Origin of the sequence: Pseudomonas serbica (genome assembly GCF_028823535.1) — a bacterium.
GTDB lineage: Bacteria > Pseudomonadota > Gammaproteobacteria > Pseudomonadales > Pseudomonadaceae > Aquipseudomonas > Aquipseudomonas serbica.
In genome coordinates this window covers 1-57,337 of record NZ_JAQIYM010000007.1, presented here as the reverse complement: position 1 = coordinate 57,337, position 57,337 = coordinate 1, and the positions used below count along the sequence as shown (strand labels likewise).

Here is a 57,337-nt window from a genome sequence, read left to right as displayed (position 1 = left end):
GCAATGAACGCTCTCATGCCCAGATCCGCATCAGGAGGCATCATGAACAAGTGGCCACGCTTCGCGCTCAACGCGCTAGGGCTGACGCTCTCGCTGTCCGGCAGCGCATTCGCGCAACTCAGTGCCGTCGACCCCGGCCCCTACACCTTTGCCACGGGGAAATTCCCCATGTGGTATCAGGACAGCAACCTGCTGTCGCTGGAACTGTGCCAGTCGAGGGCAACCAGCACCCGTGCACCCGGCGCTCCTGGCGCGCCAGCCTACATGTGCATCCTCAATCCCGAACCCGGGGTTTTCGACGATACCCTGCCGATGGTGTTCCCGGATAACTGGCCACCAGAGACATTCTGGTTTCTCGCCGAGACCAGCATCGCCGATGTCGGCGGCTACGGCGTGGATGCCTATGTGGCCGGGATCGAAGCGGCATTCGCCGCGGAAAATCCTGTCGACGGCGACCAGGCAAGCTTCGCGCGGATTCGTCTGCGGGTGAACGTGCCGGTCGCCGGGACCTACATCATCACCCACCCGTACGGCGTGGAAACGGTCAACGTCACCGCACCGGGCCGGCGGGCGATCAACATCACCCGCGACATTGGCATCGGCGCACCGGGCAACTTCTCCGGTGCCCTCAACGGGGAAGTCGGGCCATTCCTGCGCAGCGTCAACGGCCCGTACACCGAAGTGAACCCGGACACCGGCGCCGTTGAAACCTTCGTCGGCGACCCGAACCTCACCGAGGCCGTCACCGGCAGCCCCAACAACACCAACTTCCTGCGCATCCAGGGCCCGGCCGGGACCATCGAGACCAGTCTCTTCACCGTATCCGGCAAGGTCCTCGACAACCGTGCGCAAACCCCGGTAGAAATCGGCCGTGCCACTTACCGTCGCACCTCTTCAGGTCCGGGCACCAGCAGCACCCGGGTAGAAGTCTTTGGCAAATCAGCCAACGGTTCGAGCCTGTGCTTCCGCGAAACCGTGGCCCTGGTTCCTGGCCCCCCACAGACGCCTTGCCTGACCAACATGCTCGGCGACAACAATGGCCAGTTCTTCGGCCATCGCCTGACGGGCACCACCGTTCCTCCAGTGGTAGTCGTCACCGCGACCAACCCGAGTGGCACCACCCGGCCAACGGCGGCGTCGAGCAAAGTCTCCGACGTGGTGAAAGTCCAGACCGCGCGGTACAGCTGGAGCAACCATAGCCTGCTGATCGAGGCCACCTCGTCTGACGAAGTGGTGGTGCCGGACATGGTCGCCCAGGGCTTCGGACGCCTGACGAAATCCGGCACCCTGCAACGCCTGACCGTGGCCGATCTGATGCAGCCACCCGCCACCGTCACCATCAAATCTGCCGCTGGCGGCAGCGACACCGAGGCCGTGGTGGTAGTCGGTACGGCACCGGATACCGGTGAGAACCAGGCACCGGTTGGCGTTGCCGACAGCGGTAGCACCACCTTCGGCGTACCGATCACCCTCAACCTGCTGACCAACGACGACGACCCGGACGGCGACACCCCGCTAACCATCACGGCATTGACTCAACCGGCCGCCGAGCAGGGCACCGTGGCTTTGAACGGAACCACGGCCGTCGTCTACACCCCGCCCGCCGTAGTCAATGCACCGCTGACCACGACCTTCACCTACAAGGCGCAAGACGCCAAAGGACTGGCTGCGAACGCTGCGACGACCGTGACCATTACCGTGGCGCCTAACCAGCCTCCGGTAGCCGTCAACGACGCCATTGCGACCCTGGGTGTATCGATCCCGATCAACGTGCTGGCCAACGACACCGATCCGGAAGGCAACGTGCCGCTCGCTATCGCCAGCTTCACCCAACCACCGGCCACTCGCGGCTCGGTGACCAGCAACGGCACCGTCCTGACCTACACCCCTCCGGCCACGGTCACCACGGCGTTCACCACGACCTTCACCTACGTTCCCCGGGACAGCTTCGGCGCCCAGGCGACCACACCGGCCACGGTGACGGTGCAAGTCTCGCCACGGCCAGCCGCGGAAACCTTCACGGTCACGGCGGCGACGGTGACGGCCCGTTCCAACAACCGCTTCAACTGGGACATCTCGGGGACTTCATCGGTGACCACCGGCAACACCATCACCGTCCAGGTGACCACGCCGACCGGGTTGGTGACCCTGGGTAGCACCACGGTGCCACTGACCGGACGCTGGAGGCTGACCGTCAGCAACTCGACCACGGTGATTCCGTCGGCGAACCCGACAGCCACCATCACCTCTTCCCAAGGCACTGTGCGCACAGTGCAGGTGATCTCGAACTGAGCCCTCGCCCCATCGGCCAGGCTGGCTGATGGGGCAAGCCTCTCACCAAAGGACAACGCCATGAAAACGCCGACCGCCGCCCTGCTCTGCCTGCTTCTGCTCTGCAGCAGTGCAGGCGTGCGCGCCGACGACTTGATGGAGAACGACGACCTGGGTCCGGGTGGCGACCTCGGCGAGCTGCCACCCCCGGTGGGCCAGCAAGCCCTGATCGACCAGAACGGCCAGGCCAACGTCGCGCTGTTGCAACAGAACGGCCAGTCGCTGCTCGGCCAGATCGTGCAGTCGGGCAGCAATCAGGAAGCCTACATCCTGCAGCAAGGCAGCGACCTGATGGCATTGATCAACCAGCAAGGTTCCGGCAACGCCGCGTCCATCACCCAAACCGGCAGCCACAACCGCGCGCAGATATCTCAAAACGGCAACAACAACGACGCCAGCATTGTCCAGGCCGGCACGGGTCAGCAAAGCGCTGTGACCCAGGCAGGAAATGGAATGAGCGTATCGGTCACCCAGTATCGCTAAAGCACTGCACCACCTGGAGGTTTCATCATGTTCAAATTGACGCCCCTCACCGCCGCCATCCTGGTCATCGTCAGTGCTCAAGCATTGGCCGACGACAGCGTGTCGACCCAAAACCAGTTCGGTGACACCAACATCGCCGACGTGAAGCAGATTTCGGCACCGTTCAGCACCGCCACCCAGAACCAGTCGGGTGCGGGCAACGATGCGGCCGCCGTGCAGGACAATGCCACCAGCACCATCGAGCAGAACCAGAGCGGCAACTACAACGCCGGCTACGCCGAGCAACTGTTCGAGAACAACAGCACCATCACCCAGAAACAGATCGGTGATACCAACACCAGCCATGCCAGCCAGTCGATCGGGGTCGGCGGCGGCCAGATCCTGCAACAACAGGAAGGCACCGGCAACTTCTCGTTCATCTACCAGGACAGCCAGGAAAACTCTTCCGGCAAAACCTACCAGTATGGCGACAGCAACGAAGCCAACATCGAACAGATCCAGCTGGGCACGGCCAACAACGCGGTGATCATCCAGTACGGCACCGCCAACTACGGCACCGCCGAACAGATCGGCCACATGAACGGCCAGATCGACATCACCCAGTCCGGCGGCACCAACTATGCCTACGGTGACCAGCGCTACGGCGACGGCGGCAACCTGACCATCAACCAGATCGGCGACGGCAACGGCAGCGAAGTCTGGCAGGACACCCAAGTCGCCAGCAAAACCACCATCGACCAGAACGGCCAGACCAACGAGACCATCGTCGACCAGAGCTTCGGCGACAACAACGTGGCCCAGGTGATCCAGGTAGGTGACCTCAACGCGATCTATGCCGACCAGTTCGAGTCCCTGGGCTCGACCGTGACCCTCAATCAACAGGGCACCGGCAACATCCACTTCACCTACCAGACCGGCACCGGCCAGGTGCTCAACGCCACTTCCGTGGGCAACGACAACAAGGTCTACGCCAGCAACTGGAAAGGGCCGGTCACGCAAATGGGCGGCCAGTTCGGCAGTAACCAGCGCGCCACCGTCAACCAGAACGGCAACGGCAACGTCGCCAACTTCACCCAGAAAAACACCGGCCACGTCATGACCACCAACCAGTCAGGCGTCGGCAACAAAACCACGGTCACCCAGGCCGATTCCTACAACGAGCTGTACTTCGACCAGAACGGCACCGACAACATCCTCATCGCCGACCAGCGCGGCACCAACAACCTGACCCAGGGCAGCAGCACCGGCACCAACAACACCACCAACGTCGACCAGGAAGGCACCGGCAACCAGGCGTTCACCACGCAGCTGTATGGCGAAGACAACATGATCACCATCAAGCAGGCGGACACCATGAACGTGGCGTATGTGACCCAGGGGGGGACTGGCAACATCACCAGCGTGAACCAGAGTGGCATGGCACAAACGGCGAACGTGCAGCAGTTTGGTACGGCTAACAGTGCGACTGTGATGCAGAAGTAAGCGCGCGGGGTGAAAGAACCGCGGCCCTTGAGGGAGGGTTGCGGTTTTTTCATGCCTGTAAACAGGCGATCACACCTTCATTTTTTGGACGACACAACCTTGTAGGAGCTGGCTTGCCAGCGAAGGCGGCCTGACAGCCGACCTATTATTTGTTGTCGGAGTACATATCCATTCCTGCGGTAACGGCCACTTAGGGTTTCGCTCTTACAGCGAGTCACTTGGAAGAACGGAACGCCGCCCGGCCCCAAGTAACCAAGGGCTCTTGCCCCTGACATTCGGTGGGACAAGGAAAATCAAAAGCCAAAGCAAGGCGGCCTGCGAGCCGACCTGATCCCAAGCGACCGCGTCCCCCTGTAGGAGCTGGCTTGCCAGCGAAGGCGGCCTGACAGCCGACCTGTTATTTGTTGTCGGAGTACATATCCATTCCTGCGGTAACGGCCACTTAGGGTTCCGCTCTTACAGCGAGTCACTTGGAAGAGCCCCAAGTAACCAAGGGCTCTTGCCCCTGGCGTTCGGTGCCTCGCTGTGGCTCGGCATACCCTCGCTCCGGTCCTGCTCCGTGGGCCCGCCGCGATGGGCCATCCTTGGCCCAGCGCGGCTAAACCGGCATCCATGCCGTTTTACCCACTGCACAGAACCTCCACTCGGCCTCACGATGGGGCAAGAAAATCAAGATCAAAAGCCAAAGCGAGGCGGCCTACGCGCCGACCTGGTTTCAGGCGAACGCATTCCCTTGTAGGAGCTGGCTTGCCAGCGAAGGCGGCCTGACAGCCGACCTGTTATTTGTTGTCGGAGTACATATCCATTCCTGCGGTAACGGCCACTTAGGGTTTCGCTCTTACAGCGAGTCACTTGGAAGAACGGAACGCCGCCCGGCCCCAAGTAACCAAGGGCTCTTGCCCCTGGCGTTCGGTGCCTCGCTGTGGCTCGGCATACCCTCGCTCCGGTCCTGCTCCGTGGGCCCGCCGCGATGGGCCATCCTTGGCCCAGCGCGGCTAAACCGGCATCCATGCCGGTTTACCCACTGCGCAGAACCTCCACTCGACCTCTCGATGGGGCAAGAAAATCAAGATCAAAAGCCATATCAAAAGCCAAAGCAAGGCGGCCTACGCGCCGACCTGATCGTGAGCCATACGCATTTCCCCTGGAGCTGCCGTAGATCCATGTGGGAGTGAGCCTGTGCTCAGCCCTGCGGATCGAGATTATCCAGCGCGCGGTTTACCGCCAGGTCGGCGAGCATGATCACCTGCTGGATGCCCAGCAACATGCTGCGTTGTGGTCCGTCCACGAATGTCGCGAAATCGCTGGCCATGATGCTGGCGGACGCCAGGGATTCGCAGGCGTGCGCCAGCAGGTCTTCGGTGCTGATGTCTGGGGCGATGAGGAACATTGAGCTGGGGTTGTGGGGTGTGGTGGTTTTCAGGAGGGCGGGTTTTAGATGGAGGTTGGAAGGAGGATTTTCGGATTCTGATTCGGGGGGATTGGGGCTGGGCTTGGGCATGGTGAAACTCCTTGGTCGGTGGAGTCGCCACTCGTCGCTGCTAAACGGAATGGGTGGCGACTGTACGCGGGTTAGCAGACCAGGGATCAAGGAACCCGGCGCACCGAAGTGCCCCACGCACAGCCACCATAACGGGGTGACACTGGCGCGCCTTGAAATTGAACGAGCTGCTAAACCCGACCGCTGAATGTGCAGCGGTGCGGCGACAATAGAGCCAGGGGATCGGGGCGCACAAGCCGGCGGATTCTGGCGTACGTGTAGGCAACGGCGCAAGGCAATGTAGCCTCGTATTTTTCCTACAGATGTTGCCTGGATCGGGTACAGGCGGGAGAGATTGGTCGACTGTCAGGCCGTCTTCGCTGGCAAGCCAGCTCCTACAAGGGAATGCGTTCGCCTGAAATCAGGTCGGCTCGTAGGCCGCCTCGCTTTGGCTTTTGATTTGGCTTTCGATCTTGATTTTCTTGCCCCATCGTGAGGCCGAGTGGAGGTTCTGCGCAGTGGGTAAACCGGCATGGATGCCGGTTTAGCCGCGCTGGGCCATGGATGGCCCATCGCGGCGGGCCCACGGAGCAGGACCGGAGCGAGGGCATGCCGAGCATTAGCGAGGCACCGAACGCCAGGGGCAAGAGCCCTTGGTTACTTGGGGCTTTTCCAAGTGACCCGCTGTAAGAGCGGAACCCTAAGTGGCCGTTACCGCAGGAATGGATATGTACGCAGTCAACAAAATATAGGTCGGCTGTCAGGCCCTCATCGCTGGCAAGCCAGCTCCAACAAGGGCGCGCCGGTTTACTCGTCCTCGCCCTCACCCTCCGGCACAATCCGGTTCTGCGTCAGGTAGCGATCCAGCGTCTCATTCTGCGCAGGCTGGGAATTGTCCCCCGCGACCTGCCACAAATGCCGCTCGATCCCCTGCGCCAGCATATGCCCCACCGCCGCCTCGATCGCCGACAACACGCACAACTGCGCCGGTTCGTTGGTGGTGTAGCCCACCTCGGCCTCGAGCAGCTTCTTGAACTCGATGAACTTGAACACCCCGGCACTGCGGGCCACGGAATAGATGGTCTTGCTGGTCATGACGTTGGACAGCACCTGGCCGCTGCGCACGTCCACCGCCCGAAGGTTCACCGTGACCTGGTCTACGCGATACTCACGGGCAATGTCGATGCCCAGGTAGCGTGCGCCTTCGCCGCCACTGCGCACGTTGGTGTCATAGGCGATGATCCCGCCTTCGAGCATCATGTTCGCCGCTTGCAGCGGTGGCAGTTCAGCCTGGATGTTCACCGGAGTATTGGGTTTCTTTTGCGAGGCGCGGATGATCTTGCGTTCAGTCAACAGGTTCTGCAGCCCTTCGCGCTCGAGCACCACGAACCAGCCGCTGGCCTGCAAGGCGTCCATCAGCATGCTCGCCGCGCCCTGGGTGACGCTGGTGGAGAACGAGCTGGCCGGGGTCGGCTTGTATTGCCCGGTCTGGTCGCGGAAGCCATAGACCACCGCCATCAAGCGACCCTTGGGTCGTGGCATGTTGATCAAGTCGTAGTAAGTCGAGGCCCTTGGGGTCAGGGTCGGGGTTTGTGAGTCCTGTTCGGCCGACATCGGCTCGCGCAGACTGCACCCTTGTAATGCCGCCAACATCAGCCCTAGCGCAATTATTTTTTTCATGTCCTTAACTCCCCATAAACCCGCATCCCCTCAAGGGGCCAGGCCATTCACCTGGATTTCCGAAACTTCGCCCGTGGCGCGGTCGGTCACGTTGATCGTCAGCGCACCGGAGTCGTCGACCACGTCGACGATAAAAGCGTCCGTAGACAGGCTCCCCGTGTTGCCGGTGGAGATGTTGTCCAGCAGTTGCCCGAGCAAGCGCGATTGCAACTGGGCACTGAAGCGCTCCAGGGCCGAGGTCCCGGCCACCGAGGTACGATCCTTCAAGTCGGGATCGTCGTAGTCGTTCTGCGCCTGGGCGTTGTTGAGCAGCCAGGTGCCGTTCAACGGGTTACCGCCGAACGATGGGTTGATGGGCGTGTAGACCAGTTCCGTGCCCTGGGCCAGGGCACAAGCGCCCAGGCCGAGCAAGCATCCACCGGCGCGCTGCAAAAACGTTTTCGCTTTCATAGTTCGTCCCTCTCAAGGTCCGTGGTGTCCTGCAACAAGGCTTCCAGCTTGCGCTGGACAATCTGCCCGCGTACCCAGTCGGCGGCAGCATAGGCCTCGTCCTTGAGCTCCACGGTGTTCGGCGGCAGGAAGCGCCGGTAAACCAGGCGTCGTTGAAATTCCACGGTCACCAGGCTGCCCCAGCGAGCCGAAGGTCGTTCGCGTACCACCAGGTTGAAATCCATCGGGCTGGTGGCACGCAGGCGTTCACTGAACGAGTAGTAAAATTCGTGGCCGATGTGCGAGATCGTGTCGTCGACGATGAAGCCGAGCATTTCGTCCTCTTCACCGGCCCAGGCCACAGAGGTGCTCAGCACCAGGATCAACGCCAGGCAGAAGCGCTTCATGGCTGCAACGCCTGGGGGGCCTGGGACTGCCCTTTGGCCGGGCCCGAGGCGCCGTCGAGGAAGGCTTTCTCGGCCACGAACTGCCAGTCCTTGTAGCTGGCCATGCCGTTGAAGTCCGACCACTGGCTGGGAAAATCCGCCTGTTTGAGCGGCTTGTCCGTGGACGAGCTACTGATACCGGTGATGCGTCCGTCGAAGCCGCGCATCAGGAACCATTCGCCGCCGCCAATCGGGTCCGGATAGAGCTGGCGGATATGGTGCTTGGCGCTGGGAAAACGCTCGTCCTGCACCAGGTCGGCGAGTTCCTTGGGGTACTGGGCCAGGCCTGGCGAGCTGCGGTAGTAGCTGCGCAGTGCCTGGGCGTACTGGGTGCCGACCCACAACAATTGGCGTTCACGGTCGCGGCGCGAGGCGGTGGACCACAGCTCGCCGGCACTGGCCAGGCCCATGCCCATCACCATGATCAGGAACAGCACACCCAGGTAGGTGAAGCCGTCCTGCCCCGCAGGCTTACCACTCGGAATACAGGCTGCCATCACGCGCCCTCCCTGTGGCACCGCTCTTGATATCGGCGACACCGCCGGCCACGCCGTCAGGCGGTGCAACCATGACCCAGGCGTCCTTGCGTTCGGCAATCGGGTCCATCGGCGGATTGCGCAGGTAGCGCTGTTCAACCAGCTGCTCGATGGAGTCGGGGTAGCGTCCGGTGTCACCGTAGTAGTGATCCAGGGCTTCGCGCATCGCCGACAGACTCTGGCGCAAGGTGGTCTCCTTGGAGGCCTCCAGGCTGTTGAAGTAGCGCGGCAAGGCGATGGTCATCAGGGTCGCGATGATTGCCATGACCACCATCAGTTCCAGCAGGGTAAAACCCTTTTCCCGACGCATATGCTCACCACTCCCGGTAGGCGATGCCGTTGAGCCCCTTGCCCCGGGCCTTGGAGTAAACGTCAAAGACGTCCTCGCCCTCCCGCGGGTTCTGGGCCGTACTGTCGTAGGAGCGCACGCCCCAACCGCCTTCGTCGTCGCGCTTGACCGGTGCCAGCGGGTCATGGGGCACGCGCCGCAGGAAGTAGAACTTGGCACCCTTGGCGCTGCGCACATCACGCACGCCTTCCACCAGCACCTGCAGGTTCGGCGGGTAGCCGCTGCTGTTGAGCGACTTCTCGATGTAACCGGCGTCGAACGCGCGCTTGTAGGCGTCGATGGCATCGCGGATCTGGTACAGCGCGGTGCGCAGCTCCTGCTCTTTGCCCCGGCGCACCACGGTCTCGGTCAGCGGCGCGGCCATGCCGGCCAGCAGGCCGATCAACGACAGCGTCACCACGACTTCGATCAAGGTAAAACCGCGTTGCGAGGCGTTCATGATCAAGGCTTCCCGACGGTAACGGTGGTCGCGATCGGGGCGCTCATGCCATTGGCCTTGACCTCTTCGACTTCAACCTTCGAGCGATCCGGCGCCTGGATGTGCATGCTGGTTTCGGTGCCGGTGGTGAACTCCATGTCCGACGGGCTCTGGTACGGCAGGTTGCGCACGATCCGCGGGGTGATCGACAGCACCAGTTCGGATTTGCTGACGTCGTCCTTGTTGCTGCCAAACAGGCGACCCAGGCCAGGTATGTCGCCGAGGCCGGGGATCTTGTTGCCGGTGCTGCCATGGTCGTTGCGCATCAGGCCGGCGAGGATCTGGGTTTCGCCGTCATGCAGGCGCAGGGTGGTCTGCGCGTTGCGGGTATCGACCTGCACCGGAATCGTGCCCTGGCGGGTCGGCTCCAGGGGCGTGGCGTTACTCACTTCCAGGGCCACCTTGATCGCCACTTCGTTGTTCAGGTGCACGGTGGGCTGCACTTCCAGTTTCAGACCGACATCGAGGTAAGTCACGCTTTCGGTGATCACCGGTCCCTGGGTCGACGGCACCGACGTGGCGCTGATGATCGGCACGCGCTGGCCAATGTGGATGCGCGCCTGCTCGCGGTTGCTGACCCGGATGACCGGGCTGGCCAGGGTGTTGATGTCTTTGTCCTGGGCATTGATCTTGGCCTGTGGCGAGGGCGAGATGGTGATGCGGCTGGAGTTGATACCCTTGAGTTGATCGAGGATGGTCACCGCCGAACCGTCGCTGTTGACCACGCCGAAGGTGTTCGGCCACTGCAGGCCAAGGTCGAGGATGCGCTGGGTGGCGACTTCCATCACCTCCACTTCCAGCACCACTTCGGGGTTGGACTGATCCTGCGATTGCAGGAGTTTTTCCGCCATGCGCACGGCGTCGCCGGTGTCGCGCATGGTCAGGGTGTTGAGGCGTTCGTCGACGAACACGTCGCGGGTCTTGAGCATGGTCTTGACCATGTTCAGCGCGGTGTTGGCATCGATGCTGGTCAGGTAGAAGGTGCGCATCACCAGCTCCTGGTAATCCTTGAGCTTCTGCGGCGAATCCGGGTAGATCAGCAGGGTGTTTTCGTTCACCACCTTCTGGTGCAGCTGGTTCTGTTGCAGCAGCAGTTCCACGGCGTCTTCGATGCGCACGTCACGCACGAAGATCGTGGCTTTCATGTCCGGGCGCAGGTCCTTGTCGAAGATGAAGTTCAAGCCAGCGACCTGGGACAGCACTTCGAAGATGGTCTTGAGGTTGGCGTCGCGAAATTCCAGGGTCACCGGCTTGTCCAGGCGGGTGCGCAGCTGCGGGTAGGCCACCACGTTGCGGCTCTGCACCAGGCGGATATTGCCCTGCAGTTCCAGGGCGCCTTCGTTGTTCGGGTCCAGCTCGAGAATCTGTTTGACCTGACGCTCGGCGCCGTAGATGTCGCCGCGGCGCAGGTCGCCACGGGCCAGTTCGAGTTTTTCATCGAGGTTGCGCATGTGTTCGAGCTGGCGCATGGCGTCCTGGGCGCGACGGTTGTTCGGCTCGATGGTCAACACCCGGCCGTAGCCCATGCGGGCCGAAGCGAAATCACGCTGGGTGCGGTCCATGTCGGCCTGGGTCAGCAGTGCCGTGATCGCCCGGGCGCGGGCGCTGTTGAGGGCAATGTGCAGCTCGGTGTCGCGAGGGTTTTCCCGCAGGCCCTCCTCGATCCGGGCCAGGCCGGCTTCGTACTGCCCCTGCTCGATCAGCTCGGAGGCTTCTTCCTTGGCAACCTGTGCCGAGCTGCACGCAGCCAGCCCTGCGCAGAGACAGAGGCTCATCAGCAAACGGGACTTGTTCATTGCGCGCTCCCCACAGACAAGGTCTGGGACAAATGCAGAGGCAAATAGACCAGGCTCAATTCCAGATCGGAAATCCCCTCGATCTTCCATGTTTCGTCGATCACATCCCCTTTACGCACCACGTAGATCTTTTCGCCGTTTTGCAAGAACACCTGCAGGTCAGTGCGGTCCTCCATCCGGCCGATGAACTGGAAAGGCATCGGCGGTGCAGTGGGGACCTGCACCACGGGCGCGACGTTGACTCGTTGCTCGGTGACGCTGGCCAGGGCCGGTGCGGCCTTCCAGCTGCGCGCGGCGAACAGGTCGCCCGCCGGGCTGAGGTCCTTGATCGCCACGGGCGCAGCGGAGGCTTGCGCCGCGGGCGACGCGCCACGGTTCTTGCCTTTGGCCGGCGTGGCCACGGCGGCCACCGCAAGGTCACCGTCGTCGGCGGGCTTGAAGTAGTCGGGCAACCAGGTCAGCGCCGCAGCCACGCCGAGGAACGCCACCCAACCCATTGCGCGTTTGCTGTTCATCATGACCTCGACAGGTAAAGGGTCATGCGGATCCGCCCGTTGAGGTCGGTGTCGGCGATCTTCTTGCGCTGCAGCTCCAGGTCTTCCACCACCACCGCCGGCAACTGACCGAGCAAGGCGTGCATGAAGCGCCGCAGTTGCGGGTAGCTGCCCCGCACCGGCAACAGGATTTGATATCGGGCCAGATGGGTCTTGGGATCGATGCCCAGGGCGTACTCGCCCCGGGACAGGGTGATGCGTTCCTGGGCGGCCAGCGCATAGATCTTGTCGATGGCGACCGTGGCCTGGGGCTGGGTCGGCAGTTTGCTGCGAAAATCTTCCAGCTGACGTTGCGGCACGACCGGGGCGGCGACCGAACCTTCTTCGACCTTGGCCAGGTACTCGCTGGCTTCGCGGGTCTGCTGGCTCAGCTGCTGCAGCGCCTGCCAGTCCGGCAACAGGCCGAACAGGCCATAGCTCAGCGCCAGCACCAGCATGGCCAATCCTGCCAGGCCGGGCACGCCCAGGCTTTGCAGGTATTCGTGGACGATCAATCTAGGGATTTGCATCGCCAATCTCCCAGGTAGCCGACAAGTTGAACTGCACCGGGTGTTCCGGCACGTTGGCGACGATTTCGTGGCTGAGCAACGACACGTCGGAGAGCTCGTCGCAGGCTTCGAGGCGGCGGTGGAAGTCGAGCATGGCATCCAGGTCGCGCGCCTCGGCGCTGATCCGCACCTGGCCTTTGCGGGCATCCGGGGTCAGGGTGAGCAAGGCGACGTTTTCCCGGGGCATGGCCTCCAGGGTGGCGAACAGGCGTTCCCAGGGCCGGCGCAACTGCTGCGAGACCTTGCGCATCTCGGCCAGGTTCTGCGCCTGCTCGCGGGTCTCGGCCGGGGTCAGGCTGACCTTGCCGCCGGTGTCACCGGTGAGCACCCGTTGCGCGGTTTGCAGGTGGCCTTGTTGCTGCTCGGCCTCCCCGCTCAGGTGTTGCTGAAACACAACGCAGGTCAGCGCCAGCACCACGCCACCGGCCAGCAGGCTCCAGCCCAATGGGGTCGAGCGGCGGCGCGGCTGAAAATCGAGCATCAGCGGGCGCATGTCAGGCCACCGTCCGGGACATGACGTACAGGCAATCGCGTACGCTTGTCCGGCCTTCTTCGAGGGTGCGCAGGTGCACACCGGGCACTTCGGGATGCGAATCGATGCGCGCCGGTGCATGCAGGTAGACGTTCAGCGGCCGCTCGCTGGCGCAGGCCTGCAATTGGCATTCGCGACCGACCAGCGCGCTCAGTGCGCCGTCGCTGTCGCTGCTGCCCACCGAGCGCACCGCTGTCCAGCGACCTTCGCGGGCCAGCAGCAAGACGCTGCGCACCGGCTCGGCGACCACGAACAGGAAGTCACCGGCGTCGAAGCTTTTGTCAAAGTGATTGAACGCCGCCATCAGGTACGGCTGCACCGAGCGCAGGCGCAAGCCACGGCCGCTGACCAGGTTACGCAGGCGTTCGAGCAAATCCTGCGGCAGCGCCGTAGCGATGCGGTCGTAACCGGCGGGTTCGGCCGACAGCACCAGGTTCCAAGGTTGGTTCGCCGCGCCGTAGAGGTCTTCCAGGCACAATTGGGCAAACCCCTGCAGCTCGGCGGGGCTGCTGATCTGCTCGCTCCAGGGCACCAGGCAAAACCGGCTGAAATGGCCGGAGACCACCACGGTCAACTCGGCACCGGCACGGACATGTTCGCCCAGCAGGCGGTCGAGGGTTTCCAGGGCGACCGCCCAGGCCATGAAACCTTCATCGATGAAGCCGACGCTGCCCAGCCACAGGGTGTCGCCCCCCTGACGCTGACCGAGGCCGACACCACTGGCGCCGAGCACGGCGACATAACGCTCACGAGATAAAAGTGACACGATTGATCTCCTCGAGAGTGGTCCGGCCTTGTTGCACCAGTTCCAGCGCCGACTCGCGCAGCAAGCGCAAGCCACGTTTGCAGGCGTGGGCCTTGATTTTCGAAATGGGTTGGCGCTCGACGATCATCTGCCGCAGCTCGTCGTCCAGGTGCAGCAGCTCGGCAATCGCGCTGCGTCCGCGGTAACCGGTGCCACGGCAATGACCGCAACCCTTGCCGTGGACAAACTGGTAGTGGCCGACCTGTTGCGGGTCCAGGCCCGAGCTTTGCAGTTCTTCTTCGGTCGGTGCGTACGGCGTGCTGCAAGCGCTGCACACCAGGCGGATCAGGCGCTGGGCCAGTACCGCATTGAGCGCCGAGACCAGGCTGTAGGGGTCGATTTCCATCTGGGTGAAGCGGCCGATCACGTCGAACACGTTGTTGGCGTGAATGGTGGTGAACACCAGGTGCCCGGTGAGCGCCGATTGCACGGCGATCTGCGCGGTGTCGGGGTCGCGGATCTCACCGACCATGATCTTGTCCGGGTCGTGGCGCAGGATCGAGCGCAGGCCGCGGGCGAAGGTCAGGCCTTTCTTTTCGTTGACCGGGATTTGCAGCACGCCCGGCAGTTGATACTCCACCGGGTCTTCGATGGTGATGATCTTGTCCACGCCGTGGTTGATCTCGGTGATCATCGCGTACAGCGTGGTGGTCTTGCCGCTGCCGGTGGGGCCGGTGACCAGCACCATGCCGTAGGGTTCGGCGGCCAGGCGGCGCAGTTGGCGCAGGGTTTCCTCTTCGAAGCCCAGGGCCTGCAACTGCACGCCGCAGACCTTGTCGGCCAGGTCCTGTTTGTCGAGCACCCGCAGCACCGCGTCCTCGCCGAAAATGCTCGGCATGATGGACACCCGGAAGTCGATCTGGCGGCCGCTGATGCCGATCTTGAAGCGCCCGTCCTGGGGCACGCGTTTTTCGCCGATGTCCAGTTCGGCCATGACCTTGACCCGGGAAATCACCTGTTCGGCGAACTCGTTGCCCTGGATCTTGCTGATGTTGTTGAGCACGCCATCGATGCGGTACTTGATCACCAGGCCGCTACCAGTGGTGCCCAGGTGGATATCGCTGGCGTGCATTTTCAGCGCGTCGTAGAGGGTCGAGTTGACCAGCTTGACCACCACGCTCGAGTCTTCGCTGATGCTGGTCAGGGACAGGCTTTGCAGGGTGTCGATCTCGGTGTTGCCGTCGGCCTGGGCGTTGAGCGATTCCACCGCGTGGAAGCTTTCTTCGTGGCGCGCCAGGTAGGCTTTGAGGTCGTCGGCATGCACCAGGTACAGCGGCGCGCCGTGCAGGCAGTCGTCGATCCAGGCCAGGCGCGCGGTGTCGAAGGGGTCGGCGAACACGCCGATGACGGCGTCGGCGTGACGCAGCAGGATGAATTCGCGCTTGAGGCACTGGGCCAGGGTGACCCGGTCGAATACCGGGGTGGATTGAAACAGGCTGTCGGTGTCGAGCACCGGATAGTGAAGGGTCGCGCCCAGGCACTGGATAAAGGGCATGGGGGCAAGTTCGCACAGTACCCCGAGGGCTTCGAGCATTCGCTCGCCGGTACTGCCGGCCCGGGAACGGGCCTGGGCCAATTGCTCACTGGAAAATCGAGTCGGTACAGAGTCCAGCGGTGGCACATCGACGACAAGGGATAGACGGTCCATGGCTTGCTCTCCAACACCCGGGGCTTAGAGCCCTGTCGGCGCGGCGAGCAATTGCGGCATGTACCGCAGCCTCTTGTCGCGCCATTACTCCCCGGTGAGCAATTGTTCGTCGTCTGGCGCTGTGGAGGCCGAGGTACTTCGTCGGCGATCTGCTAGCACCCAACTACCGTCGTACAACTGCAGCGGGAAACTCTCGGTCCTGCTCTGGCGTCGTTCGACAAAGCCTTCGGAACGGCTCACCGCTGCGTTGGGTTCGCGCTGCCTCCCCAGAAGATCGAGCACTGCACGGGCCAGTTCCGCCAATGGAAAGGGTTTGAACAGGATGTGGCTGACTCCCAGTTGCCGGGCCCGCTCGCAAACCTCTGCGGTGGGGTGCCCTGTGATCAGCACAAAATGACACTTCCTGTTCTGGCGGACGGCATCGAGCACCTCAAAGCCTTCCATATCGGGCAAGCGGTAATCGAACACCATCACATCGGGTGCGAAGTCGCCAGCTTCAGCGATTCCTTGCGCACCGTCGTGAGCAATCCGGACTTCCAACCCTTGCGCCTGCAGGTAACCCTGGAGGTTTTCTGCAAGAAGTTGTTCGTCTTCAACAACCAGTACTTTGTTTAACAAGGTGGACTCCTTGAACCGCAGGTCCGAGAACCGAACCTGGCGGAGTGCGCGCCTTGATAGGGCTAACGCACACTTCATGCCAGGCTGAGCGCCGGTAATTTTATGTATTCATGTCCTTGAATTTAAACGCAATGCCTTTGCGTCCACATTCCCTACCCCCAAAAACGGGGGAAAGCGAACGGATGTGCAGCGAAGCATTCCCCCACTGTTGGGGAAAGCTCATTGATCGTCAATTCTTTCGATGCTGTTGCTTGCGCGCAGCTGCGCCAATGCCTGCAGACGCGCCTGGACCTGTTTCTGTCGGGCAAGGTAGGCCCGAACCATTTCAAGTCCCTGCTCCTCTGTGACATCGGAAGCCTCCATTCGGTTCTCTAACAAGATCAAGTGCCAGCCAACCGCCGTGCGTACCGGCTCGCTGATTGCCCCGGGTTTGAGGGCAAAAGCCGCGGCTTCGAACTCCGGCATCATGCGACCACGGGCAAAGTAACCCAGGTCGCCGCCTGCGCTGGCCGAAGCATCTTCGGAGCCGGTTCGGGCCACGCTGGCAAAATCGGCGCCCTCACGGACACTCGTGTGCAATGTCTGCAAGCGTAGTCTCGCGGCTTCGACAGTGGAAGCATCGGCACCCTGAGGCACTTTGACCAGGATATGCCTGACCCGGATTTCCTCGGGCCGGCTCATCTCGGCGCGGTGTTCCTGATAAAACGCCCGCACCTGTTTTTCGTCGGGCTCATCGACCTGGGTCAGTACTGCGAACATCTGCTGCGCCGCCAGATCACGGCGGGTGTACTCGATATAGGCAGCCTCATCGAAACCGGCATCTTCCAGACGCCGGGCGAACACCTGCGGGCCACCCATGGCCTGGCGGGTCTGTTCGACCTGGTCTTGCACCGCGGCATCGCTGATCACTACCCCGCGCTTGAGCGCTTCCTGCCAAAGCAGTTCCTTGTCGATCAACGCGTCCAGCGCCGCCTTGCGCAGTTGTTTGTAGGCGCTGGGGCTGCGGATGCTGGCGACCGCACGGCCCTGATCCTCCAGGTATTCGGCGAAATAGCGCTCCAGGCGCAGCTGGGATATTTCCTCGCCATTGACCCTGGCCACGGCCGCGCCATTGCTGCAAAACGCGGCGGGCACCCACAAGGTCAACAGCACCAATACAGTCGCGAGTTTCATCTTCGGCCTCCGGATCAGGGCATGGCGGCAATGGGTTTGTAGGGGGCGACCAGGTAGAAGCGCTGGTCGGGCAGGTCTACGGTGACCACATGGGCGCCACTCAGGCCCAGGCGGCGGCCCGGCCCGAAACTGATCAGCGGGGTCAGGCCGGTATCGAAGTCGTGCAGGCCTTCCAGGGCACTGATGAGTTTTTCCCGGCTGGCATCGCGCCCCGCCTGTTTCATGCCCTCGCTGAGCAGCAGCATCGAACTGTAGGCCCCGACCTGCAGCACCGCGTGCTCGCCGCCGAGCTTCTGGCGTTCGCGCAATTGAGTCAGGGCGGTGCGCCCGGTCCTCGTCCAGTCGCTGGGCACGAACGGATACGCGAGGAACACCCGCCGGGAAAACCCGCTGGGCACCTGCATCAGGTCCCCCGCCACCTGGTTGGAGGCAGCGAACAGATAGGGCACCTGGCCCGCGGTCTGCAAACGCGCGGCCAGGCGGCTGAACCCGCCACTGCTGCCCATGTAGAACACCGAGCGCGAGCCCAGCGGCAACTCGTCCTGCGCCGTCTCGTAGGGTTGCAGGCGCACTTTCTGCCAGGCGTTGTCCTGCAGGTACTGGGCCAGTTTCTCGGCTGCCAGCCGCTGGCCCGGCTCGTTCGGGTAGGCGATCAGCGTCGGACCTTGCAGCACGCGCAGACTGGTGGCGGCGTAGTTGGCCAGGGCAATCATCTGTTCGCGCAGCCCCGGCAGCGGTTCGAAAATCTGCCGGCTGGCCTGGGCCGTGCCTTGCAACGACAGCGGCCCGATCAAGGGCACGCCGGCCTGTTCCAGGCGTGGGGCCAATTCGGCATCCAGTGCCGGCACCAGCGGTGCGACCAGGGCGAACACCTGTTCCTGTTCGATCAATTGGTCGAGCGCATGCTCGGCACTGACACGGTCGGGGCCTGGGTCAAGAATGGTCAGGCGCAACTGCCGGCCATGAATGCCCCCCGCTTCGTTGATCCGCGCCACGCTGCCCCGCAGCACCGCCGCCACGGTGGCGCCTTCCTCGCCCAGCACGCCGGTGCTCGGCAGCAAGGTGCCCAGGTGCAGGCTGTCGGGGCTCAGGCCCGGATCGCGCTCGTCGGCCAGGCGCTTGAGGTACGCCGTCAGGTGGCGTTGGTCGCTCATCGACAGGACGAACCGCGGCATCGCCGAATCGAGGCGGTTGTTGCCCGGGTCACGCCCTTCCTGGACCGCACGGGCAAGAGTGCCCTCGGTATAGGCCGGGTAGGCACGGCCGTTGATCTGCTGTTGTCCGTAGGTGCTGGTCAGCCGTGACCAGCTCAGGTCGGGCGGGCGCACCCCGCCCTCCGGGCGCCCCAGGCCATCGCTGCCGTGGCAGTTGGCGCAGGGCACGCTGGTGGCCGGCAGGAGCATGCCCGCCGCCCCGATCCGGGCCATGATCGGCTCGCCGCTGGCGGACACACCCTCGCGGTACAGCCGTTTGCCGGCGCTTTCGCTGGGCGTCAGGGTTAATGCCTGGGCGCTCAGGCTGATGCCGCCGAGGATAAGCAGGCCGAGGATCAGGGCGCTTTTCATGGCCCGGACTCAACGACCGGCAACCGGCATTGCCAACAGCTGCAAGCGCTGGGCAATGGCGGCGGCCGGGGCATCGGGACGGATCTTGCTCCAGCGCTTGTTCGCCACGTCACCGACGATCAACTGGGTGGAGTGCTGCTCGGGGGACGGAATGACCTGGCCAACGCGCCCCAGGACCAGGTCCATCTGCGCTTTGTCGCCGGTAAGAAAAAGCCAGTGGGGCTCATCGACGCCCTGCTTCAAGGTATAAGCCTTGAGTACCGCCGGGGTGTCCCGCAGCGGATCACTGGTAAGGGAGATAAAGGTGATGCCGTCCGCCTTGTCGCCCAGCACTTCGCGCACTTGCTTGAGCTTCTGGGTGATCAACGGGCAGGCATCGGTGCAATGGGTGAAAATCACATTGAGCAGCACCACGCGGTCTTGCAGCGCGTCGCTGTAGAAACGCAGGGTATTGCCGTTCTGGTCCTGCAACGGCGTGTCGGTGAACCAGGTCTTGGCATCGCGGGTGCCTGTGGTCGGCTGGGCGGCGGCCACCGCCGTATCGGCGGCAGGCGCCGCTGGCGCATGTCCTTCGTGAGCCATGACCACGGTGCTTGCGAGGCAGGCGCAGACGCTCAGGGCGATCCAGTCGAGTAGTTTCATGGCTGATGCTCCATCGCGATGGCGGTGTGTTTGGCGTGGGCGTTGCGTTCACCGCTGAGCTTCTCCACCTGACGGGTCAATATGCTCGGATCGGTGAAGCCGTAGTAGCGGGTCCAGTGGCGGCTGTTGCCGTCCCCCACCAGGATCAGCGGTGCATGATTCTTGAAGTCGCCACTGAAGCTGCCCAGGCCCTTGAGGGTTTCGTTGACCGACTGCGTGGAGCCGGTCAGCCAGCTCCAGCCCGGGCCGTTCTGGAACGCGCGGGCGTAGTCGTTCAGGCGCCTGGCATCATCGCGTTGCGGGTCGATGCTGATCGACACCAGTTGCACCTCGCTGCCGACCCGTGCACCCAGCTGCTTCTGCACCTTGCCCATGATCGAGGACACCACCGGGCAGACCGTGGTGCAACTGGTATAGATGAAGCTCATGACCACGATCTTGTTGGCCACCAGGTCTTTTTCCAGGCGCACGGTCTTGCCGTTCTGGTCCACCAGCGCGACGTCGGCAAACTTGACCTGCGCGGTCTCGGAGCTGGCGTTTTTTGCCGCCTGGGTGTGGCCGGCATGTTCGTCGGCGGAGTGGGCCAGGGCCTGGCCGATAGCTAATTCCAACGAGCAGGCCAACAGGCAGATCGTCAGCAGTCCATGATGTGCGAATCGGTTCATGTCGATGTCCTCTTCAATGAGCAAGGCCAGGGGTCACCCGAACGCTGGCAAAAGTCTGATCGTCGAAACTCGCCCCCAGGGACGCCGCACGCACGTGCAGGTACCAGGCACCTCTCTGGTCGAGGGTGACCGGGGCTTCGTAGATTCCATTGCCCACGTCCACAGCCGCGACGAGCCGAGGCCGTGCACTCGGCGCCAGGAAGTAGCGCACCTGCACGTCCTTGACCCCACTGCGCTGGACCTTCTGCTTGCCCTGGACGATGCGAAAACGCACGACATAGGGACTGCCCAGGGCGGCCGTGGATTTATCGAGCAGGAACTCCACCTTCGGCACGCCGGCGCCAGGTTCAAGGCTGCTGTTCGTCTCAACCACGGCGCTGAAGCAATGGATGATGTTGGGCTGATTGAGCAGGAACGCCACGTCGAAACGCCCGGCTGCCGGCAGCTTGATCCTCGAGCTGTAAACCCCCGGCTCGACTTCGCGCAGGCTGCGGTCGATGACCAGTGCCGCCCGCGCCACTTGCCCGCGATTGGGGTAGCCCGACATCGGCGCGTTCATGCCTTCGGCGTAGAAGTAGGTGGTGTTGTCCACCGGGTTGACCACGAACACCGCGTTGTCGTCCCGCGACACCGCCAGGCTCGACGCCAGCGGCAGGTCACCGGCCAGCCGTGGCGGCTGCGGTCCGGCTTCGAAGCCCTGGGTGATCGGTTTGCGGCCTTCACCGAGGGACGCCAAATTGATCATCGTGACTTTGGCCGAAGCCAGTCCGCGCACGTAGGCATAGGCCTTGGTGAACACCACCTGGTAGGGCTCGGCGGACACGTCCAGTTCATGGATCAGCGCATCGTTGGCCGCGTCGATCACCGCGACCTGATTCTCCAGGGTATTGAGCACGATGCCGAAACGGCCGTCGGCGCTGAAGCCCATGGGGCCCAGGCCCTGCTTCGTCTTGATCACCCGTCGCACCGACTGGCTTACGGCATCGACCACGGTGACCGTACCGTCCTTGCCATCGCTGACATAGGCCGCGCCGGACAACGGCGAGTACACCACCGACAGCGGGTGCGAACCGGTCTTGAGCTGCTTGGCGATGGTCAGGGTGGCAACGTCGATGATGCTCAGGGTACCGTCGTCGCGGTTGGTGACAAAGGCGAAGCGGCTGTCCTTGCTGAAGGCGATCTCGTGGTGGCCGCTGCCGGTGGCCAGGTGCTTGAGGGGTTTGAGGCTGGCGGTGTCGATCACCGTGACCCCGGAAAGCTCGGCCGAGGGGGCATTGTTACCGACCCACAGCAGGCGCTCGTCCGGTTGCAAGGCCACGCGCACCGGATTACTGCCGGCGGCCACCGAGTCGAGCAACTTGAATTGCTCACTGTCGAGCACCGCGACCTCACCCGCCGTCGGCATCGACACGAATACCCGCTTGTTGTCCCTGGGGGTGACCCAGTCCATCGGCGGTTGCTTGATGTCGATGCGGGTCATGGTGCTGGTGATGCCACCCACCGAGACCGACGGGTCGACCACCGAGACGCTGGCGTCGCGGTTCATCACCATCAGGAAGTAGCTGTTGAGATCGAGCTGCGGCCGTGCGCCGATGCTCGACTTGAGGAACACCCCGACCCGGGCCTTGCAGCTCTGTTCGCGGCCCTGGGCCTGGTCGGCGGCGACGGTTTCGGGGTCGATCCAGGCACCGGGGGCGATGCCCGCCAGCGGCTGGCCGGACGCCTTGTCGGTGACCTTGAAACGCACGTCGGCAAATTCACCCTCGCGCAGTACGCCGCCTGCGGTAAGCGGCCGAACCTCGAGGGCCACCGACACGCCGTCGCGTTCCAGCGTCTGGTCGCTCCAGGTGTCGGGCAGCGCGATTTCGCTGAGCAGGGTCGGAGGCGACGTGCGCCACACCCCGAGCCAGATCAGCGCAACCCCGACGATCAGCGCGACACTGGCGATTTTGATGGTCCTGTTCATGTCACTCTCCCCTTCAGATCTATCCCTGCCTCCACCACCCACCCCTGTAGGAGCTGGCTTGCCAGCGAAGGCGTCAGCACATCCAGCATTGATGTGTCTGACTCTCCGTCTTCGCTGGCAAGCCAGCGCCTACAGGGGTTGCGTTTGCCTGCCCTATGGCGCTGGCGCCGGTTCCAGTTCGTTGGTCACCCGTAACAGTCCCCACAACCCGGAGGTGTTGCCGTAGGCGCCGTAGTCGCGGAACAGGTAGTCACCCGGTATCGCATTGACACCCCCGGCGCTCGGCAGCATGAAACTGAAGTGCGCTGCCGGCAGGACGCTCTCGCGGGCGCCGATGTACATCGACATCGGGTTGTAGCCGAACTTCACCGAACCCACGCCAGGGGTGCCCATTGGGTAGCCACCGGTATCGCTCTTCTCCGACAGGAACGGGTTGTTCGACCAGACGTGACCGTCCAGCTGGAAGGTCGTGCCGCGACTGCCACCGGTAGGCATCAGGATGTGCGTGCGGAACGGCTGCCCAGGCTTGGCGTACAGCACTGGCGTCTGCGGATCACCCCCCACCAGCGCATTGCTGTAGGCCATGTGCGCGTTCACCATGTCGCCGTAGCCCGCGCCATCGGCATGGCCGAACGGTGCATCCGGGGCCAGGCCGAAGCGGAACCACATCGGTTCGGTCCTGTAGTTGATGGCCATGCTGGAGTTGTCCTGCGGATCGGTCGGCACGCCGAACCCTTCCGCGGCAATTCCTTCCACTGGCCGACCATTGGCCCAGCGAATGTTCAAGGCTTTCTGCCAGACCATCGCAAAGTCGCGGTAGCTGGTTTGCCCCGGTGCGGTGACCGTCGCATTCACTTTGCGCGTGTCGTCGACCCAGGTGGCGCCCACTGGCAGGATGCTCATCGCCCCAGCCAGGCCTTTTTGCGACTGCTTGATCACGTCCGCCGGGGTGATGTTCAAGCCACCGAACTCGATCGCCGTGGCATTGATGTTGTCGACGTTGCGCCCCAGTTGCGTGATCGGTTTGCCTTCACGCTCCAGGTGCCCGGCGTAGTACTGGTAGGTACGGGTTGGGTAGGCACCGCTGCTGCCGACTCGCGGCGGCACGGTCTGGGTCGGGTTGGCGCCGACGTTGGTGCCGTCGGATTTGGTGATGTCGTACGCCAGCAATTGCGCGTGCAGACCCACGTGGCTCGACGGCCGCATCAGGTTGTTGCTGAAGGTGGTCGAACCGCTGCCGCTGTTGCGATCGCGCTTGACCATGCCTTGCATCACCGCGGTCTGGGTCAGGTCCGGCATCACGCTCGGCAGACGGTTTTCCAGGGTGACGTTGATGCAATCACCGGCCGCTGCGCGCAGCACCAGAGGTTCGACAGGCACGCCGGGCTTGAGCTTGCCGGTGGTAGGGTCGAGGTCGGCCTTGCGCACATACAGGATCGCGGTCGGGTCATGCAGCGGCCCGCTTTGCCCGCCGATGGTGATGGTTTCACCGTCTTCAGGGTCGGTCACGGTGACCTGCGGGATGCTCACGGTGCGCGAGTTGAAGACCAGGGTACCGCCGGCCGGATTCAGCGGCCCGCCGACATGCTGGCCGAGTCCTGCCGGATCACCGATGGTCAGGCCCAGCGGATTGCCGAGGATGTCGTTGGCCAGCGCCGCCACCACTTCATAGTTGCGCTGCGGGGTCGGCCGGGTGCCGATGCCGTTGGGGTTGGCGCCGTACCGTGGGCAAACGCCGTCGAAGGCCACGGTGTTGCGCATACCGGTTGGCTTGGCGTTGTTGGGCAGCGCGAACAGATCGCTGCGTTGCGCGGTGTAGTTGCGCATCACGCCCCAGATTCCGCTCCAGTAACCTTCGATCGACGCATCCATCGAGTACAGGTAGTCACCGGTGATGGCCGCCGAGCTGGACAGCATCGACACTGGCGCATTGAAGCCCATCTGCTCGGAGATGCCGATCATCTGCGACGCGCGCCAGCCGGAGTTGGAGCTGTTGCCGAAACCGGAACCGCTTTGCAGCCACTTCACGCCGTGCAGAGTGACGTTGTGCTCCTCTTCGTGGCCGCCGGCATGCACCCGCAGCCGCACGTTGTCGCCGGTGTAGGTGCGCAGCATCGGGGTGAACGGATCGCCAGGCTCGGCGCCGCCCTTGTTGATGTGTGGCGGGAACAGCGTGGTACCGCCAGTGGGGCCGGTGGCCGCGGTGATCAGGTTCGGCGCCAGGTTCATCGCCGGGATCGCACGGTCGGTACGGCTTTGCATGGCGTACGCCAGGTCGCCGCCCAGGCCATCGGCCTGCATGCCGCGCTTGCCGTCCGGGCCGACCTTGTTCGGGTCGTACACCCGCAGGGCCAGCGGTTCGTTGCGGTAATTGACCACGAACATGCCCGGGTCATCCACCGAGATGGCTTGTGGGCATGGCCGGCTCGGGCAGCCGGGCACCATGCCGCCCTGCACTTCGATAATGCCGTCCAGCAAGGTGCTGGCGTTGTTGCGCACTGGCGGGTTGATGGCGTAGCGGAAGCTGTCGGCGGTGGCCGGGAAGCCTTGCGCATTGGGTTTGCCGTCAGGACCGGCGCCCACGTACACACCGGCTTCATAGGCGTGCTGGAAGTCGCTGTATTCGAGGAAGAACTCGCGGAAGCTGTCGTTCTTGCCGTCGCCGTCGATGTCACCGGTGGAAATCACCGCTTGCCACGAAGTCGGCCCGCCGTCCTGGCGCGCGCCACTGTACAACGGCTCGCCGGTTTCGGCGTGGAACCAGGTGGAACCGGCAGGTTCTGCCAGTACGGTGGCATACAGGCCAATCTGTTGGTGAGTCGATGGGCCGAGGTGGTCGTGGGTAAAGATGGTGCCCAGGCCACGGTCGACGCCTTTGGCGTTGACCACCGGGTCGACGAACCAGCGCTGCATGGCCGTGCGTGCGCCGACCCAGTCGGCCCGGCCAAATTGACCGAAGTACGGATGGTTCTTGGCTTTCGGGCAGGCTGGCGTGCCGTCGCGTGGATCGCTGCCTTCGCACTGGTTGAACTCGCGGATGGCATGGATGCGCTCTTGCACCGCACCCGGGGAGAGCACACCGTCTTCGTAGTTCCAGCCGTTGGACGAGCCGTCGGCCGACACCAGGTCCCACTTGGGCAGGTGAATGTGCTGGCCGATCACATCGGTCGGCGTGCGCACCTGATAGTCGTCCATCTCATAGGTGGCCGGCACCAGGTTGGTTTGCTGGTACTGCACGCAATCGAAGGTGTTCATGCGCATCACCAAAGGTTCTGGCGGACGCTGCTTGGTGATCACCGGCCAGGCGTCTTCCCAGAGTGCCAGGATGCGCGCTTGCGGAAAGTGGTAGCCGACCTTGTTGTACACCGCGTCGAACTGGATGTTGGCCGCCTTGTAGATGCGCGGGCGGTCGGCGGTGAAGCTCGAGGAGCCGATGAATGACATGCCGTCGGGCCGCTCGCCACTGTTGAATTCACCGGTGCCGGCGCTGCTGCTCAGGCGTTTTTGCCGGTCGTCCATGCAGGGTTCGTAGAACGGCGCACCGGCCATCGGCAAGGCGCCGTTGGTGCGGAAAGGCCGTGCGACGATCTGGTTGCCCGGCAGCAGGGCGAAGCTTGGGTGATCCTTCTTGGCGTGGAAGGCCATGGCCGCCTGCTCGACTTCGGTGCCCTCTTCCGGCAGGTAGATCGGCTTGGCGCGGGTCACTGTCTTGGAGAAATCCAGCGAGGTGGTAATGGTCTCGGCCTCGCCACCGGCAGACACGCCGTCCAGCGCATGGCGACCCAGGCCGCCGTCCCAGCCACCGGACTGCGCCGGGTCAAGGTTGGCCCACAGGGCTTTGCCCGTGGCTTTCAGGGCTTGCGCCGAGGCCGCGTCGAGCATGTCCAGCGGCGGAGTCGGTGGGCGTTGGCCGACCGAGCTTTCCATGCCGCCGATCCAGAATGGATAACCCGGGTTTTTCAGGGTGCCGTCGGCGTTGCGGTTGGCTTCGCTGCGATCGACCAGGGCCAGGGAACCGATGGCCTGGGCGCCGCCGCTGCCACCATGGTGCTCACCGTCATCGTCGCCCTCTTCTTCATCATCGTCATCGTCGTTGGCGGCCACCAGGGTCTCGCCGATTTTCGGTACCACGGCGACTTTGCCTGGCATAGGCGCCATGGCTTTGCCGGGCAGCGGCACCACCGCCGGGATCGGCGTGCCGGCGACGATTTCGCCATCGGGCAAGGCCCGTGCGCCCGCCGCGGGTTTACCGCTGCGCAAGGCGTAGGGCTCGCTGTGGTAACCGTCGTTGCCTTGTTGCGACACTTCAAGCTGGGTGCCTTCTTCGAACACATCGTGCACCCGCCACATGGCCCACATGCCTTGGGCGAAGTGCGGGTAGAAGTGGCAGTGATAGATCGCATCGCCCGCGACCCGGTTGCGGTTGCCCGAACCGCCGTTGGCGATTTCATAGGTGTAGCCGGCACCCGGGCCGATGCCCTGGGCGTCTACATAATCGGAATTGTCATCGTTGGGATTGAACAGCCATTGATGCCCGTGCAGGTGGAAGATGTGCTGCTCATGGCCGTTGTGGGTGTTGCGGAACTTGACGAAGTCACCGATGTAGCTGTGGTTGACGTTGGACGGCTCGGACGGATAGAGCGCCATGGTCGCCTTGACGCCCACCTGATCGGCGGTCGGAGTCTGGCCGGGGGTGATGCCTTCGAGGCCGGCGTTGGCCGGTACGTCCACCAACATCGCCACGTCGCCGACGGTGTGTGAGCTGAGGAAAAATTCTTCGTAGGCGCAGGACAGGCAATCGTGCATCGGACCTACGCCGAGACGGTTGGCCACCACTTCGGCACCCATGCCGCCGGAGCCATAGTTGATCATGAACGAATCGCGGGTCGGCTCCAGCACGTGGGCCATCACCGGGTCGGCCCAGTAGGCGGGGAACGCCTGGGTCGCGGCGGTTTCGTCCTGGAACTGCGAGGCGAAATCGCGGAACGGTTCCAGCCGATTGGGAATCGCCGGGTTGCGTTTGCCCACCGCTTCCAGCGGATAGGTCGAGGCCGGGAAGCTGCCGTCGGCGTTGCTGCCCATGACGATCGCATCGCTCTCGCTGGAAATGATTTCATTGCCGTCGACCATATTGATGATTGGCGTACCGGCCTTGCCTTCACGGATCCACGGTTCGCGTTGCGGGAAGCGCGCCTGGTAATCGACGATCGGCTGACCGGCCGGGGTGCGCCCGGTGGTCGCCAGGCGCATTTCTTCTTCGGTTACGGTATTGCGGTAACTGCGACCGCCCTTGGGCAGCACCACCACCTGGCCGAACAGACCGTTGGCAACGTTGCCAGCCGCACCTTCGCCACCGAAGGTTGCGCCACGGCTGCTGGCGGCGAACACCCCTTCACGCTCGGCGTACAGGGTGTAGGAACGGCTGCCACCCGGAGCGATCAGGCTATTGGCATTGCGTCCGGTGAACGAAGCGATGTCGTCGATGCTGTTGACCGCTTGCATGCCGTTGACCTGGAAACCGACATGGCGGTCGGCGACTTGCTCGTCGACCTTGAAATTCTGGTTATTGCCAATTTCGATGCCTTCCTCTTCCTCGCCACCTTCATGGGAACCGGGGTTGGCCTGATAGGCCAGCAGGTTCTGCAGATTGATGGTCAGGCAGTCACCGGCGGCCACCCGCAGCACCAGCGGACGCGGACGCTTGTCGGGACGCAGCGAGACCTTGCCCGGCACCGCCGCACCGCCCTGGGCGAGTGAGATGTCATGGTCATCGACCACATCGCGGCGCAGGGCGAACATCATGCCGTTGACGTTCTGCGCACCGAGCCGGTTGAACATCAGCGGCTGGTCCAGCGCCACGACATTGGCCACCAGGTTGCGCTCACATCGCGCAGAGGCTTCGGCGAATTCGATGCCGAACACTGATGCGGCCAGCAGCAGCAAGGAAAGGACGGATGGAGCGTGGAATATGCCGGTCATGATCACGGGCCTCGCTGTGGGCGCTCACAGGGAATAATTCTCGACAAAACCCTTTGAGCAATCCGCATGCCATAAAAAAAATATCGTTTTTTCAAACAGTTACAGCTTCCACTTAATTCATCGGGGGATATTCCCCAGTAATTCCCCACTTTTTCGCCGGGGCCACCATGCCCCAATGTTGGGGAAATCCGCCCCGGCTGTTCGGTCACAGCGGGGCATCCGCCGCCAGCCCCTGCAAACGCCGGTACTGGCGCAGCACGTTGGGCACATAACGCTGGGTTTCGGCGAACGGCGGAATCACCCCGCCACGGCTGAGCACCGCTTGCGGGCCGGCGTTGTAGGCGGCCACGGCGAGGGCGATGTCGTTGTCGAACAGGGTCATCAGGCGCTTGAGATAGCGGGCGCCGCCCTGGATGTTGGCCTTGGGGTCATAGACGTTTTTCACCCCCATTTCCCGGGCGGTGTCGGGCATCAACTGCATCAGGCCACCCGCGCCCGCGGGCGATACGGCACTGGCGTTGTAGCTCGATTCGGTCTGGATCACCGCGTGCAACAGCGCCGCCGGCAACTGGTTGTCCGTGGCGGCCTTGGAGACCAGCTCGGCGTAAGGGCGCGCGGCGATCATTTGCGGCTGCTGATCAAGACTGACCACCGCGGCTTCGACGTCCCGCACCACCCTTTCGTAGTGGCGGCCGGGGCGATGGACGTTGGACAGGACGTAGTCGCCCTTGGCGTCCTTGGAAACGAACACATCGGCCTGGACAGCGCCGGCCAGCAGCATCATGCCAAGCAGTCCTGTAGTGAGGATTTTCATTGTTCTACCTCCCCTGACCGGCCCCGAAAAATGGGGGTAATGCCCCAATGGACGGTCGCGTATCAGCCATACGCAAGCACTGTGCCGAAAGCGCGAGTGGCCGTAATACGGGGGCTGCACGGGGATGTACGAAGCTTGGGCGGGGCTTTGCATGGCAATTGCATAAGCCATAGGCGCGACCCTTCTGCCGACTGTGTGAGGTCATCATGAAACAGCGTCTGCGTTTCGCCCCGCGTGCTTTTCCCCCTCGAGCCGAGCGCGGGTTCACATTGCTTGAACTGTTGGTGGTGCTGGTGGTGCTGGGGCTGTTGGCCGGCATCGTCGCGCCGAAGTACTTCGCCCAATTGGGCCGCTCTGAAGTGAAGGTGGCCAAGGCGCAAATAGAAGGCCTAGGCAAGGCCTTGGACCTGTACCGGCTGGAGGTTGGCCATTACCCCTCGACTGAGCAGGGATTGCAGGCTCTGGTCACCGCGCCCAGTGACGAAACCCGCTGGACCGGCCCGTACCTGCAGAAAAAACTGCCGCAAGACCCTTGGGGCCGTAACTACAACTACCGCTATCCCGGCGAAAACGGTGAGTACGACCTGCTGTCCATGGGCAAGGACGGCCAACCCGGCGGCGAAGGCGAAAACGCCGAAGTCACCAGTTGGCAATGACGGGAATGGCGACCATGCGTTTTCACCTCAAAGCGGTCGGCAAGGCCGGTGTGGTTTCAATGACTGTCGAGGCGCCGGGTGACAGCGAAGCCCGGCGCATCGCCGAAGACCAGGGCCTGCGCGTGCTCAGCCTGCACGCCGAGCGGCACTGGCGGGCGCTGCGCCCCAGGCATCGTGAGACCTTCAACCTGGTGTTGTTCAGCCAGGAACTGACGACCCTGCTCAATGCCGGCCTGCCGTTGATCGATGCGCTGGAAAGCCTGGCGGAAAAAGAAAACGCGCCGCAAGCCCGCAAGACCTTGAGTGAACTGGTGCGCCTGCTTTACGAAGGCAAATCGTTTTCCCAGGCCTTGGGCCAACTGTCGGCGGTGTTCCCACCGCTCTACGTTGCGTTGGTCCAGTCCAGCGAGAAGACCGGCGCAGTGGGCGAAGCCCTGGGCCGATACGTCAGCTATCGCCAACGCATGGACGAGGTTCGCCAGAAGATCGTCAGCGCCTCGATCTACCCCCTGTTGTTGCTGGTGGTGGGCGGTGGCGTGGTGTTGTTCCTGATGGGCTATGTCGTGCCGCGCTTTAGCCTGGTGTTCGAAGGGCTGGGGTCGAACCTGCCGTGGCTGTCGCAGATCCTCATGAGCAGCGGCATGTTCCTGCACGCCCACCAGGGCGAGTTTTTCGGCGCCTTCGCAGCAATCGTCATCGCCCTCGCCTTCCTCCAGCGCCAGCCGGCTTTTCGTCGCGGCCTGGACCACCTGATCGAAAAACTGCCGGCGGTGCATCAACGCATCTTCATGTACGAGTTGGCGCGGTTCTACCGTTCCCTGGGCATCCTGCTGCAAGGCGGGATTCCGCTCGTCACCGCCATGGGCATGGTGCGCAACCTGCTCACCCCGGCCTCCCGAATGCGCCTGGACCAGGCCTGCGAACGGGTGCGCGAGGGGCAATCCCTGTCGACGGCGCTGGAACTCAATCACCTGGTGACCCCGGTATCCCTGCGTCTGCTGCGCGCTGGCGAACAGTCCGGCAACCTCGGACAGATGATGGAACGCAGCGCCGACTTCTACGACGAAGAAATCAGCCGCTGGATCGAATGGTTCGTGCGCCTGTTCGAACCCTTGCTCATGACCTTCATCGGCCTGCTGATCGGGGTGATCGTGATTTTGATGTACATCCCCATATTCGAGCTGGCCTCGAGCATTCACTGACGCCTCTGGGACGGGCCTGGGCGAGAGGTTCCAGTCTTTTTCAGCGTGACAACGAATAAAGCCGGACCTTGGCGTGTTTACCCACTGAATATGGCAGCACGTTGCAATGTTCATCAACGTTCCAACTTGAATTAGAAGACGGAGAACGACATGCACATCAACAAGCTATTACTGGCAGTCGCAATTGGCGCGGTCCTGTCGGCGTCTACCGTACTGATTCCGGACAGCCTGTCCGGGGTATCGAGTGCCCAGGCGAAAGAAGGTGGAAGTGGTGGGGGCGGTGGCGGTGGCGGTGGCGGTCACGGCGGTGGTGGCGGTGGCGGTCACGGCGGTGGTGGTGGCGGTCACGGCGGCGGCAGTGGTGGCGGCGGCGGTCACGGTGGTAGCGGCGGCGGAGGTAATGGTGGTGGCCACGGTGGCGGCGGCGGTCACGGTGGTGGCAGCGGCGGCGGTAATGGCGGTGGCCATGGCGGCAATAGCGCCGGCAGCGGTCATAGCGGCAGCGACCATGCTTCGGGACACGCAGGCAATACAGCCTCGAACTCCGGGCGTAGCAGCACCCACTCCGAACCGGGCGACGACCATGGCGTACATCGCTCCGGCGAAGTCGGTGATGACCATGGGGTTCATCAGGCCGGGCATGACGACAATGGGGTTCACCGCTCCGGCGAAGTCGGCGACGATCGCGGCCTGCATGCTGCGGGCGAACCCGGCGACGACAAACGCGTCAACTGACCTGCTCGAACCCTGTGGGAGCGGGCTTGCTCGCGAAGGCGATGGCACATCCAACAGTGATGTCGCCTGACACTGCGCCTTCGCGAGCAAGCCCGCTCCCACAATTGACCGTGTGTCGATCTACAACACGTCCAGCCGCTCGCGCAGAAACTCGATCAGCGCCTGCACCGGTCGCGACGCCTGGCGATGTTGCGGATACACCGCCGACAGCGTCAGCGGCTCGGGACAAAACTCATCCAGCACCGTTACCAACCGACCATCCTTCAACGCCGAACCGACGATAAACGTCGGCAGGTAAGTAATCCCCATCCCGGCAATCGCCGCGTCCTTGAGCAACTCGCCATTGTTGACCCGCATCCGCCCGGTGACGTTGACCATCAGCGGCTTGCCCTGCCCTTCGAAACGCCATTGCACCTGCCGCCCGTGGCCGTACGGCAGGCAGTCATGCTGGTGCAACGCTTCAGGTTTGACTGGCGTGCCGCGCTCAGCCAGGTAAGCCGGGCTGGCGCAGTACACTCGCTGGATGGAAGCGATGCGCCGGGCAATCAACGTCGAATCTTCCAGCGTGCCGATGCGCAGGGCCAGGTCGTAACCTTCGCCAAGCAAATCCACCGACCGATCGCTCAGGTCCACCTCCGCCGTGACGTCAGGGTAGCGCTGTAAAAACTGCGGTAGCAGGCACCCCAGGTGCGCCAACGCAAACGACAGCGGCGCACTCACGCGAAGGGTGCCGCGCGGTTCGGTGGTCTGCCCGGCGATGCCCTGCTCCACCTGCTCGACTTCGCCCAGCAAGCGCAAGGCCGATTCGTAGTAACTCTGCCCCAGCGGGGTGACATCCAGCCGCCTTGTCGAGCGATTGAGCAGCCGCACGCCAAGTCGCGCTTCGAGCTGCATCAGGCGCCGGCTGACGAACTGCTTGGACAAGCCCAGATGATCGGCGGCGGCGGTGAAGCTGCCGGAATCCATCACCTGGCAAAAAATACGCATATCTTCGAACGGGTTCATTGTCATGCCTTGATTGACAGTCACCCGCAGTTATAGCGGCTTATGCTCGTTTCGACACCCTATTCAATGTGTCACGCAAGCCGGGCTCCTACAAGGGTGGTGCGTTATTACTTGGCGGTGAACGTGGTGTAGCTGTTGATCAGGTTGCGGTAGTTCGGAATGCGTTCGGACAGCAGGTTGGCCAGGCCTTCCATGTCGTTGCGCCAGTCGCCCTGCAGCTCGCAAGCCACGGAGAACCAGTTCAGCAGTTGAGCACCGGCGGCGGACATGCGGGCCCAGGCGGCTTGTTGCACGGTGGTGTTGAAGGTGCCGGAAGCATCAGTCACCACGAACACGTCAAAACCTTCGGCCAAGGCCGACAGGGTCGGGAACGCCACGCACACATCGGTGACCACACCGGCAATGATCAGTTGCTTGCGACCGGTGGCCTTCACGGCCTTGACGAAGTCCTCGTTGTCCCAGGCGTTGATCTGGCCGGGGCGCGCAATAAACGGTGCATCCGGGAACTGCGCCTTGAGTTCCGGCACGATTGGACCGTTCGGGCCGCTGTCGAAACTGGTGGTGAGGACGGTCGGCAGATTGAAGAACTTGGCGATGTCGCCCAGGGCCAGCACGTTGTTCTTGAACTCATTGGGCGAGAAATCCTGGACCAGCGAGATCAGGCCAGTCTGGTGGTCGACCAACAACACCACGGCATCGTCTTTGTTCAAGCGTTTGTACGGTACGTTGCTCATGAAAAACTCCTTGATGGATGGTTGTCGCTTATTGATCAGAAGGCAAAACACGAACAGCCAAAGGCACCCCAGAAACCGGCGAAGTCACTGACCGGCGCATTCGACAGCCGCGCCCGCTCATGGCTGTGGGAGTGCACGGCACAAGGCCCGCTGCACTGGTGAACCTGTGCCTGCAACGGCGAATTCGGCCGCCAGTGGCCCGGTACCTTGACCACCGGCGACCAGTCCGGCAGCACCGGCACACTGGCGGGGCCAAGTTTTTCGAAGTCGCCAGCGGCATACACCACCTTGCCGCCGACCACGGTCAGCACCGACTCGATCCACTTGATCGCTTCGTCCTCGACGCTGAAATAGTCCGCGCTCAATGCCGCCACGTCCGCCAATTGCCCGACCTTGATCTGGCCTTTCTTACCCTGCTCGGAGGAGAACCAGGCGCTGCCGTGGGTGAACAGTTCCAAGGCGGTCTGGCGCGACAAGCCCTCGGCGTGCAACGCCAGGCCACCGACGGTGCGGCCGCTGACCATCCAGTACAACGAGGTCCAGGGGTTGTAGCTCGACACCCGCGTGGCATCGGTGCCGGCACCGACCGGTACACCCTCGGCTAACATGCGCTTGATGGGTGGCGTGGCTTCGGCCGCCTTGGCGCCGTAGCGCTCGACGAAATATTCGCCCTGGAACGCCATGCGATCCTGGATGGCGATGCCGCCCCCCAGCGCTCTCACCCGCTCGATGTTGCGCGGGGTGATGGTTTCGGCGTGGTCGAAAAACCACGGCAGGCCATTGAACGGAATGTCGCGATCAACCTTCTCGAACACGTCGAGCATGCGACTGATGGATTCGTCGTAGGTGGCGTGCAAGCGGAACGGCCAACGCTGCTCAACCAGATGGCGCACCACCGGTTCCAGTTCGTCTTCCATGGTTTGTGGCAGGTCCGGGCGTGGTTCGAGGAAGTCCTCGAAATCCGCCGCGGAGAACACCAGCATTTCCCCGGCGCCGTTGTGCCGCAGGTAGTCGTCGCCCTGGTGCAGGGTCACGCTGCCGGTCCAGTTCTTGAAATCGGCCAGCTCTTCCTTGGGCTTCTGGGTGAACAGGTTGTAGGCAATGCGTACGGTCAGTTGCTGGTCCCTGGCCAACTGCTCGATCACCTGGTAGTCGTCCGGGTAATTCTGGAAACCACCACCGGCGTCAATGGCGCTGGTCAGGCCGAGGCGATTGAGTTCGCGCATGAACTGGCGCGTCGAGTTGACCTGATACTCCAGCGGCAACTTCGGCCCCTTGGCCAGGGTCGCGTACAGAATCATCGCGTTGGGCCGCGCCACCAGCATGCCCGTGGGCTCGCCATTGGCATCGCGCACAATTTCCCCACCCGGCGGGTTCGGCGTGTTGCGGGTGTAACCGGCGACCCGCAGCGCGGCGCGGTTGAGCAAGGCGCGGTCGTACAGGTGCAGGACGAACACCGGGGTATCGGGCGCGGCCTGGTTCAGCTCTTCGAGGGTCGGCAGGCGCTTTTCGGCGAACTGGAATTCGTTCCAGCCCCCGACCACCCGCACCCACTGCGGCGTGGGTGTGCGGTCGGCCTGATCCTTAAGCATGCGCAGCGCATCGGCCAGTGAAGGCACGCCTTCCCAGCGCAGCTCGAGGTTGTAGTTCAGGCCGCCACGGATCAGGTGCAAGTGCGAGTCGTTGAGGCCGGGGATCACGCAGCGACCCTTGAGGTCGATCACTTGCGTGCCGGAACCGCGCAAGGCCATGGCCTCGGCATCGCTGCCGACCGCGACGAAGCGGCCCTCGCTGATGGCGACCGCAGTGGCGCGTGGGTTCTCACGGTCGACAGTATGAAATTGACCATTGAACAGAATCAGATCGGCGTTCATCGCGTTTCCTTGGGCGCAGTGGAAGAAGACAGCCAGGGCGCGAACAGACGCGTCGCCATCGGCATGAACAGGTACACCACCGACAGCACGATGGTCAGGGTAATCAGGAATGTCGCAACCACGTAGTTGGACAGCACCGCGTTGAGTTGCAACAACGGGCCCCAGAGCAGCGGCACCAGCAGGGTGTGAGGTAGAATCACCAACAGCGTCACCACGGCCTGCTTCCAGCGCGGCGGTGGCGCAACCGACTCCACCTGCGGGGCGAACCAGAACTCGTTGACCGGGTTGACTTCGGTCTGGTCGCCGTCGGCCAGCATCGGCGTGGCGTCGTTGACCAGCGCCCGGCGTTGCGGCGAATCGAGCCAGCGCTGCATCGCAGAGGTGGAGCAAAATCGCAGGACGCAGGTGTACATATCCAGGCCCGCGTTCTTGCCGCGCATCACATCCACGCCCAAGTGCCCCTCCTGCTGCCCGGCGACACTGACAATGTTGCGCAGCCAGGCTTCGTAGGGCACTTCAAAACCGGCCTTGACCCGGTGTTTGATAACCAGGGTCACGACCTCCTCGAAGGGCGAGTCGAGCACGTTGGAATCAGGCATGGTGGCGGGCTCCGGCGAGACAATATTGGATTGGATAATGCCGGGGCGAGGAAGGAAAAAATTGAATGTACGTGCTGTTTTTGCGATGTACCCCGAATAGATCCCTGTAGGAGCTGGCTTGCCAGCGAAGGCGGTTTTACATTCAACAATGTGCCTGACTGACACACGGCCATCGCTGGCAAGCCAGCTCCTTGGGGGGTGGTACATCCGCGAAAAGACAGGTTGGCGGGCAAGCCGCCACGATCAAGCCGGGATCGACAGCGGCTCCGACATGAACTGGCTGATCCGCGACCGCAACCAGCGCTCCGCCGGATCATTGTCATGTACCCCACTCCATGCCATCGACAACTGCGCCGCGGCAATCTCGAATGGCGGATCCTCAGCCCGCAAGCCACACCCTTCCACCAGCGCACACGCCGCATAATCGGGCACCGTGGCAATCATCTCGGTCCCGGCGAGCAACGCACGCAATCCACTGAACTGCGGAACCCCCAGCACCACCCGGCGAGTCCGGCCAATCTTCGCCAGGTCCAGATCGATATTGCCACTCAGGTCCCCGGAAAACGACACCATCGCATGGGGACGCGCACAGTACTCATCCAGGGTCAGCGTCCCCGGACGCTTGTCACCGCGCAGCACCTTGCAGGGAATATCACGCAGTTTCTTGCGCTTGGCATTGGCCGGCAGGTCGGTGGTGTAGCTGACGCCCACGGAGATTTCCCCCGACGCCAGCAAGGCCGGCATCAGCAGGTAATTGGCCCGGCGCACGACCACGACAATGCCCGGTGCTTCCTCCTGCAACTGGCGCAGCAGCGGCGGAAACAAACCGAACTCGGCATCGTCCGACAGGCCAATGCGAAAGACGTCGCAACTGGTTGCCGGATCAAACTCCTTGGCGCGACTGACCGCGCCGGAAATGGTGTCCATCGCCGGTTGCAGTTCCTTGAGAATCGCCAGCGCCCGCGCCGTCGGCTCCATGCTTCTACCGTTGCGCAACAGCAACGGGTCGTCGAACAGATCGCGTAACCGCCCCAGGGCTGCACTCACGGCCGGCTGGCCCATGAACAGTTTTTCCGCCACGCGGGTCAGGTTCTTTTCGAACATCAGCGCTTCGAAAATAACCAGCAGGTTCATGTCGACGCGGCGCAGATCGTTACGGTTCATAGGCACGGTTCCCTTGTGTGTTGAGCCAGGCGCGAGAGGGCGATTGTGTCTGACTTTACCCAAGACTGCCCGCCCTGGACGAGGAATTAACAACGTTTAACTCGCAAGCCAGAGCCTTGGGGTTCAAGAATGAATCCTACCTACACGGACATTCGCCATGGCTTATTTACAGCACAGCACCGCCCGCGCGACAGTCGCCCGAACCCAGGTAAAAAGCGCCAGCGGCCTCAGTGCCCAGCGCGAACGGCTGGTGAAACGCCTGATCCTCGATCGCCTCGGCGAAACCCTGCAAGTGAGCGAACTGGCCCAGGCCTGTTCGTTGTCACGCAGTCATTTCTCCCGCGCATTCAAATGCAGCACCGGCTGTTCGCCCCAGGAATGGATTCGCCAGCAACGCATCGCCCGGGCCAAGCACCTGATCCAGCACACGGACCTGAGCCTGACGCAAATCAGCCTCGAATGCGGTTTCTGCGACCAGGCGCACTTCTGCCACATGTTCACCCGCAGCGAGGGCATCAACCCGTTCGCCTGGCGTTGCCGGGTCGTACGCGCCCTTCCCACTTCACCTGCCTGCGGGCAACGCCATTGACCGCTGTAATGACGGACGCATTGCGCGCCGGCAAGAATCTGAGGAATATGCTCCAGAAGTGCGTTCCAGACGCATTCACCCAGGAGCACCCCGTTGACCCTTGCCCCCGAACAGGCTGTGCATTTCGGCCCCTACAGGATCTACCCTGGACGACGTCTGGCGATGGAATCCGACCGCCCCCTGCGCCTTGGCCGACGCGCCATGGACATCCTGTTGATCCTGCTCGAACACGCCGGGAAGGTCGTCAGCAAGCAACAGCTGATGACTCAAGTCTGGCCCGATAGCGTGGTGGAAGAGATCAACCTGCGGGTGCACATGGCAGCCCTGCGCAAAGCCCTCGGCGACGGCCAGGCCGGTCAGCGCTACATCGTCACCGTGGCCCAGCGCGGCTACAGCTTTGTCGCGCCGTGCGCGCTGGAGCACATCGAACACCGTCCGCAACATGACGTCGTTGAGTCCAGCGGCCATAACCTGCCCTTGCGCCGCGCCCGCCTGATCGGCCGCCAGGTGCTGGTCGACCGTCTGGTGGCGCAACTGCCGCGCCAGCGCTTCATCACCCTCGTCGGCCCTGGCGGCATCGGCAAGACCAGCGTCGCCCTGCGCGTTGCCGAGCAACTGATCGGCCGCTACCGCGACGGCATCCGCCTGCTGGACCTGACACCGATCAACGAACCTTCGATGATCAGCGCTCATCTGGCGACATTACTGGGATTGTCCCTGCACGACAGCGAACCGATGAACAGCCTCGCCACGTTCCTGCGCGAACGGCATATGTTGCTGGTCATCGACAACTGCGAACACCTGATCGACAGCGTCGCACTGCTCTGTGAACGCCTGCTGCGTGGCGCGCCGCAGGTGCATATCCTGGCCACCAGCCGCGAGAGCCTGCGTGCCGAGGGCGAATTCGTCCAGCGCCTGGAACCGCTGGACTGCCCCCCGCCCGTTGCCGTGCCGGACCGCGCGCAGGCCCTTGGTTTTTCCGCATTGCAGCTGTTCGTCGAGCGGGCCATGGCCAACCACGACAGCTTTGAACTGACCGATGCCGAACTGCCACTGGCCATCGATATCTGTCGCCGCCTGGACGGCATTCCACTGGCCCTCGAACTGGCCGCCGCGCAAGTCGCCAACCTTGGCCTCAGCGGCCTGCTGGCGCAGTTGCAAGAAAGTTTTCGCCTGCTTACCCACAGCAGCCAGACCAACCTGGGCCGGCACCAGACCCTGCGCACGACGCTGGACTGGAGCTTCAACCTGCTCAATGCCTGCGAACAAACTTGCCTGCGTCGACTGGGCATCTTCCGCGGTGGCTTTACCCTGGAGTCGGCAGCGGCGGTGATCGTGGGCGAACACATCGAACCGCGCGAGGTGTTTGGCTCGATCACGCAACTGGTGGCCAAGTCGCTGCTGAGCGTGGACGTCGGTGATGAAGAGGTGTTCTACCGCCTGCTCGACACCACCCGCAGCTATGCCCTGGAAAAACTCGAGCAGAGCGCTGAACTGCCCGAGACCCGCAAACGTCATGCCGAGCGATGCCTGACCCTGATGCAGCAGGCGCAGGACGACTGGGAGCATATCCCCACCGGGCTGTGGATCGAGCGTTATGCCCGCAGTCTGGAAGACATCCGCGCGGCGCTCGACTGGGGGCTGTCTGCACCGGGGCCACATGCACTGGCAATCCGCCTGACCGCGACGTCCACGCCGCTGTGGCAGGAACTGTCACTGCTCAACGAGTACGGTGGTTATGTGCGCAAGGCCCTGGCGCTGCTCGACGCCGCGCCCGAGGTCTGCCCGCGGCTGGAAATGCAGCTGAAACTGGCGCTGGGCAGCACCTGTTACCACGCCCAGGGCGGCACTGGCGAAACCGTAGAAGCCTTCGTCAGCGCCCGGGCCTTGGCCAGGCGCTGCAACGACGTGGCCGGACAACTGCGCGCCGTCTCCGGGCACCTGGCGGTCAACCTCAGTTGCGGCCACTATCAAGCGGCCCTGGAACAGAGCGAGCAATTCGACCGCCTGGGCTTGCACGGTGACCCGATGCTGTCCCTGAGCACCCATCGCCTGCGGGTGCTGGCCCTGCACTTTGCCGGTGACCAGCAGCGGGCACGGATGAACGCCGAAGAGGTGATCCAGCGCATGGCCCACAGCGGTCATCTCAACCGCTTCACCCATGGATTTGGCGTGCAATACGACCAGAGCGTCGCCGCCCTGACCATCCTCGCCCGCATTCGCTGGATACAGGGCCAACCGGAGCAAGCCTGGCACACAGCGCGGCAGGCGCTGGACATTGCGCTGCAGATCAACCACGGCACGTCCATTTGCTACACCCTGGCACTGGCCGGCTGCCCCATCGCCCATTACAACGGCGACAGCCGAACCGCTCGCGAATGCTTGCACCTGCTGCTGGAACAGGCGCAGAAACACTCGGTGCTGCTGTTCTACACCTGGGCTCGACACTATGCCTTGGTCATCGACGGTGCCCAAGGCAATGCGTTACCTGGGCCGGCTGTGGGTTTGATCAAGGAAATCATGGTAACCCTCGACAGCAGCCTTATCGATGACGATTTGCTGCAACGCGCCGAGACCGGTGCAGCGGGCTGGAGCACCGCGCAGATTCTGCGGGCCAGGGCCGAGGCGCTGCTGACCGCCGATTGCCCGGTGCAAGACGCTGCCGCCGAGACCTTGCTGAACAAGGCGCTCAACGTGGCAAAAACCCAGGGTGCCCTGGCGTGGGAGCTGCGCAGTGCCACCTCGCTGGCGCGGCTTTGGCAGCGCCAGGGCCGCGACCGGCAAGCCCGGGAGCTGCTGTCGCTGATCTACCAGCGGTTTACCGAAGGCCATGCCACTCCGGACCTGATCGCAGCGCAACGCTTACTCGGCGAACTCCAGGGCCATGTACCGGCTTGATGGCCGGCGCAGATGACTCACATAGCCGGCGTAGCGCATTTCGAAGGTGCGCAAGGCCCCGCTCTGTTCGAGCTTATCCAGGGCATAGCAACGGGTGGTATTGAGAAAACGGTAGCGTGTCACGCCGTGGACTTGCTCCAGCGACAGCAGCGATTTGAGCGCCAGGCTTTCCATCACGTTGCCCAGACTGGAGGGCGGCAGCGTCGCACAACTGATCACGTCCATTGCCGCATCCAGGGAGAACGCCGTTTTGAACACCGCCAGGCGCTGCAATGCGATTTGCTCCATTGGGGGCAGGCGCTCATAGCTCCAGTCCAGGGCCGCCTTCAGGGTCTGGTGCCGCGGGACTGCCGTGCGCCGGCCCTGGGTCAGCATCTGAAAACAGTTATCCAGTTGCGCTTGCAGCCCCACCAGCGCCAGCGCATCGATCTGCGCCGCTGCCAGTTCAATGGCCAAGGGCAAACCATCGAGTCGCCGACAGATTTCGCGCACGGCCTTGAGGTCCTGCTCGCGCAGGGCAAATCCCTGCTGGCGGGCTCGGGCACGGCTGACGAACAACTGCACGGCCGAATAACCCATGACCTCATCGAGACTGCGCAACGCCGACATCGGTGGCACCAGCAGCGGCGGCAATGGCAAGAGTTCTTCGCCGGCAGCCAGCAGCGGCTCACGGCTGGTGACGAGGATCGACAGGCGGGGTGCCGAAATCAACAGCTGCTCGACCAGTGCCCGGCAGCTTTCAAGCAGGTGCTCGCAGTTGTCGAGGACCAGCAACCCATGCCACTGTCCCAGCGCGTCCAGGTTCGTTCCAACATCCAGTTCCAACGTGTGAATCAGGTGATCGACCACCTGCGCCGGGTCATCGATCATCGCCAGATCCACCCGCCACACGCCATCGCGATAATGCTGCAACAGCAATTCGGCGGCACGCAGCGCAACGGTGGTCTTGCCAATGCCACAGGGGCCGACCAGGGTGATGCAACGGCGCTGCGGCAACTGCCGCACCAGGCTGCCAACCACAGCATCGCGACCGGTAACGGGCGTGAGTCGTGCCGGCAGGTTGTGTGGGGGTGTCGCAAAGGGGTCGATGGCCAAAGGCGCGACCTCCATCGCCTGGCGCACCGACGCGACAAAACTGTAGCCACGCTCGGGAATATTGACGATGTAGCGGTGCCCGTCCTGTCCGTCACGAAAGGCCCGACGCAGGGCCGCAATGTGCACGCGCAGGTTGATTTCCTCGACCACCGTTCTCGGCCAGACCTGGGCTATCAGCGCTTCTTTGCTGACCACCGAGCCCGCGTGCTCGACCAGCACCTGCAGGATATCCAGCGCGCGCCCGCCCAGGCGTAGAGGTTGATCACCCTCAAGGACCAGGCGTTGATTGAGGTGCAACGCGTAGGGGCCGAAGTGCAGCACGGGGTCGCTGGTTATATTTCTGAGGCTATTCATGCGTCTTCACCCGCTGGAAACCTGCTCGGCACACGAGTCCATCCAGGCTCCGTACCTTCCTTGCAATGAGTTCAGCGGTATCTTGGCAGGCCCCGATGACGGTTCAACCGCCACGGGGGGAGCGTCACGGCCATCAGGGTGCGCACAACGGACAAAGGCGCTAGCTGAACTGCTCGCGGTACTGGGTCGGGGTCAGGCCGAGCTTTTCACTGAACAGGAATCGCATGTGCCGCACGCTGCCGAAACCACTTTTGAAGGCGACGGTCTTGAGCGGCAGGTCAGCGGTCTCCAACAGGTTCCTGGCGCAGTCGATACGTGCGCTTTGCAGAAATTCCATGGGCGTCATATTCACTTCCCGGGCGAAGACCCTGGCGAAATGGCGCGCACTCATGTTGGCCAGACCGGCCATGCGTTCGATGCTGAAGGCTTCGTCCAGGTGCTCGAGCACATGGTTCTGCACCCGGGTGATCGGCGTCTCATGGGGGGCCACTGCCGCCATCAGCGGGCTGAACTGCGCCTGGCCGCCCTGGCGTTTCATGACCACCAACAACACCTTGGCCACGTCCTGGGCGACTTTCTTGCCATGGTCTTCGGCGACCACGGCCAGTGCCAGGTCAATGCCGGCGGTGACGCCCCCGGACGTGATGAGGTTGCGGTCCTGGACGTAAATCTGATCGGTCTCGACCGTCACCCCGGGGAATGCCTTGATCATCCGTTCGGTGTAATGCCAGTGGGTGGTCACGCGATAGCCGTCGAGCAAACCGGCGTGCCCCAGCACAAACGCCCCGGTGCAGATCGAACCAAAGGTCCTGGATCGACTCACGTTGTGCTTGAGCCATTGAAGCAAGCGCGGATGTTTTTCGTTGTAGGCACCGGGGCCACCGGGTACCAGCAGCAAATCATAGCCGTCACAAGCCTGCTCGACCGGCATGTCCGCCTGCACCCTCACGCCATTGGACGCGCGCAATGCGCCGGGTTCGGTGCCAAGGGTCGTCAGCACATAGTGGTCGTCGGGCTTGAGGTAACGATTGGCGATGGAAAACACCTCCATCGGCCCGGCCATGTCGAGCAGGAGAAAGTCGGGGAACAGCACCATTGCCACGGTTTTCATGGGTTCAAGATCACTGGATCAAAAAAAGGGATACATACACGGTCCCACTGCGGGAGCGGGCTTGCTCGCGAATGCAATATTACATTCAACAATGTTGGTGATTGACATACCACCTTCGCGAGCAAGCCCGCACCCACAGGATACCGCGCCTACACGCACATCACTGTCAACTTCAAAGAGACAGTATTTCAATTTTCATCTACTTATTGCATCCACTGGTAAACATTAACCTTCTCCTCACTCGGACGAATCACCGTCCCCACAGGAGATTTCATCATGCTGACTCTTCGCAAAGCATCGGATCGTGGCCTGGCCAATCACGGCTGGCTGAAGTCGTTCCATACCTTTTCCTTCGCCAGCTATCGCAACCCCAAAGAACAGGGTTTTTCCGATCTGCTGGTGATCAACGATGACCGCGTGGCCGCCGGTAAAGGCTTCGGCCAGCACCCGCACCGCGACATGGAGATTTTCTCCTACGTACTTGAAGGCGCGCTGGAACACAAGGACACCCTGGGCACCGGCTCGGTGATCCGCCCTGGCGATGTGCAGTTGATGAGCGCCGGCAGCGGTGTGGCGCACAGCGAGTTCAACCATTCGGACTCACGGCCCGTGCACTTCCTGCAAATCTGGATCGTCCCGGATGTCAGTGGCGCCAAGCCCCGTTATCAGCAAGAACATTTCAGTACGCAAAAGAAACGCGGTCGCCTGCAATTGATCATCTCCCCCGACGGCGCCCAGGGTTCGCTGAAGGTGCGCCAGGACGCGCGGGTATTCGCCGGCCTGATCGATGGCAAGGAAAGTGCCACGCTGGAACTGGCCACCGATCGATATGCGTATGTGCATGTGGCTCGCGGTCGCGTCGAACTGAACGGCGTGCCACTGCAGGAAGGCGACGGTGTGCGAGTTCGCGAGGAGCAGTTGCTGACCTTGAGCAACGGCGTGGATGCCGAGGTGCTGGTGTTCGATCTCCGTGCGAACGAGTTGCCAGAATTGCCATAACCCTGTGGGAGCGAGCCTGCTCGCGAAGAACGCAAGGACAACGCGGTTTTCCAGGGCGCACGCGTTATCGTTGACGTTCATCGCGAGCAGGCTCGCTCCCACAAAACCCTTCGACAATCTCGTCAATCACCACACGGACCCTCGCCGTATGTCGAAGGTCCGCGTGGGTCACCAACCACACGTCATACGGCAACGGCCGGGTACGCTCCGGCCACAGTCGGACCAGCCCATCCCTCTCCCCCACGTACACCGGGATTTCCCCGATCCCGATTCCCGCGGCAATGGAACGCCGCACCAGCAGGCTGGAACTCAGGCTCGCGACAATCCGCCCGCGCCCCATGGGTTCACTGACCAGGGTCATGTCCTTGCAAGCCTGCAAATACGGCTGATACACCACCAGATCGTGCCCCTCGAACGCCGATCCCGGCTCGGGAACGCCGTGGGCATCGACGTAGGCTTGCGAGGCGAACAGGCCCACTGGCCACCGGGCGATGCGCCGGGCGATCAGGTCCGGGTTTTCCGGCCGGGTATTACGCACGGCGATGTCGGCTTCGCGCTTGGCCAGGCTGAGGATTTGCGTCGAGGCGTCCAGTTGCACCCGCACGTCGGGGTGACGTTGATGCAACCGCGCGACGGCCGGGATCAGGAAGTCGATGGCCAGCGAGTCGGTGGTGGTAACCCGCACGGTGCCCGTCAGCCGATCATCGAGGCCCTGGATGCGGCGCTGCAGTTCCAGCGCCGAATGCTCCATTTTCTCGATGGCACGCATCGCTGCTTCGCCCACCGCGGTCAATGCATAACCCTCGGATGTGCGCAGGAACAGCGTTGCGCTCAAAGACTTTTCCAGCGCCGCGATTCGCCGGCCGACCGTGGCCTGGTCGACCCCCAGCACCCGCGCAGCGCCACGCAAGGTCGATTCGCGGCAGACCGCCAGGAATACCCGTGCGTCATCCCAATTCATAGGCTCCTCCTTCACGATGCATTTATGCATCACTGTAGCGTGAAATCGCTGCACTTACGCTTCAACAAAGCTGGTTATGCTGGACATCAGTGCAAACCTACAGGACATCACCCATGCCCAGTGCAGCGGATTCCCCCGGCACACCACGTAGCGCCATCTGGCTGCCCATATTCGCCGGTCTCAGTGCCAGCCTGGTCAGTATCGGCCTGGCGCGTTTCGCCTATACACCGTTGATTCCCGCGCTGATCCAGGCCCATTGGTTTTCCGCCAGCGACGTGGTGTACCTCGGCGCCGCCAACCTGGTGGGCTACCTGATCGGTGCGCTGATCGGCCACCCGTTGGCGCGGCGCTCGTCCAACAGAACCGCGCTGCGCCTGATGATGCTGGCGGTCACACTGTCGTTTTTTGCCTGTGCATTCCCATTGTCGGTGAGCTGGTTTTTCGGCTGGCGTTTGCTCTCGGGCGTCGCCGGCGGCGCGATCATGGTGCTGGTGGCCGCGACGGTGTTGCCGCACGTGCCGGCCTCGCGCAAAGGCCTGGCCAGTGGCGCGATCTTTCTCGGCATCGGGCTGGGCATTGCCGGATCGGGAACGATCGTCCCGCCGTTGTTGAGCCTGGGCCTGCAACAAACCTGGTTGGGCCTCGGCTTGCTGGCACTGCTACTGACCGCCATCAGCTGGTTTGGCTGGCCGTCAGCGGCACCACAGGCCACGACGACAGCGACGGCCGATGCCGCGTCGACCCGCACCCACCCGGGCGTTTACTTGCTGTTTGCCCAATACGCACTTATGGCGGCGGGGCTGGTGCCGGCCATGGTATTCCTGGTCGATTACGTGGCTCGCGGCCTCGGGGCCGGGCCACATGTCGGCGCGCTGATCTGGGTGATGTACGGCCTGGGCGCGATTGTCGGGCCGGTGAGCTATGGTTTTCTCGCGGATCAACTGGGGGCGAAGCCGAGTATTCGCCTGGTGCTGGTCATACAGGCGATCGCTGTGGCGCTGCTGTCGATCTCCAGTTCCTTCACGGTATTGGCCCTGCTCGCGCTGATCCTCGGTTCGTTCCCCCCGGGCATCGTGCCGCTGGCACTGGCGCGGGTTCACGAACTGGTTCCCGAGCATCATCAGCAACAGGTGGTCTGGAGCCGCGCCACCGTATCGTTTGCCACCTTCCAGGCCATTTCCGGGTTCGCTTATTCCGCCCTGTTCAATGCCAGCGGCGGCCATCATGGGTTGATGTTCGTGATTGCGGCGGGAGCGATTGTCGTGGCGTTGTTGCTGGAGTTGGCCACGCGATTATTGAATCGACCTGTGCAGCGTGTTCAGGCCAATTGCCCATGAAGATCTTTTGATTCTCCACACAGGTATATGAAATGAATTTGCCCAAAGACATGACCCTGATTGAAATCACCCGACCCGGTGGCCCTGAAGTCCTGCAACCGCGCCAGGTGCCCTTGCCCAAGGCGGGCGACGATGAAGTGCTGATCCGCGTGCACGCCGCCGGGGTCAATCGTCCCGATGTGATTCAACGCGCCGGCAAGTACCCGATGAAGCCCGGCATGAACCCGAACCCCGGGCTGGAAGTGGCCGGTGAAGTGGTCGCCGTGGGTGCAGGTGTCAGCGCTTTCATCGTCGGCGACAAGGTCTGCGCGCTGACCAATGGCGGCGGTTATGCGCAGTATTGCGCGGTCCCGGCCAGCCAGGCGCTGCCGATTCCCGAAGGCATGGACTGGGTGCAAGCGGCGGCGATCCCGGAAACTTTCTTCACGGTGTGGGCCAACCTGTTCGACATGGGCGGCGCCAGCAAAGGCCAGCGCGCGCTGATTCACGGCGGCACCAGTGGCATCGGCACCACCGCCTTGATGTTGTGCCGCGAATTCGGCGTCAAGGCATTCGCCACGGCGGGCAGCGAAGAAAAGTGCGCGGTGATCCGCCAACTGGGGGCCGAAGCGATCAACTATCGCGATCAGGACTTTGTCCAGGTCATCCAGGAAAAAACCGCCGGCAAGGGCGTCAATGTCATCCTCGACATCATGGGCGGTTCATACCTGAACCAGAATATCGCGGCATTGGGCATGGAAGGCCGACTGGTCATGCTGGGTTTTCTCGGCGGCGCCGTCGGCAAGGACGTCGACCTGCTGGCGATCATGGGCAAACGCGCGACGGTCACCGGTTCGCTGCTGCGTCCGCGCACCCGGGAAGAAAAAGCCTCGATCGCCGAACAACTGCGCGAATACGTATGGCCCGTGCTCGCGGCCGGGCGTTGCCTGCCGATGATCGACAAGGTATATGCGCTCACCGAGGCGGCGCAGGCCCATGCGCGGATGGAAGCTGGCGATCATATCGGCAAGATCGTGCTGCGCGTTGACTGAAAGCAACGCAAGACCCTGTGGGAGCAAGCCCGCTCCCACAAGGAGGCGTCCTAACGACCGTCGCATTTTCCCCCACTCCACGCGCGCATCTGTTAAAACGCGAGCTTCATGTCCATGCCGGTGAACCAGCCGATGCCCTCTGCCCTGCTCACTCATCTGCGCCTGCGCTGGCTGCCGCTGCTGTGCATGGCCGCGCTGGTCGTCGGCGTGCCCGTGGGTTGCGGCGCACTCCAGTACAAAGAGCGCGAACTGCTGTTTCGCATCGAACCGGGTACCGCCGGCTGGTATCGCGGCTTGCCCCGGGATGTACAGGAATTCGACATCAAGCCCGCGGACTTCAAGGCCGGGCAAAACCTGCATGCCTGGTGGTGGCCAGCCGCGAGTCGCGATGCGCCATCGATCCTCTACCTGCACGGCGTGCGCTGGAACCTGACCGGCCAGGCTTTTCGCATCGAGCAGTTGCGCGCCATGGGCTATTCGGTGCTGGCGATCGACTACCGGGGTTTTGGCCAGAGCAAAGGTGATCTGCCGTCGGAAGCCAGCGTTTATGAAGACGCCCGAGCGGCTTGGGAGCGTTTCACGGTGATTCAGCCGGACGCCAGCAAGCGCCTGATCTACGGCCACTCCCTGGGTGGCGCGGTGGCCATCGACCTGGCGGCGGACCTGGCCGCCCGGGCGAAAAAGACAAAACACCCGGTTCCGGTGCGCGGGCTGGTGATCGAGTCGACCTTCACTTCCCTGGGCGATGCCGTGGCGCAAGTAGCCGACAACAACCTCCCGGTGAACTGGCTGCCGGTGCGCTGGCTGCTGTCGCAGAAGTTCGACTCCATCGACAAGATCGTCGCCATCGACATGCCGTTGCTGGTGGTCCATGGCCTGGCCGATCAGTTCATGCCATCGAGGTTCAGTCAGCAGTTGTTCAATGCCGCCAGTGAACCCAAGCGCCTGTTACTGGTGCCCGGCGGCACCCACAACAACAGCATGAGCCGGGGCGGCAGCCAGTATCGCCAGGCGCTGCAAGGCCTGATGCAGGCCAAGCCGCAAATCGCCAGGCCTATGGTGTCAGCGGATGCCCAGGATTCCTGAGGATTATCGATAGCCCCGTGCCTGCAGGTCGAACAGCTGCGCATAACGCCCGCCCGCCGTGACCAGGGTGTCGTGATCGCCACGTTCAAGGATGGCGCCCTGATCCAGCACGATGATGTGATCGGCGTTGCGCACGCTGGAAAAACGGTGGGAGATCAATAGGGTCATGCGGTTCTGGGTGTGCTGGCTGAAATGCTCGAACACTGCCGCTTCCGCCGCCGGGTCGAGCGCCGAGGTCGGCTCGTCGAGGATCAGGATATCGGCATCGCGGCGCATATAGGCTCGCGACAGGGCGATTTTTTGCCACTGCCCGCCGGACAGCTCCAGCCCGCCGGCAAACCAGCGCCCCAGTTGCGTGGCGTAGCCGCGATCGAGTCGCTCGATGAACGGCGCGGCCATGCCTTCGGTGGCGGCGTGCTGCCAACGCTGCTCATCGCTGAACGCCAGCGTGTCGCCCACACCGATGTTCTCGCCAACGGAAAACTGGTAGCGAATGTAGTCCTGGAAAATCACCCCTATGCGCCGACGCAGCGCATCTTCCTCCCAGGCCTGCAGATCGCTGCCGTCGAGCAGGATGCGTCCTTGATCGGGACGGTAGAGCCGGGTCAACAGTTTGATCAGCGTGGTCTTGCCCGAACCGTTCTCCCCCACCAGCGCTAAACTGCGTCCCGGCACCAGGTGCAGGTCGATGCCCACCAGCGCGTCGCGACTGGCTCCCGGATAACGGAAGCCGACGTTCTCGAAGCGCAAGCCATCGCCAGGCACCGCACCCACCGTCAGATGGCCAGTGTCGGCGACCACGGGTTCGGCCAGGTATTCATAGAGGCTCGACAGGTAGAGGCCATCCTCATACAGGCCGCTGATGGCGCTCAGGCTGCTGCTCACCGCCGCCTGGCCCTGCTTGAACAACACCAGGTACATGGTCATCTGGCCGAGGCTGATGTTGCCGTGGACGGCATCGACCACCACCCAGGCATAGGCCAGGTAGAACGCCGCGGTGCCCAGCAGGCCGAGGACAAAGCCCCAGCCATCGCGACGCAAGGTCAGCCGCCGGTCCTCGGCATAAAGCCTGGCAAAGGTGTCGCGGTAACGCTGCAACAGCAGCGGCGCGAAACCGAACAGCTTGACCTCCTTGATGTAGCCCTCATGGGAAAGCAACGTCTCGATGTAATTCTGCTGCCGGCTCTCCGGCGCACGCCGGGTAAACAGGCGAAAGGCATCCCCGGAAAAGTGCGCCTCGGCAAAAAACACGGGTAACGCGCCGACCACCAGCAACACCAGCGCCCAGGGCGAAAAATGCACCAGCAACACGCCGAAGCTGATCAGCACGATCAGGTTCTGGATCAGCCCCAGCGACTTCATTACCAGCGCCAACGGCCGGGTCGAGGCTTCGCGCCGAACCCGCACCAGCTTGTCGTAGAACTCCGAATTCTCGAACTGCACCAGCGACAACGTCTGGGCCTTTTCCAGAATCATGGTGTTGACCTTCTGCCCCAGTTGCACCCGCAACAGCGACTGCTGCACCGACAGCGCACGCTGGGCGCCAGACAGCAAGGCCAGCACACCCGCCTCCAGCAGTACATAACGCACCACCGGCCACAAAGGCGCACTGCCCTGCTGCGCATGCAACTGCATGGCAAAGACCACGGCGTCGACAATGCGCTGCCCCAGCCATGCCGCCAAAGCCGGTAGCACACCGGCGACCAGCGTGGCCAACACCAGGCCCAGGAACAATGCGCGCGAGGTGCCCCAGACCAGGAGCAAGGCACGCCGGGACTGGTCGAGCAGCGAAGTGAAGCGAAGAAGGACCGCGGGCATGGCTACCTGTCGCGCCGACGCAGCCATTCAGACTCCTTTTTTGCCGGTGGAGGCCCAGCGGGTGGCCGAGGGCGCCCAATGGCACCAGGAGTTCCCGGTTTGTAACATGGAGGCATTTCTTGAGGCACTTTACTTGTCATGGTCATCACTCCTTTTGCGTAAACTCGACCCATTGAACGTTTGAAGCATCGATAACGATAATTTCAGCCCCGATTTGGGACTCCTCGCCTTCGCTATCGAGCCAACTCGGGTTTTCGATTACAAACTGCCCTCTCGTGGGCGCGGAAGGCCATTCAACGGGCCAGCCATAGAGTCGCTTGTCATCGAGCAAATGCAGCACGACAAATCTGGGCCTCGACGAAAAAGCACTGTACCACTCGCCAGGATACGAAGTTTGCGTGGTGATTTTCAGCTGCCTGAGTAGCGAGTGAAGCTTGTCGCTACGGGCAACATGGCAGGAAACAAAACCCAACAAAACCGCAATCACCGCTGACCACAAGGTCTCTGACGACTTGTCCCACGAGCCGACCGAAAAAAACCGCTCCCCTGTAACCATCATCAGCGCTCCCAATCCGACCACCAGCGACTGAATCACGAAGATAAAAATCAGGGCCTGGACTATTTGTCCAAAGGTGTCTGGTCGCTTGAAAGCTGTCAGGGAATAAAAAATCCAGGCGGCTAAAAATCCTGGAATCAAATACTGGAGAAGCGGAATTACCTCCTTGACCAAATCATCCATGCCAGTTTCCAATCCATTGAAAGCTCCAATTCGGAACAAACAAATACCTCACCTCGACGGGTCATGCCATCGGTTACGAGGACACTGTAGTCGCAAGAAATTTCAATATTCAACCTGGCTTTTTTGCATGCAAACAACAGCGAAAATTCACACAAACTCTTAGTCAAAATCCCACATCTACTCCTGAAACCGCGCCCGATACCGCCCCGGACTCTCCCCCGTCCACTTCTTGAAGGCCCGGTGAAACGCACTCGGTTCCTGGAAACCCAGTTGTTCGGCGATATCGCCGATGCTGGCCTGGCTCTCGCGCAACTGTTCGAACGCTACCCCGCGTCGCACTTCGTCCTTGATTTCCTGATAGGAACAGCCTTCACGCTCCAGTTTTCGGCGAAAGGTGCTGGGGCTCAGGTGTTGTTCGAGGGCAAAGGCCTGCAGGGTCGGCCACTCGCTGTAATGGCTGTTGCGCAAGCGCTGATGGACCTGGGATGCCAGGCCGTGCTGGTTGCGGAAGCGGATCACCAACCATTGTGGCGCGGTGCGCAGGAACACTTTGAGCGATGCCAGGTCCTGGACCACCGGCAGTCGCAGGTAATGACTGGCGAACTCGATTTCGGTGCGCTCGGCGCCAAAGGTCAGGTTCGGCCCCCAGAGCAGACGGTCGTCGCTGAGTGACAGGCGTTCATGGCGGAAGTCCGCGCGGTCGATCGGGATGCGCCGCCCGCCCAGCCAGCACAGCAGGCTGATCATCAACACCAGGAAGGTCTCTTCGCCGAAACGGCTGACGTCTTCGTTAGCGCCCTGGCTTTGCAGGCTGATGATCGCCCGTTTGCCGCGCACGGTCAGGGTGCCGTGAAAATCGCGCAGGAACAGGCTGAAGTTGGCCAGGCACTGGCGCATGGCCTTGTGCAGATCGGGCTCCTGGATCAAGGCCCGGCAAATCAGGGCGAAGCTGCCCGGCGGCATGCCGTGGGAGTCGAGGCCGAAGAATTCGTCGTTGAGCTCGCGGATCTGGATCAGCCACAGCGCTGCAAACGCGCTGGCGGGCACCCGCGCCGAGGGTTGCGCAATCACCGCCGGGTCGATGCCGGCCTGCTCGAGCACCGCTCGAACACGCTGTGGATCGTCCTCCAGCCCGTGGATCATTGCCTGCACGAAGTAGGCGGCCACCGAGTCCTTTTCCCGCATGCGAACGCTTCGCTCCCCATTACCCGAAATGGCAAAAAACATCAGTGCCGTTGAACAGTTTCGGCATAGGACAACCACCCTGCCGGCTCTAGACTCGCGGCAATAGTACGCTTTCGGCCATCAAGGCGGCCAAGGTATCGCAGGGTTTATCGAAAGGACGGCAACATGAATCTGCAAAACATTGGCGTGATCGGCGCCGGCACCATGGGCAACGGCATCGCGCAGGTTTGCGCCCTGGCCGGTTTCAACGTGACCCTGGTGGACATCAGCGAGGGCGCCTTGCAAAAAGCCCTGGCCACCGTCGGCAAGAACCTTGACCGCCAGGTCGCCAAGGAAACCTTGAGCGCCGAGCAGAAAAACGCCGCTCTGGACAAGATCCGCACCAGCACCGACTACAGCAACCTGCGCGACGCGCAAATGGTGATCGAAGCCGCCACCGAGAACCTCGAGCTGAAACTGCGCTTGCTGCAACAGGTTGCCGCGCAGGTGGGTGCCGAGTGCGTGATCGCCTCCAACACTTCGTCGCTGTCGATCACCCAGCTCGCGGCCAGCGTCAGCCAGCCTGAACGCTTCATCGGCCTGCACTTCTTCAACCCGGTGCCGGTGATGGGCCTGATCGAAGTCATTCGCGGCCTGCAAACCAGCGACGCGACGCATGCACTGGCGCTGGACATGGCGACCCGCCTGGGCAAGACCGCGATCACCGCCGGCAACCGCCCGGGGTTTGTGGTCAATCGGATCCTGGTGCCGATGATCAACGAAGCGATCCTGGTGTTCCAGGAAGGCCTGGCCAGTGCCGAGGACATCGACGCCGGCATGCGCCTGGGCTGCAACCAGCCTATCGGCCCGTTGGCCCTGGCGGACCTGATCGGCCTGGATACGCTGCTGGCGATCATGCAAGCCTTCCACGAAGGCTTCAACGACAGCAAATACCGCCCGGCGCCATTGCTCAAGGAAATGGTCGCCGCCGGTTACCTGGGACGCAAGACGGGGCGCGGCTTCCATGCCTATGCCTGAGCGTTGCTCGCGTTTCGCCGAGTACCGGGACAAGGTGCTGGAGCTGTTTGCCAGCAAGGGTTTCGGTCAAGTCGGCATGCGTGAGCTCGCGACGTGCCTGGGGCTTTCCCCAGGCTCGCTGTATCACCATTACCCGAGCAAACAGCACCTGCTGCTGGACTTGATCGAAGAGTTCTACGAAGAGCTGCTGGCTACGCTGGGGCGCATCAAGCAACAGGCGCCAGGAAAACGCGACCGGCTCAACAGCCTGATCCGCGCGCACCTGAACCTGCATCGCGACATGCCCTGGCATTATCGCCTGGTGGAACGCGACAGCGACTGCCTGAACGACGAGCAACAGGCACGGGTTCGACAATTGCGCGAGCAGTACGAGCGCCAATTGATGGTGATACTCGGCGCCCGTTCGCGGTTCAGCGAATCGGGGCTTCTGGCAGCTGGTCATGCCATCGCCGCCCTGCTCAACAGCGCTCCCACCTGGCTGTCCTCCCATGCGCTGGATGAAAGCGAGCACAATGAGTTGCTGGAGAACATGGTCGGCGGTGCCATCGAGCGCTTGCTGGCACCGAAGCGCCCGAGCGAGGCTATAAGCCTGGCGCGGACTATCGAGAAAATATCTAAAAATACCCAGGCTCCCGCCGCGTTTTAGCGCTTTGCTTGCCCAGTCAATGTCATCGGAATTCGCGCTGGTTCGAGGCGTCCAATTCGATGTGTACCTCCAATGACCGGGAGCACAATCATGAAAATCAATCCCTACCTGATCTTCAATGGCGACTGCAAAGCCGCGTTCACCTTTTATGCCGAAAGCCTCAAAGGCCAGATCGAAGCCATGCTGACCTTCGGCGAAACGCCTGCCGCCGAACACGTGCCCAAGGACTTGCATAACCTGATCATTCACACACGGCTGGCTGTGGGCGAACAGGCGATCATGGGTTCGGACACCACCCCTGATCGCCCCACCGAAGAAATGAGCGGCTGTTCGATTTCGTTGAATGTCGACAGCATCAAGGAAGCTGAACAGGTGTTTTCGGCGTTGTCCGAAGGCGGCAAGGTACAAATGCCACTCGAGGCCACGTTCTGGGCAGCGCGCTTTGGCATGCTGGTCGACCGCTTTGGCGTGTCGTGGATGATCAACTGCGAAAAGGATCAATGACTCACGGCGAAATCCTGGCTGCCTGGCAACTCCCGGGCCGTCTGCTACCGTCAACTTGCCAAACGTGTAGCAGCGGCCCTTCGGAGGAAACCCACCATGCAAGCCCATGACGCGTCATGGTCCACCCGTTTCAAACTGTCGCTGCTGGCCGGAGGACTCACCGCCGCCCTGCTGGCACTCAGCGGTTGCGCGACAGTCGATGCCCAGACCACCGCCTACGTCGGCGTGGAACACCCTGCCCCGACATTGCCCAGCGAAGTCGTGGTGCTGCGCACCGAGCCCCTTCGCCCGCACGTTCGTCTGGGTGAAATAGTGATCGACGCCAGTGTCGACCCGGCCCCGCCGATTACCGAGGTCGAACAAAAACTGCGGGAAGAATCCGCCAAGCTCGGCGGCGATGCCGTGGTGGTGGTGTACGACCATATCCAGGCGGTGGGTGCCTACGTCAACGGGCCGCTGTGGGCGCGCGACGTGCAGACCATCGAGGGGCGCAAACTCAAAGGGATCGTGATCAAGTACAAATGAGGCAGAATTTTCATCGAAAATGACAACGCGGGGCGCAGCATTCCCCGCGTGCCACAGAAGCATATTCTTAGCCCACAGGTGCATGTTCCCTCCTTGATCAAAGGAAATTAATGCGCTGTCGTCGCCTTGCCGTTCGTCCGCCACGGCGCACCTTCCATTGCGCCACTCTTCCAATGCAATACATCCCTTCGCACGGAAGACTCAAACGATGAACACTACCCTCGCCGCTCTCATGCTCACGGGCTTGCTCTCGGCCTCGCCGCTTTATGTGCTGGCCACCGAGAAAACCACCGAGGATGCCACCATCCCACCTTCCGCCGTTCCCGGGCTCAACCAGGGCGCTGAATCCAACGAGGAAAAGGCTGATAAAAAGGGCGAGGAAGCGTCAGGTTCGAACTCCGGCGCCGATACGCATTCGATAACAAAAGACGCGGAGTCGCAGGACGATGGTGCCAATCAGAGAGGTAGTAAGCCGGGAAGCTGATCACCCTACCCCTCTTTTGCAAAGATCCTGAATGTGTCAGTCGTCGCGGTCGTCGCGATCGCGATAACGACGGTTGTCGCGATCATCGTCACGACGATCATATCGATGGTCATACCCTCGATCATCATCGCGGTCATAGCCACGGCGATGATCATGATCGTGATATCGACCGTACCTTTCTCCGTCTTCCCAGTGAGGTCCGCAGCCTCCCAGCAAGAGCAGGCTGGAAAGGGCCAGGGTCATCATTACTGCGCGTTTCATTTGAGCATCCTGAAGGTTCGGGTGTGAGAGGGTTTCGGCCGGTGGAAATCCCGCACGGCGTTGAAACCCTGTCTATGACCATTCAGTAACCCAATGATTCCGTTGGCAAATGCAGCTGGCGGGCGCGCGCATGGCGCGCAGCCCGGTTCAGCGCGGTTTAGCCTGGGAAATGCTCGTTCCCGATCGCCACCACGTCCTGCTCGGTGATCGGCGCAAGTGCCGCCACTGCCCACAGGTCATAAAACGGATGGGCACGCTGTATCGGCAGCACCATGTCGAAACCCGCCGCTTGAAGAGAACCCGTCAGTACCTTCTTGGTGAAACCGCAACGGTGCGCCATGAACAGGTTGCCGTTGGCCATGGCCGGGCGATGACCGTAGAGGATGTCGATGGGTGCGATTGGTCCGGCGGGTGACAGGTAGGCCTCGTCCGTCAGCTTGTCTTCGGCCACCAGGGCGCACACCGATTGCAGGTCCGGGCAGGTGATGATCACGAAGCCGCCAGGCTTGAGCACTCGCTTGAACTCCGCCAGCGCTACCGGCACCTCGTGGGGATAGAGGTGCTCGATGTTGTGGCTGGAGAACAGCGCATCCACCGAAGCGTCCTTGACCTGGGACATGTCGGTCATGGTGCCGACGATGTCCGGGTTGACACTCTCATCGATGTCAAAGCGCAGCTCTTGCCACTGCTCAGAAGCGAAGCCCTTGGTCGTGCTGTTCTTGCTCTTTGGACCACAACCTACATGGAGGAAGGTTTTCACAATCAGTTACTCGATCGAGGCCCTTGCCGGGTGGCAAAAGGGGAATGGGGGCGTGCTCCGCTGGCCGATGCCTGCCGACGGACAAAATGTCCCGCGCACACTAGGGGAAGTGCTGGGCAAGGGTCAAGGTCATGGCACCACAACAATGTGAGCTTCACAGGGCTCAGAAAAAATGACGTCAATAATTCAGTGGTAGCCATATGATATCGCTGCTTTACTATCTGAGCCTATAAAGCGGAGTCTTTTTATAACCAAAAAGTTAAAAAAGGCAAAACGCCATCAAAAAAGATTCTTAATGTTTTAACCGGATGTGTCGCTAAGGACACGTGGGCTACCAAATTTTCGCCCAAGGCTACGGCGACAACGCTGGCAGCGCAGTAAATGACCCCTAAACAGGATGCGTTCATGAGCTTTATTTCTTCGTTGACCCCAGCGCAAGTCGCTGCCTTGAGTACAACCACCATTGCTGGGCTTGCGACCCAGGATATTGCCGCCTTGACCACCGCTCAGATCGCCCAGATGACCGCTGCGCAGATCGCGGTCATTACCCTGCCGAACATTGGCGTGCTTTCGACCGCGCAAGTACCGGCGCTGACAACTGCGCAAGTTGTAGCCCTGACCACCGCGCAGGTCACCGCACTGAAAACCGCACAGATTGCCGCGCTGACCACTACGCAAGTGGCGGCCATCGAAACGGCGGATATCGCTGCAATGCCGGCCGCCTCGGTCGCCAGCCTCACCACAGCCCAGACCGCCGCGCTGACTACCGCCCAGGTTGTTGCCCTGACCACCGCCCAGGTGGCCGGGCTGAAAACCACGCAAGTCGCTGCGCTGACGACCACCCAGGTGGCGGCCATCGAGACCGCCGATATCAGCGCCCTGACCTCCGCCCAGTTGGTAGCCTTGACCACTGGCCAGGTCGCAGCACTGACCACCGCTCAAGTGGCAGCCCTGAAACCGACCCAGATC

General features: G+C 62.5%; 53 protein-coding genes (1 of these 53 cut by a window edge). 19 read left to right on the top strand and 34 right to left on the bottom strand.

Annotation, left to right across the window (positions count from 1 at the left end; genetic code table 11):
• The 4 genes in view from NQL71_RS12745 to NQL71_RS12730 are tightly spaced (at most 60 nt apart) and all read left to right on the top strand, a layout consistent with a single transcriptional unit that may run on beyond the window.
• Window positions 1–7 carry the 3' end of a hypothetical protein gene (locus NQL71_RS12745; RefSeq protein WP_274642725.1) on the top strand. It extends 1,340 nt beyond the left edge of the window, so only the last 7 of its 1,347 coding nucleotides appear in the window; its start codon lies beyond the left edge, outside the window; it ends in the stop codon at window positions 5–7.
• 35 nt (window positions 8–42) lie between these two features.
• Entirely contained in the window at window positions 43–2,292 is a 2,250-nt protein-coding gene (locus NQL71_RS12740) for an Ig-like domain-containing protein (protein WP_046816256.1), read from the top strand.
• A 60-nt stretch (window positions 2,293–2,352) separates the two neighbouring features.
• Window positions 2,353–2,814: a curlin gene (locus NQL71_RS12735; protein WP_046816255.1), complete on the top strand. Its 462-nt coding sequence runs from the start codon at window positions 2,353–2,355 to the stop codon at window positions 2,812–2,814.
• 27 nt (window positions 2,815–2,841) lie between these two features.
• Window positions 2,842–4,296: a curlin gene (locus tag NQL71_RS12730; protein WP_046816254.1), complete on the top strand. Its 1,455-nt coding sequence runs from the start codon at window positions 2,842–2,844 to the stop codon at window positions 4,294–4,296.
• A 1,183-nt stretch (window positions 4,297–5,479) separates the two neighbouring features.
• On the opposite strand, the gene NQL71_RS12725 is transcribed toward NQL71_RS12730, so the two are convergent.
• From NQL71_RS12725 to NQL71_RS12625, 21 genes are all read right to left on the bottom strand, one after another.
• Window positions 5,480–5,797, bottom strand: a complete 318-nt coding sequence (locus NQL71_RS12725) for a DUF6124 family protein (RefSeq protein ID WP_077182961.1) — start codon at window positions 5,795–5,797, stop codon at window positions 5,480–5,482.
• A gap of 786 nt (window positions 5,798–6,583) precedes the next feature.
• The gene (locus NQL71_RS12720; protein WP_046815444.1) at window positions 6,584–7,456 is read right to left on the bottom strand and encodes a CsgG/HfaB family protein; all 873 of its coding nucleotides are present in this window, start codon (window positions 7,454–7,456) and stop codon (window positions 6,584–6,586) included.
• 30 nt (window positions 7,457–7,486) lie between these two features.
• Complete coding sequence (locus NQL71_RS12715) at window positions 7,487–7,906, bottom strand: curli assembly protein CsgF (RefSeq protein ID WP_046815445.1); 420 nt, start codon at window positions 7,904–7,906, stop codon at window positions 7,487–7,489.
• Window positions 7,903–8,292, bottom strand: coding sequence for a curli production assembly/transport protein CsgE (gene csgE / locus NQL71_RS12710; protein ID WP_046815446.1), 390 nt, complete (start codon window positions 8,290–8,292; stop codon window positions 7,903–7,905). Before csgE ends, NQL71_RS12715 begins: the two co-directional genes overlap by 4 nt.
• Entirely contained in the window at window positions 8,289–8,828 is a 540-nt protein-coding gene (locus NQL71_RS12705) for a type II secretion system protein (RefSeq protein ID WP_274642724.1), read from the bottom strand. Before NQL71_RS12705 ends, csgE begins: the two co-directional genes overlap by 4 nt.
• The gene (locus NQL71_RS12700) at window positions 8,803–9,177 is read right to left on the bottom strand and encodes a type II secretion system protein (RefSeq protein ID WP_008054599.1); all 375 of its coding nucleotides are present in this window, start codon (window positions 9,175–9,177) and stop codon (window positions 8,803–8,805) included. Before NQL71_RS12700 ends, NQL71_RS12705 begins: the two co-directional genes overlap by 26 nt.
• A 4-nt stretch (window positions 9,178–9,181) precedes the next feature.
• Window positions 9,182–9,655, bottom strand: coding sequence for a type II secretion system protein (locus NQL71_RS12695; RefSeq protein WP_046815448.1), 474 nt, complete (start codon window positions 9,653–9,655; stop codon window positions 9,182–9,184).
• A 2-nt stretch (window positions 9,656–9,657) separates the two neighbouring features.
• On the bottom strand, window positions 9,658–11,490 hold the full coding sequence (locus NQL71_RS12690; protein WP_046815449.1) for a type II secretion system protein GspD: 1,833 nt from the start codon (window positions 11,488–11,490) through the stop codon (window positions 9,658–9,660).
• Window positions 11,487–12,005: a hypothetical protein gene (locus NQL71_RS12685; protein WP_046815450.1), complete on the bottom strand. Its 519-nt coding sequence runs from the start codon at window positions 12,003–12,005 to the stop codon at window positions 11,487–11,489. The genes NQL71_RS12690 and NQL71_RS12685 overlap by 4 nt, the downstream gene beginning before the upstream one ends.
• Window positions 12,005–12,553, bottom strand: a complete 549-nt coding sequence (locus NQL71_RS12680; protein ID WP_046815451.1) for a GspMb/PilO family protein — start codon at window positions 12,551–12,553, stop codon at window positions 12,005–12,007. Before NQL71_RS12680 ends, NQL71_RS12685 begins: the two co-directional genes overlap by 1 nt.
• Entirely contained in the window at window positions 12,540–13,085 is a 546-nt protein-coding gene (locus NQL71_RS12675) for a PilN family protein (protein ID WP_046815452.1), read from the bottom strand. Before NQL71_RS12675 ends, NQL71_RS12680 begins: the two co-directional genes overlap by 14 nt.
• Before the next feature lies 1 nt (window position 13,086).
• Window positions 13,087–13,890, bottom strand: coding sequence for a hypothetical protein (locus NQL71_RS12670; protein ID WP_046815453.1), 804 nt, complete (start codon window positions 13,888–13,890; stop codon window positions 13,087–13,089).
• A complete protein-coding gene (locus NQL71_RS12665) occupies window positions 13,871–15,577 on the bottom strand; it encodes a GspE/PulE family protein (RefSeq protein WP_046815454.1) in 1,707 nt (568 codons plus the stop codon). The genes NQL71_RS12670 and NQL71_RS12665 overlap by 20 nt, the downstream gene beginning before the upstream one ends.
• A gap of 84 nt (window positions 15,578–15,661) precedes the next feature.
• Window positions 15,662–16,195, bottom strand: a complete 534-nt coding sequence (locus NQL71_RS12660; protein ID WP_248687596.1) for a response regulator — start codon at window positions 16,193–16,195, stop codon at window positions 15,662–15,664.
• Window positions 16,196–16,414: 219 nt separating this feature from the next.
• Complete coding sequence (locus tag NQL71_RS12655; RefSeq protein WP_077182960.1) at window positions 16,415–17,368, bottom strand: peptidylprolyl isomerase; 954 nt, start codon at window positions 17,366–17,368, stop codon at window positions 16,415–16,417.
• Window positions 17,369–17,382: 14 nt separating this feature from the next.
• The gene (locus tag NQL71_RS12650) at window positions 17,383–18,933 is read right to left on the bottom strand and encodes a cytochrome c/ABC transporter substrate-binding protein (RefSeq protein ID WP_248687598.1); all 1,551 of its coding nucleotides are present in this window, start codon (window positions 18,931–18,933) and stop codon (window positions 17,383–17,385) included.
• 9 nt (window positions 18,934–18,942) lie between these two features.
• Window positions 18,943–19,575, bottom strand: a complete 633-nt coding sequence (locus NQL71_RS12645; RefSeq protein WP_046815457.1) for an SCO family protein — start codon at window positions 19,573–19,575, stop codon at window positions 18,943–18,945.
• Window positions 19,572–20,240, bottom strand: coding sequence for an SCO family protein (locus NQL71_RS12640; protein WP_274642723.1), 669 nt, complete (start codon window positions 20,238–20,240; stop codon window positions 19,572–19,574). The genes NQL71_RS12645 and NQL71_RS12640 overlap by 4 nt, the downstream gene beginning before the upstream one ends.
• 13 nt (window positions 20,241–20,253) lie before the next feature.
• A complete protein-coding gene (locus NQL71_RS12635; protein ID WP_274642722.1) occupies window positions 20,254–22,206 on the bottom strand; it encodes a YncE family protein in 1,953 nt (650 codons plus the stop codon).
• A 153-nt stretch (window positions 22,207–22,359) separates the two neighbouring features.
• Window positions 22,360–28,185: a manganese-oxidizing multicopper oxidase MnxG gene (gene mnxG / locus NQL71_RS12630; protein ID WP_274642721.1), complete on the bottom strand. Its 5,826-nt coding sequence runs from the start codon at window positions 28,183–28,185 to the stop codon at window positions 22,360–22,362.
• Between the two features lie 205 nt (window positions 28,186–28,390).
• Window positions 28,391–28,999 carry a lytic transglycosylase domain-containing protein gene (locus tag NQL71_RS12625; protein ID WP_046815461.1) on the bottom strand — a complete coding sequence of 203 codons (609 nt, stop codon included), beginning with the start codon at window positions 28,997–28,999 and terminating at the stop codon, window positions 28,391–28,393.
• Between the two features lie 206 nt (window positions 29,000–29,205).
• Here NQL71_RS12625 and gspG point away from each other — a divergent pair, with 206 nt between their 5' ends.
• From gspG to NQL71_RS12610, 3 genes are all read left to right on the top strand, one after another.
• Window positions 29,206–29,655, top strand: coding sequence for a type II secretion system major pseudopilin GspG (gene gspG / locus NQL71_RS12620; RefSeq protein ID WP_046815462.1), 450 nt, complete (start codon window positions 29,206–29,208; stop codon window positions 29,653–29,655).
• 14 nt (window positions 29,656–29,669) lie between these two features.
• Window positions 29,670–30,857, top strand: a complete 1,188-nt coding sequence (locus NQL71_RS12615) for a type II secretion system F family protein (protein ID WP_274642720.1) — start codon at window positions 29,670–29,672, stop codon at window positions 30,855–30,857.
• 150 nt (window positions 30,858–31,007) lie between these two features.
• Window positions 31,008–31,592, top strand: a complete 585-nt coding sequence (locus tag NQL71_RS12610; RefSeq protein ID WP_274642719.1) for a hypothetical protein — start codon at window positions 31,008–31,010, stop codon at window positions 31,590–31,592.
• 120 nt (window positions 31,593–31,712) lie between these two features.
• On the opposite strand, the gene NQL71_RS12605 is transcribed toward NQL71_RS12610, so the two are convergent.
• From NQL71_RS12605 to NQL71_RS12585, 5 genes are all read right to left on the bottom strand, one after another.
• A complete protein-coding gene (locus NQL71_RS12605; protein WP_077182952.1) occupies window positions 31,713–32,597 on the bottom strand; it encodes a LysR family transcriptional regulator in 885 nt (294 codons plus the stop codon).
• Window positions 32,598–32,704: 107 nt separating this feature from the next.
• Window positions 32,705–33,331 carry an isochorismate family cysteine hydrolase YcaC gene (ycaC, locus tag NQL71_RS12600; RefSeq protein ID WP_046815465.1) on the bottom strand — a complete coding sequence of 209 codons (627 nt, stop codon included), beginning with the start codon at window positions 33,329–33,331 and terminating at the stop codon, window positions 32,705–32,707.
• Window positions 33,332–33,366: 35 nt separating this feature from the next.
• Window positions 33,367–35,205 carry an amidohydrolase gene (locus NQL71_RS12595; RefSeq protein WP_166621124.1) on the bottom strand — a complete coding sequence of 613 codons (1,839 nt, stop codon included), beginning with the start codon at window positions 35,203–35,205 and terminating at the stop codon, window positions 33,367–33,369.
• Window positions 35,202–35,804, bottom strand: a complete 603-nt coding sequence (locus NQL71_RS12590) for an antibiotic biosynthesis monooxygenase (RefSeq protein WP_046815467.1) — start codon at window positions 35,802–35,804, stop codon at window positions 35,202–35,204. The genes NQL71_RS12595 and NQL71_RS12590 overlap by 4 nt, the downstream gene beginning before the upstream one ends.
• Before the next feature lie 243 nt (window positions 35,805–36,047).
• Window positions 36,048–36,968, bottom strand: coding sequence for a LysR family transcriptional regulator (locus NQL71_RS12585; protein ID WP_077182950.1), 921 nt, complete (start codon window positions 36,966–36,968; stop codon window positions 36,048–36,050).
• A 157-nt stretch (window positions 36,969–37,125) separates the two neighbouring features.
• On the opposite strand from NQL71_RS12585, the gene NQL71_RS12580 reads away from it, so the two are divergent.
• Together NQL71_RS12580 and NQL71_RS12575 are read left to right on the top strand one after the other, a co-directional pair.
• Window positions 37,126–37,557 carry a helix-turn-helix domain-containing protein gene (locus tag NQL71_RS12580; protein WP_274642718.1) on the top strand — a complete coding sequence of 144 codons (432 nt, stop codon included), beginning with the start codon at window positions 37,126–37,128 and terminating at the stop codon, window positions 37,555–37,557.
• Between the two features lie 93 nt (window positions 37,558–37,650).
• Window positions 37,651–40,455 (top strand): ATP-binding protein, encoded by a 2,805-nt coding sequence (locus NQL71_RS12575; protein WP_274642717.1) that lies wholly within the window; start codon window positions 37,651–37,653, stop codon window positions 40,453–40,455.
• Here NQL71_RS12575 and NQL71_RS12570 read toward each other — a convergent pair.
• Both NQL71_RS12570 and NQL71_RS12565 read right to left on the bottom strand, forming a co-directional pair.
• A complete protein-coding gene (locus NQL71_RS12570) occupies window positions 40,420–41,904 on the bottom strand; it encodes an ATP-binding protein (protein ID WP_274642716.1) in 1,485 nt (494 codons plus the stop codon). The genes NQL71_RS12575 and NQL71_RS12570 overlap by 36 nt on opposite strands.
• A gap of 160 nt (window positions 41,905–42,064) precedes the next feature.
• Entirely contained in the window at window positions 42,065–43,015 is a 951-nt protein-coding gene (locus tag NQL71_RS12565) for a GlxA family transcriptional regulator (RefSeq protein WP_077182947.1), read from the bottom strand.
• A gap of 276 nt (window positions 43,016–43,291) precedes the next feature.
• On the opposite strand from NQL71_RS12565, the gene NQL71_RS12560 reads away from it, so the two are divergent.
• Window positions 43,292–44,014 carry a pirin family protein gene (locus NQL71_RS12560; RefSeq protein WP_046815473.1) on the top strand — a complete coding sequence of 241 codons (723 nt, stop codon included), beginning with the start codon at window positions 43,292–43,294 and terminating at the stop codon, window positions 44,012–44,014.
• A gap of 64 nt (window positions 44,015–44,078) precedes the next feature.
• Here the strand turns inward: NQL71_RS12560 and NQL71_RS12555 are convergent, their stop codons facing one another.
• Entirely contained in the window at window positions 44,079–44,975 is an 897-nt protein-coding gene (locus NQL71_RS12555) for a LysR family transcriptional regulator (RefSeq protein ID WP_077182945.1), read from the bottom strand.
• Between the two features lie 113 nt (window positions 44,976–45,088).
• Between NQL71_RS12555 and NQL71_RS12550 the strand changes: the two genes are divergently transcribed.
• The 3 genes from NQL71_RS12550 (at window position 45,089) to NQL71_RS12540 (ending at window position 48,429) form a co-directional block, all read left to right on the top strand.
• On the top strand, window positions 45,089–46,312 hold the full coding sequence (locus NQL71_RS12550; RefSeq protein WP_077182944.1) for a YbfB/YjiJ family MFS transporter: 1,224 nt from the start codon (window positions 45,089–45,091) through the stop codon (window positions 46,310–46,312).
• A 32-nt stretch (window positions 46,313–46,344) separates the two neighbouring features.
• Entirely contained in the window at window positions 46,345–47,343 is a 999-nt protein-coding gene (locus NQL71_RS12545; RefSeq protein WP_077182943.1) for an NAD(P)H-quinone oxidoreductase, read from the top strand.
• 132 nt (window positions 47,344–47,475) lie between these two features.
• Entirely contained in the window at window positions 47,476–48,429 is a 954-nt protein-coding gene (locus tag NQL71_RS12540) for an alpha/beta hydrolase (RefSeq protein WP_274642836.1), read from the top strand.
• Window positions 48,430–48,432: 3 nt separating this feature from the next.
• Here the strand turns inward: NQL71_RS12540 and NQL71_RS12535 are convergent, their stop codons facing one another.
• From NQL71_RS12535 to NQL71_RS12525, 3 genes are all read right to left on the bottom strand, one after another.
• Window positions 48,433–50,247 (bottom strand): ABC transporter ATP-binding protein, encoded by a 1,815-nt coding sequence (locus NQL71_RS12535; RefSeq protein ID WP_274642835.1) that lies wholly within the window; start codon window positions 50,245–50,247, stop codon window positions 48,433–48,435.
• A 145-nt stretch (window positions 50,248–50,392) separates the two neighbouring features.
• Complete coding sequence (locus NQL71_RS12530) at window positions 50,393–50,986, bottom strand: DUF6338 family protein (protein ID WP_077182940.1); 594 nt, start codon at window positions 50,984–50,986, stop codon at window positions 50,393–50,395.
• A 177-nt stretch (window positions 50,987–51,163) separates the two neighbouring features.
• The gene (locus NQL71_RS12525; protein WP_046815483.1) at window positions 51,164–52,171 is read right to left on the bottom strand and encodes an AraC family transcriptional regulator; all 1,008 of its coding nucleotides are present in this window, start codon (window positions 52,169–52,171) and stop codon (window positions 51,164–51,166) included.
• A 165-nt stretch (window positions 52,172–52,336) separates the two neighbouring features.
• Here NQL71_RS12525 and NQL71_RS12520 point away from each other — a divergent pair, with 165 nt between their 5' ends.
• The 5 genes from NQL71_RS12520 (at window position 52,337) to NQL71_RS12500 (ending at window position 55,347) form a co-directional block, all read left to right on the top strand.
• The gene (locus tag NQL71_RS12520; RefSeq protein ID WP_046815484.1) at window positions 52,337–53,188 is read left to right on the top strand and encodes a 3-hydroxybutyryl-CoA dehydrogenase; all 852 of its coding nucleotides are present in this window, start codon (window positions 52,337–52,339) and stop codon (window positions 53,186–53,188) included.
• Window positions 53,175–53,834: a TetR/AcrR family transcriptional regulator gene (locus NQL71_RS12515; RefSeq protein ID WP_077182939.1), complete on the top strand. Its 660-nt coding sequence runs from the start codon at window positions 53,175–53,177 to the stop codon at window positions 53,832–53,834. Before NQL71_RS12520 ends, NQL71_RS12515 begins: the two co-directional genes overlap by 14 nt.
• Window positions 53,835–53,924: 90 nt before the next feature.
• Entirely contained in the window at window positions 53,925–54,338 is a 414-nt protein-coding gene (locus NQL71_RS12510; protein ID WP_077182938.1) for a VOC family protein, read from the top strand.
• Window positions 54,339–54,434: 96 nt separating this feature from the next.
• A complete protein-coding gene (locus tag NQL71_RS12505; RefSeq protein WP_046815487.1) occupies window positions 54,435–54,863 on the top strand; it encodes a YajG family lipoprotein in 429 nt (142 codons plus the stop codon).
• A 208-nt stretch (window positions 54,864–55,071) separates the two neighbouring features.
• On the top strand, window positions 55,072–55,347 hold the full coding sequence (locus NQL71_RS12500; RefSeq protein WP_046815488.1) for a hypothetical protein: 276 nt from the start codon (window positions 55,072–55,074) through the stop codon (window positions 55,345–55,347).
• Between the two features lie 36 nt (window positions 55,348–55,383).
• Here the strand turns inward: NQL71_RS12500 and NQL71_RS12495 are convergent, their stop codons facing one another.
• Window positions 55,384–55,608: a hypothetical protein gene (locus NQL71_RS12495; protein ID WP_077182937.1), complete on the bottom strand. Its 225-nt coding sequence runs from the start codon at window positions 55,606–55,608 to the stop codon at window positions 55,384–55,386.
• 157 nt (window positions 55,609–55,765) lie between these two features.
• Complete coding sequence (locus NQL71_RS12490; RefSeq protein ID WP_077182936.1) at window positions 55,766–56,368, bottom strand: class I SAM-dependent methyltransferase; 603 nt, start codon at window positions 56,366–56,368, stop codon at window positions 55,766–55,768.
• 405 nt (window positions 56,369–56,773) lie between these two features.
• Here NQL71_RS12490 and NQL71_RS12485 point away from each other — a divergent pair.
• The coding region (locus tag NQL71_RS12485; RefSeq protein ID WP_274642715.1) for a hypothetical protein at window positions 56,774–57,337 on the top strand (564 nt) is incomplete at its 3' end.

Bases quoted from the DNA above. Each gene is read 5' to 3' on its own strand.
- NQL71_RS12500 (WP_046815488.1), top strand. From the start codon at position 55,072: ATGAACACTACCCTCGCCGCTCTCATGCTCACGGGCTTGCTCTCGGCC.
- NQL71_RS12585 (WP_077182950.1), bottom strand. From the start codon at position 36,968: ATGAACCGTAACGATCTGCGCCGCGTCGACATGAACCTGCTGGTTATT.
- NQL71_RS12730 (WP_046816254.1), top strand. From the start codon at position 2,842: ATGTTCAAATTGACGCCCCTCACCGCCGCCATCCTGGTCATCGTCAGT.
- NQL71_RS12545 (WP_077182943.1), top strand. From the start codon at position 46,345: ATGAATTTGCCCAAAGACATGACCCTGATTGAAATCACCCGACCCGGT.
- NQL71_RS12680 (WP_046815451.1), bottom strand. From the start codon at position 12,553: ATGCAAATCCCTAGATTGATCGTCCACGAATACCTGCAAAGCCTGGGC.
- NQL71_RS12515 (WP_077182939.1), top strand. From the start codon at position 53,175: ATGCCTATGCCTGAGCGTTGCTCGCGTTTCGCCGAGTACCGGGACAAG.
- NQL71_RS12625 (WP_046815461.1), bottom strand. From the start codon at position 28,999: ATGAAAATCCTCACTACAGGACTGCTTGGCATGATGCTGCTGGCCGGC.
- gspG (WP_046815462.1), top strand. From the start codon at position 29,206: ATGAAACAGCGTCTGCGTTTCGCCCCGCGTGCTTTTCCCCCTCGAGCC.
- NQL71_RS12530 (WP_077182940.1), bottom strand. From the start codon at position 50,986: ATGGATGATTTGGTCAAGGAGGTAATTCCGCTTCTCCAGTATTTGATT.
- NQL71_RS12535 (WP_274642835.1), bottom strand. From the start codon at position 50,247: ATGCCCGCGGTCCTTCTTCGCTTCACTTCGCTGCTCGACCAGTCCCGG.
- NQL71_RS12525 (WP_046815483.1), bottom strand. From the start codon at position 52,171: ATGCGGGAAAAGGACTCGGTGGCCGCCTACTTCGTGCAGGCAATGATC.
- NQL71_RS12735 (WP_046816255.1), top strand. From the start codon at position 2,353: ATGAAAACGCCGACCGCCGCCCTGCTCTGCCTGCTTCTGCTCTGCAGC.
- NQL71_RS12540 (WP_274642836.1), top strand. From the start codon at position 47,476: ATGCCCTCTGCCCTGCTCACTCATCTGCGCCTGCGCTGGCTGCCGCTG.
- NQL71_RS12610 (WP_274642719.1), top strand. From the start codon at position 31,008: ATGCACATCAACAAGCTATTACTGGCAGTCGCAATTGGCGCGGTCCTG.
- NQL71_RS12700 (WP_008054599.1), bottom strand. From the start codon at position 9,177: ATGCGTCGGGAAAAGGGTTTTACCCTGCTGGAACTGATGGTGGTCATG.
- NQL71_RS12505 (WP_046815487.1), top strand. From the start codon at position 54,435: ATGCAAGCCCATGACGCGTCATGGTCCACCCGTTTCAAACTGTCGCTG.
- NQL71_RS12740 (WP_046816256.1), top strand. From the start codon at position 43: ATGAACAAGTGGCCACGCTTCGCGCTCAACGCGCTAGGGCTGACGCTC.
- NQL71_RS12570 (WP_274642716.1), bottom strand. From the start codon at position 41,904: ATGAATAGCCTCAGAAATATAACCAGCGACCCCGTGCTGCACTTCGGC.
- NQL71_RS12690 (WP_046815449.1), bottom strand. From the start codon at position 11,490: ATGAACAAGTCCCGTTTGCTGATGAGCCTCTGTCTCTGCGCAGGGCTG.
- NQL71_RS12725 (WP_077182961.1), bottom strand. From the start codon at position 5,797: ATGCCCAAGCCCAGCCCCAATCCCCCCGAATCAGAATCCGAAAATCCT.
- NQL71_RS12590 (WP_046815467.1), bottom strand. From the start codon at position 35,804: ATGCCTGATTCCAACGTGCTCGACTCGCCCTTCGAGGAGGTCGTGACC.
- NQL71_RS12550 (WP_077182944.1), top strand. From the start codon at position 45,089: ATGCCCAGTGCAGCGGATTCCCCCGGCACACCACGTAGCGCCATCTGG.
- NQL71_RS12705 (WP_274642724.1), bottom strand. From the start codon at position 8,828: ATGGCAGCCTGTATTCCGAGTGGTAAGCCTGCGGGGCAGGACGGCTTC.
- NQL71_RS12605 (WP_077182952.1), bottom strand. From the start codon at position 32,597: ATGAACCCGTTCGAAGATATGCGTATTTTTTGCCAGGTGATGGATTCC.
- NQL71_RS12695 (WP_046815448.1), bottom strand. From the start codon at position 9,655: ATGAACGCCTCGCAACGCGGTTTTACCTTGATCGAAGTCGTGGTGACG.
- ycaC (WP_046815465.1), bottom strand. From the start codon at position 33,331: ATGAGCAACGTACCGTACAAACGCTTGAACAAAGACGATGCCGTGGTG.
- NQL71_RS12665 (WP_046815454.1), bottom strand. From the start codon at position 15,577: ATGGACCGTCTATCCCTTGTCGTCGATGTGCCACCGCTGGACTCTGTA.
- NQL71_RS12655 (WP_077182960.1), bottom strand. From the start codon at position 17,368: ATGAAACTCGCGACTGTATTGGTGCTGTTGACCTTGTGGGTGCCCGCC.
- NQL71_RS12565 (WP_077182947.1), bottom strand. From the start codon at position 43,015: ATGAAAACCGTGGCAATGGTGCTGTTCCCCGACTTTCTCCTGCTCGAC.
- NQL71_RS12650 (WP_248687598.1), bottom strand. From the start codon at position 18,933: ATGAAAAGCGCCCTGATCCTCGGCCTGCTTATCCTCGGCGGCATCAGC.
- NQL71_RS12645 (WP_046815457.1), bottom strand. From the start codon at position 19,575: ATGAAACTACTCGACTGGATCGCCCTGAGCGTCTGCGCCTGCCTCGCA.
- NQL71_RS12560 (WP_046815473.1), top strand. From the start codon at position 43,292: ATGCTGACTCTTCGCAAAGCATCGGATCGTGGCCTGGCCAATCACGGC.
- NQL71_RS12520 (WP_046815484.1), top strand. From the start codon at position 52,337: ATGAATCTGCAAAACATTGGCGTGATCGGCGCCGGCACCATGGGCAAC.
- NQL71_RS12715 (WP_046815445.1), bottom strand. From the start codon at position 7,906: ATGAAAGCGAAAACGTTTTTGCAGCGCGCCGGTGGATGCTTGCTCGGC.
- NQL71_RS12580 (WP_274642718.1), top strand. From the start codon at position 37,126: ATGGCTTATTTACAGCACAGCACCGCCCGCGCGACAGTCGCCCGAACC.
- NQL71_RS12640 (WP_274642723.1), bottom strand. From the start codon at position 20,240: ATGAACCGATTCGCACATCATGGACTGCTGACGATCTGCCTGTTGGCC.
- NQL71_RS12595 (WP_166621124.1), bottom strand. From the start codon at position 35,205: ATGAACGCCGATCTGATTCTGTTCAATGGTCAATTTCATACTGTCGAC.
- csgE (WP_046815446.1), bottom strand. From the start codon at position 8,292: ATGAAGCGCTTCTGCCTGGCGTTGATCCTGGTGCTGAGCACCTCTGTG.
- NQL71_RS12495 (WP_077182937.1), bottom strand. From the start codon at position 55,608: ATGAAACGCGCAGTAATGATGACCCTGGCCCTTTCCAGCCTGCTCTTG.
- NQL71_RS12720 (WP_046815444.1), bottom strand. From the start codon at position 7,456: ATGAAAAAAATAATTGCGCTAGGGCTGATGTTGGCGGCATTACAAGGG.
- NQL71_RS12685 (WP_046815450.1), bottom strand. From the start codon at position 12,005: ATGAACAGCAAACGCGCAATGGGTTGGGTGGCGTTCCTCGGCGTGGCT.
- mnxG (WP_274642721.1), bottom strand. From the start codon at position 28,185: ATGACCGGCATATTCCACGCTCCATCCGTCCTTTCCTTGCTGCTGCTG.
- NQL71_RS12510 (WP_077182938.1), top strand. From the start codon at position 53,925: ATGAAAATCAATCCCTACCTGATCTTCAATGGCGACTGCAAAGCCGCG.
- NQL71_RS12635 (WP_274642722.1), bottom strand. From the start codon at position 22,206: ATGAACAGGACCATCAAAATCGCCAGTGTCGCGCTGATCGTCGGGGTT.
- NQL71_RS12675 (WP_046815452.1), bottom strand. From the start codon at position 13,085: ATGCGCCCGCTGATGCTCGATTTTCAGCCGCGCCGCCGCTCGACCCCA.
- NQL71_RS12555 (WP_077182945.1), bottom strand. From the start codon at position 44,975: ATGAATTGGGATGACGCACGGGTATTCCTGGCGGTCTGCCGCGAATCG.
- NQL71_RS12615 (WP_274642720.1), top strand. From the start codon at position 29,670: ATGCGTTTTCACCTCAAAGCGGTCGGCAAGGCCGGTGTGGTTTCAATG.